The 57,671-nt window shown below is 63.0% G+C and carries 49 protein-coding genes and 1 pseudogene (1 of these 50 running past the window's edge); 31 read left to right on the forward strand and 19 right to left on the reverse strand.

The annotated features are described in order from the left end of the window. A partial coding sequence (locus F3087_RS44780; RefSeq protein ID WP_191094459.1) for a class I SAM-dependent methyltransferase occupies positions 1–424 on the forward strand: 424 nt, incomplete at its 5' end. 68 nt (positions 425–492) lie between these two features. Here the strand turns inward: F3087_RS44780 and F3087_RS44785 are convergent. The 3 genes from F3087_RS44785 to F3087_RS44795 all read right to left on the reverse strand — a co-directional run bounded on the left by F3087_RS44785 (position 493) and on the right by F3087_RS44795 (position 3,846). Continuing rightward, entirely contained in the window at positions 493–2,223 is a 1,731-nt protein-coding gene (locus F3087_RS44785) for a fatty acyl-AMP ligase (protein WP_191094460.1), read from the reverse strand. 333 nt (positions 2,224–2,556) lie between these two features. Then, positions 2,557–3,162 carry a hypothetical protein gene (locus tag F3087_RS44790; RefSeq protein WP_150408306.1) on the reverse strand — a complete coding sequence of 202 codons (606 nt, stop codon included), beginning with the start codon at positions 3,160–3,162 and terminating at the stop codon, positions 2,557–2,559. Positions 3,163–3,651: 489 nt separating this feature from the next. Next, positions 3,652–3,846: a cytochrome P450 gene (locus tag F3087_RS44795; protein ID WP_150408362.1), complete on the reverse strand. Its 195-nt coding sequence runs from the start codon at positions 3,844–3,846 to the stop codon at positions 3,652–3,654. 38 nt (positions 3,847–3,884) lie between these two features. On the opposite strand from F3087_RS44795, the gene merB reads away from it, so the two are divergent. Further along, entirely contained in the window at positions 3,885–4,358 is a 474-nt protein-coding gene (gene merB, locus F3087_RS44800; RefSeq protein WP_191094461.1) for an organomercurial lyase, read from the forward strand. Here merB and F3087_RS44805 read toward each other — a convergent pair. Beyond that, positions 4,350–5,264, reverse strand: a complete 915-nt coding sequence (locus F3087_RS44805) for an enoyl-CoA hydratase/isomerase family protein (protein ID WP_150408308.1) — start codon at positions 5,262–5,264, stop codon at positions 4,350–4,352. The two genes, merB and F3087_RS44805, sit on opposite strands and share 9 nt — an antisense overlap. Positions 5,265–5,377: 113 nt before the next feature. Here F3087_RS44805 and F3087_RS44810 point away from each other — a divergent pair, with 113 nt between their 5' ends. Further along, a complete protein-coding gene (locus tag F3087_RS44810) occupies positions 5,378–5,896 on the forward strand; it encodes a winged helix-turn-helix transcriptional regulator (RefSeq protein WP_150408309.1) in 519 nt (172 codons plus the stop codon). On the opposite strand, the gene F3087_RS44815 is transcribed toward F3087_RS44810, so the two are convergent. After that, complete coding sequence (locus F3087_RS44815; RefSeq protein ID WP_150408310.1) at positions 5,893–6,360, reverse strand: alpha/beta hydrolase-fold protein; 468 nt, start codon at positions 6,358–6,360, stop codon at positions 5,893–5,895. The two genes, F3087_RS44810 and F3087_RS44815, sit on opposite strands and share 4 nt — an antisense overlap. A gap of 399 nt (positions 6,361–6,759) precedes the next feature. Between F3087_RS44815 and F3087_RS44820 the strand changes: the two genes are divergently transcribed. Continuing rightward, entirely contained in the window at positions 6,760–7,527 is a 768-nt protein-coding gene (locus tag F3087_RS44820; RefSeq protein ID WP_150408311.1) for a DUF5995 family protein, read from the forward strand. A gap of 502 nt (positions 7,528–8,029) precedes the next feature. On the opposite strand, the gene F3087_RS44825 is transcribed toward F3087_RS44820, so the two are convergent. After that, positions 8,030–8,434: an ester cyclase gene (locus F3087_RS44825; protein ID WP_191094462.1), complete on the reverse strand. Its 405-nt coding sequence runs from the start codon at positions 8,432–8,434 to the stop codon at positions 8,030–8,032. Between the two features lie 388 nt (positions 8,435–8,822). Between F3087_RS44825 and F3087_RS44830 the strand changes: the two genes are divergently transcribed. Next, positions 8,823–10,043, forward strand: a complete 1,221-nt coding sequence (locus F3087_RS44830; protein ID WP_150408313.1) for an acetyl-CoA C-acetyltransferase — start codon at positions 8,823–8,825, stop codon at positions 10,041–10,043. A gap of 149 nt (positions 10,044–10,192) precedes the next feature. Here the strand turns inward: F3087_RS44830 and F3087_RS44835 are convergent, their stop codons facing one another. Genes F3087_RS44835 through F3087_RS44845 form a run of 3 tightly spaced genes read right to left on the reverse strand, consistent with a single transcriptional unit; the run spans position 10,193 to position 13,045 of the window. Next, positions 10,193–11,443: a CaiB/BaiF CoA transferase family protein gene (locus tag F3087_RS44835; protein ID WP_150408314.1), complete on the reverse strand. Its 1,251-nt coding sequence runs from the start codon at positions 11,441–11,443 to the stop codon at positions 10,193–10,195. After that, positions 11,413–12,495, reverse strand: coding sequence for a CoA transferase (locus F3087_RS44840; protein ID WP_150408315.1), 1,083 nt, complete (start codon positions 12,493–12,495; stop codon positions 11,413–11,415). Before F3087_RS44840 ends, F3087_RS44835 begins: the two co-directional genes overlap by 31 nt. A gap of 1 nt (position 12,496) precedes the next feature. After that, entirely contained in the window at positions 12,497–13,045 is a 549-nt protein-coding gene (locus F3087_RS44845; RefSeq protein WP_191094464.1) for a hypothetical protein, read from the reverse strand. Between the two features lie 181 nt (positions 13,046–13,226). Between F3087_RS44845 and F3087_RS44850 the strand changes: the two genes are divergently transcribed. The 3 genes from F3087_RS44850 (at position 13,227) to F3087_RS44860 (ending at position 16,353) form a co-directional block, all read left to right on the forward strand. Further along, complete coding sequence (locus tag F3087_RS44850) at positions 13,227–13,916, forward strand: TetR/AcrR family transcriptional regulator (protein WP_150408317.1); 690 nt, start codon at positions 13,227–13,229, stop codon at positions 13,914–13,916. 50 nt (positions 13,917–13,966) lie between these two features. Beyond that, positions 13,967–14,749 (forward strand): SDR family NAD(P)-dependent oxidoreductase, encoded by a 783-nt coding sequence (locus F3087_RS44855; RefSeq protein ID WP_191094465.1) that lies wholly within the window; start codon positions 13,967–13,969, stop codon positions 14,747–14,749. A 74-nt stretch (positions 14,750–14,823) separates the two neighbouring features. Further along, positions 14,824–16,353 carry an AMP-binding protein gene (locus tag F3087_RS44860; RefSeq protein WP_223885830.1) on the forward strand — a complete coding sequence of 510 codons (1,530 nt, stop codon included), beginning with the start codon at positions 14,824–14,826 and terminating at the stop codon, positions 16,351–16,353. Here F3087_RS44860 and F3087_RS44865 read toward each other — a convergent pair. Next, a complete protein-coding gene (locus tag F3087_RS44865) occupies positions 16,290–16,922 on the reverse strand; it encodes a cupin domain-containing protein (protein ID WP_150408319.1) in 633 nt (210 codons plus the stop codon). The genes F3087_RS44860 and F3087_RS44865 overlap by 64 nt on opposite strands. Positions 16,923–17,131: 209 nt before the next feature. On the opposite strand from F3087_RS44865, the gene F3087_RS44870 reads away from it, so the two are divergent. Together F3087_RS44870 and F3087_RS44875 are read left to right on the forward strand one after the other, a co-directional pair. Further along, complete coding sequence (locus tag F3087_RS44870; protein WP_150408320.1) at positions 17,132–17,722, forward strand: TetR/AcrR family transcriptional regulator; 591 nt, start codon at positions 17,132–17,134, stop codon at positions 17,720–17,722. Positions 17,723–17,799: 77 nt separating this feature from the next. Continuing rightward, on the forward strand, positions 17,800–18,525 hold the full coding sequence (locus F3087_RS44875; RefSeq protein ID WP_150408321.1) for a hypothetical protein: 726 nt from the start codon (positions 17,800–17,802) through the stop codon (positions 18,523–18,525). Positions 18,526–18,574: 49 nt separating this feature from the next. On the opposite strand, the gene F3087_RS47040 is transcribed toward F3087_RS44875, so the two are convergent. The 5 genes and pseudogenes from F3087_RS47040 to F3087_RS44895 all read right to left on the reverse strand — a co-directional run bounded on the left by F3087_RS47040 (position 18,575) and on the right by F3087_RS44895 (position 21,485). Then, positions 18,575–18,877 carry a DUF6283 family protein gene (locus F3087_RS47040; RefSeq protein ID WP_317983968.1) on the reverse strand — a complete coding sequence of 101 codons (303 nt, stop codon included), beginning with the start codon at positions 18,875–18,877 and terminating at the stop codon, positions 18,575–18,577. A 10-nt stretch (positions 18,878–18,887) separates the two neighbouring features. After that, positions 18,888–19,610 (reverse strand): annotated as a pseudogene (locus F3087_RS47365) (helix-turn-helix domain-containing protein); the annotation flags it as partial. A 342-nt stretch (positions 19,611–19,952) separates the two neighbouring features. After that, the gene (locus F3087_RS46370) at positions 19,953–20,513 is read right to left on the reverse strand and encodes a hypothetical protein (RefSeq protein ID WP_191094467.1); all 561 of its coding nucleotides are present in this window, start codon (positions 20,511–20,513) and stop codon (positions 19,953–19,955) included. Next, positions 20,510–21,142 (reverse strand): RNA polymerase sigma factor, encoded by a 633-nt coding sequence (locus tag F3087_RS44890; RefSeq protein ID WP_150408323.1) that lies wholly within the window; start codon positions 21,140–21,142, stop codon positions 20,510–20,512. Before F3087_RS44890 ends, F3087_RS46370 begins: the two co-directional genes overlap by 4 nt. Position 21,143: 1 nt before the next feature. Then, the gene (locus F3087_RS44895) at positions 21,144–21,485 is read right to left on the reverse strand and encodes a hypothetical protein (protein WP_150408324.1); all 342 of its coding nucleotides are present in this window, start codon (positions 21,483–21,485) and stop codon (positions 21,144–21,146) included. Positions 21,486–22,254: 769 nt separating this feature from the next. Here F3087_RS44895 and F3087_RS44900 point away from each other — a divergent pair. After that, positions 22,255–22,716 (forward strand): hypothetical protein, encoded by a 462-nt coding sequence (locus F3087_RS44900; protein WP_150408325.1) that lies wholly within the window; start codon positions 22,255–22,257, stop codon positions 22,714–22,716. 387 nt (positions 22,717–23,103) lie between these two features. Here F3087_RS44900 and F3087_RS44905 read toward each other — a convergent pair whose 3' ends face one another. Both F3087_RS44905 and F3087_RS44910 read right to left on the reverse strand, forming a co-directional pair. After that, entirely contained in the window at positions 23,104–25,767 is a 2,664-nt protein-coding gene (locus F3087_RS44905; RefSeq protein WP_150408326.1) for a hypothetical protein, read from the reverse strand. Next, positions 25,752–26,789, reverse strand: coding sequence for an effector-associated domain 2-containing protein (locus F3087_RS44910; protein WP_150408327.1), 1,038 nt, complete (start codon positions 26,787–26,789; stop codon positions 25,752–25,754). Before F3087_RS44910 ends, F3087_RS44905 begins: the two co-directional genes overlap by 16 nt. Before the next feature lie 671 nt (positions 26,790–27,460). Between F3087_RS44910 and F3087_RS44915 the strand changes: the two genes are divergently transcribed. Beyond that, entirely contained in the window at positions 27,461–29,785 is a 2,325-nt protein-coding gene (locus F3087_RS44915; RefSeq protein WP_223885828.1) for a helicase C-terminal domain-containing protein, read from the forward strand. Positions 29,786–30,080: 295 nt separating this feature from the next. Here the strand turns inward: F3087_RS44915 and F3087_RS44920 are convergent, their stop codons facing one another. Beyond that, the gene (locus F3087_RS44920) at positions 30,081–30,437 is read right to left on the reverse strand and encodes a hypothetical protein (RefSeq protein ID WP_150408328.1); all 357 of its coding nucleotides are present in this window, start codon (positions 30,435–30,437) and stop codon (positions 30,081–30,083) included. Between the two features lie 430 nt (positions 30,438–30,867). Here F3087_RS44920 and F3087_RS44925 point away from each other — a divergent pair, with 430 nt between their 5' ends. Beyond that, a complete protein-coding gene (locus F3087_RS44925) occupies positions 30,868–32,418 on the forward strand; it encodes an ATP-binding protein (RefSeq protein ID WP_150408329.1) in 1,551 nt (516 codons plus the stop codon). Between the two features lie 68 nt (positions 32,419–32,486). Beyond that, positions 32,487–33,983: a tetratricopeptide repeat protein gene (locus F3087_RS44930; protein WP_191094469.1), complete on the forward strand. Its 1,497-nt coding sequence runs from the start codon at positions 32,487–32,489 to the stop codon at positions 33,981–33,983. Positions 33,984–34,381: 398 nt separating this feature from the next. Here F3087_RS44930 and F3087_RS44935 read toward each other — a convergent pair whose 3' ends face one another. Beyond that, positions 34,382–35,392 carry a GAF domain-containing protein gene (locus F3087_RS44935; RefSeq protein WP_150408331.1) on the reverse strand — a complete coding sequence of 337 codons (1,011 nt, stop codon included), beginning with the start codon at positions 35,390–35,392 and terminating at the stop codon, positions 34,382–34,384. Positions 35,393–35,468: 76 nt separating this feature from the next. On the opposite strand from F3087_RS44935, the gene F3087_RS44940 reads away from it, so the two are divergent. From F3087_RS44940 to F3087_RS45020, 17 genes are all read left to right on the forward strand, one after another. Next, on the forward strand, positions 35,469–36,650 hold the full coding sequence (locus F3087_RS44940) for a cytochrome P450 family protein (RefSeq protein WP_150408332.1): 1,182 nt from the start codon (positions 35,469–35,471) through the stop codon (positions 36,648–36,650). 589 nt (positions 36,651–37,239) lie between these two features. Then, complete coding sequence (locus F3087_RS44945; RefSeq protein ID WP_223885832.1) at positions 37,240–38,280, forward strand: GAF domain-containing protein; 1,041 nt, start codon at positions 37,240–37,242, stop codon at positions 38,278–38,280. Positions 38,281–39,444: 1,164 nt separating this feature from the next. Further along, entirely contained in the window at positions 39,445–41,271 is a 1,827-nt protein-coding gene (locus F3087_RS44950) for a cutinase family protein (protein WP_191094471.1), read from the forward strand. After that, entirely contained in the window at positions 41,271–42,455 is a 1,185-nt protein-coding gene (locus tag F3087_RS44955; protein ID WP_150408335.1) for a M23 family metallopeptidase, read from the forward strand. Before F3087_RS44950 ends, F3087_RS44955 begins: the two co-directional genes overlap by 1 nt. A gap of 728 nt (positions 42,456–43,183) precedes the next feature. Beyond that, positions 43,184–43,879, forward strand: a complete 696-nt coding sequence (locus tag F3087_RS44960) for a MinD/ParA family ATP-binding protein (protein ID WP_150408336.1) — start codon at positions 43,184–43,186, stop codon at positions 43,877–43,879. Then, on the forward strand, positions 43,876–44,382 hold the full coding sequence (locus tag F3087_RS44965) for a hypothetical protein (RefSeq protein WP_150408337.1): 507 nt from the start codon (positions 43,876–43,878) through the stop codon (positions 44,380–44,382). The genes F3087_RS44960 and F3087_RS44965 overlap by 4 nt, the downstream gene beginning before the upstream one ends. Positions 44,383–44,683: 301 nt before the next feature. Further along, on the forward strand, positions 44,684–45,211 hold the full coding sequence (locus F3087_RS44970) for a hypothetical protein (RefSeq protein WP_150408338.1): 528 nt from the start codon (positions 44,684–44,686) through the stop codon (positions 45,209–45,211). 264 nt (positions 45,212–45,475) lie between these two features. Beyond that, positions 45,476–47,353 carry a hypothetical protein gene (locus tag F3087_RS44975; RefSeq protein ID WP_150408339.1) on the forward strand — a complete coding sequence of 626 codons (1,878 nt, stop codon included), beginning with the start codon at positions 45,476–45,478 and terminating at the stop codon, positions 47,351–47,353. After that, entirely contained in the window at positions 47,350–48,924 is a 1,575-nt protein-coding gene (locus F3087_RS44980; RefSeq protein ID WP_150408340.1) for a hypothetical protein, read from the forward strand. Before F3087_RS44975 ends, F3087_RS44980 begins: the two co-directional genes overlap by 4 nt. A 176-nt stretch (positions 48,925–49,100) precedes the next feature. Next, the gene (locus F3087_RS44985) at positions 49,101–50,504 is read left to right on the forward strand and encodes an ATP/GTP-binding protein (RefSeq protein WP_150408341.1); all 1,404 of its coding nucleotides are present in this window, start codon (positions 49,101–49,103) and stop codon (positions 50,502–50,504) included. 59 nt (positions 50,505–50,563) lie between these two features. Beyond that, a complete protein-coding gene (locus F3087_RS44990) occupies positions 50,564–50,980 on the forward strand; it encodes a hypothetical protein (protein WP_150408342.1) in 417 nt (138 codons plus the stop codon). Beyond that, positions 50,977–52,365 carry a type IV secretory system conjugative DNA transfer family protein gene (locus tag F3087_RS44995; RefSeq protein ID WP_150408343.1) on the forward strand — a complete coding sequence of 463 codons (1,389 nt, stop codon included), beginning with the start codon at positions 50,977–50,979 and terminating at the stop codon, positions 52,363–52,365. Before F3087_RS44990 ends, F3087_RS44995 begins: the two co-directional genes overlap by 4 nt. A 32-nt stretch (positions 52,366–52,397) precedes the next feature. Further along, entirely contained in the window at positions 52,398–52,829 is a 432-nt protein-coding gene (locus tag F3087_RS45000; RefSeq protein WP_150408344.1) for a hypothetical protein, read from the forward strand. 93 nt (positions 52,830–52,922) lie between these two features. Continuing rightward, positions 52,923–54,482: a hypothetical protein gene (locus F3087_RS45005; RefSeq protein ID WP_150408345.1), complete on the forward strand. Its 1,560-nt coding sequence runs from the start codon at positions 52,923–52,925 to the stop codon at positions 54,480–54,482. Between the two features lie 22 nt (positions 54,483–54,504). Beyond that, the gene (locus tag F3087_RS45010; RefSeq protein WP_150408346.1) at positions 54,505–55,944 is read left to right on the forward strand and encodes a hypothetical protein; all 1,440 of its coding nucleotides are present in this window, start codon (positions 54,505–54,507) and stop codon (positions 55,942–55,944) included. Positions 55,945–56,162: 218 nt separating this feature from the next. Next, the gene (locus tag F3087_RS45015) at positions 56,163–56,483 is read left to right on the forward strand and encodes a hypothetical protein (RefSeq protein ID WP_150408347.1); all 321 of its coding nucleotides are present in this window, start codon (positions 56,163–56,165) and stop codon (positions 56,481–56,483) included. A gap of 9 nt (positions 56,484–56,492) precedes the next feature. Next, positions 56,493–57,671, forward strand: partial view of a TPR repeat region-containing protein gene (locus F3087_RS45020; protein WP_150408348.1) — the start only. It continues 1,191 nt past the right edge of the window; 1,179 of the gene's 2,370 nt are visible here — the first part of the coding sequence; its start codon is at positions 56,493–56,495; its stop codon lies beyond the right edge, outside the window.

A 57,671-nucleotide genomic window follows, 5' to 3' on the forward strand; every position in this document is an offset into this window, starting at 1 on the left:
CAACGGTTTCGACCCCGGGGTCCCGACTGCCTGGCTGGTCGAGGGGTTGCTGCGCTATGTCCCGGCGGACGCGCAGGACCGGCTCCTGACCGCCATCGCGGCACTCAGCGCGCCGGGAAGCCGGGTGGCGATCAATACGACGCCGCGCGACCTGACATCGAAAATGCAAGAGCAGGAAGACGCTCGCGACCGGATGCTGGCCTCGCTGGGCATCGACCTCGACGTCGACGCGCTCTGGTATCCAGCCGACGGCCGGACCGATCCGGTCGGCTGGTTCACCGAACAGGGCTGGACGGTCGTGTGCGTCGATCCGGTCGCCGTGCTGACCGGGCGCGACCGCAGAGTACCCAGTGAAGTCGCCGAGGAGATGCGCTCCCACATGCTGATGACCGCAACCCGACCTGGAGGAGACAACACACTGTGATGCCGCCGACTGTCGGGCGATCGGCGATCGGCGACCGGTCGGTCGGTCTCGAAGGCGTTCCTGATGCGTTACATCCAGTCATGGCTTGACATCGAATCAGCGCGCTTGTCCTTGGCGAACATGATGTGCAATTCGCCGGACATGTACGCCGCTCGGCACGCGAGGCGCTGGACTCTACCGCTATCGGTCTTGAACATAGTGCCCGGCTGGATCAGCAGCAGCGCCGCGAGTATGAGCCCGTGCTCGGTTGCGACTGCGGCACATACGGCGTTTGCCGCGTCGGCCAGTCGATGGTGATCCGTGCCGCGCGCTTCTGCCACCACGACCGGCTGTCCGCCGTCCGGTCCGATGCCGACGGAGAACGCGGCTACGCACCCTGCCCGGATGATGTCGTGTGCGCTTTCGACGGTTGATTCGATGTCCAGTGGATTGTGGTTGCGCCCCTGGACAATCAGGAGTTCCGTGCTTCGCCCGGTCACGAAAAGCTCTCCCTCCGAGAGGAATCCGAGATCTCCGGTGCGGAGATAGTGGTGGTCGTTGCCGGGCATGGTTGCCCCGAATGTTTCGGAGGTAGCCTGCTGGTCTCGGAAATAGCCTGCGGCGACGCTGTTCCCCGCGACCCATATCTCGCCTTCGACTCGGTCGGCATGCGCAATACCGGTCGCGGGGTCGACGACCGCGATCGACATCCCTTCGACTGCGTGCCCCCCACCGACCAACTCGGTGTTTTGTGCGCTGCCCTGCCGAGAAATCTCATGGAACGTCGGCCGTGCTCGCGGAGGTGACGCGGTGACGAGCAGAGTGGCCTCGGCGAGACCGTAGACGGGGTGATGCGATTCGGCACGAAAGCCGACCCGGCCGAAGGCATTGCTGAACTGTCGTATCGTCGCGGCCTGTACCGGCTCGGAGCCGTTGAACGCCACCTGCCACCGGCTCAGGTCGAGGTGATCGATCTGGTCCGGTGCGATCCGGCGCGCGCACAGATCGTAGGCAAAGTCAGGGCCTCCGCTGGTGTGCGCGCGGAAGGTGGAGATCGCCTGCAGCCATCGCTCAGGTCTCTGCAGGAAATGCAGGGTCGACATCAATACTGAATTGGCGCCGAGATAGACCGTATGTAACAGCGGCGCGATGAGTCCCATGTCCCGGTACATCGGCAGCCAGCTGGCGAACAGCGCTCCGTCCCATTGCTCGGCCACCGCTTGGTCGTGACCCAGCCCCACGGCGAGCGCGTGTTGGTTGTGCAGCAGATTTTCATGTGAGATCAAGACACCGCGCGGCGCGGTAGTCGAGCCAGAGGTGTACTGGATCAGCGCGATCGAATCCGGACCGAGATCGGGTTCCCGCCAAACAGCGGCCTCTTCGTTCCCGATCTGGTCGGACGTAATCCATCGGAGCCCACTCAACTCAGGGATTTCCGCGCACAGCGGGACCGATTCCACGACGATCCGCGACGGAGCGAGCACCACATCCGGCTCGGCGTTGGCGGCAATGCGCCGCAGCCGGCACAACGAACGGATTTCCCTCGTGGGCGGTGGCGCGGGAACCGCGATCACTCCTGCGGCCAGACAGCCGAAGAAGGCTTCGACGAACTCCAAGCCTGCCGGATACAGCAGCAGCGCTCGGCGCGGCTTCGAGTCCTGCAGCGCCGAGGCGATCGCTCGAGCACGAATACCCAGGTCGGCGTATGAGATTTCACGGACAGCGCCGTCTACGTCTCCGGTTTCCAGGAACCGGAACAGCAAGTCGGTCGGCCGATTGTCGACCTGGGCAAACAGTGTCTCGACGAAAGTGTTGAACACGAACCACTTCCTCTGCAGGTGAACGCGAGATCTCGGCAAGTTCAGAGTGCCTCGGCCTCGGGAAACGGCACGGCACCGGTCGACACAGCGCACAGAATGTAGCCGAGATTTCACGGATTCCCAGGGCTGGGAAGGGCTCGTATCTCAGCCTGGCACCGCCGTCGTCCCAGCGCGCGCAGCCCGATGGTGCTGATTCGTGTCGCCGCGCGGAGTCGCTGCGCACATCACGAGGAAAGCCGCCGAGTGACTTCTACTCGGCGGCGGAATCCGGTGCGGTGCGCAAGAACTCCGAGTTCTTGCGCACCGCAACCATCTATTTCAACGATCCGACGGTCATGCGATCAGACAGCCGAGTGCGGCACCTACGAGCACTGCAAGGGGAATCGTCACGATCGCTCCGACGACGAAGAGCAGGGCCCCGACCAGAGCGCCGATCACTGCCCCGATTGCGCCGCCGACGATCGCGCCTGGTACGCAGCCGAGCAGGACCACATCGTGGGCATCGGCAATTGCCTGGACCTTGTCGGCCTGCTGAATTTCTTTGACACTGTGCCGAAACTCTTGGACATCCGACACGGCCGCTCCGGGGGCATCCGCCGATCGAAGCGTCAGAGTCGTTCCGTCGGAACCGATCTGCGGGGCGAGGTGGATTTGCTGACCCGACGCCTGGATTGCCATCGGCAAGCGTGCGAGTTCCACACCGTCCGGCGCGGTGACGCTGACCGCCGTGCCGTCCCTGGAAATCTCGAACCGCCCGGATGTCAGTGTTGTGCTCACGCCCTGGTGGTCCTGGCTCAACTCGGAGGTATAGCCGACACCGTGCTCGACCCTGCTGAGAGCGGTGGTCGCTTCGGTCGGTTCGGCATAGGCAGTACCTGCGGTGATACCGGTGGCCGCGATAGCGATGAAGGCGGTTGCGGCGAGTTGCTGCATTTTCATGAGTTTCCCTACTTTGTCGCTCCGGCTCCAACGCCGGATTCTTTCATCGAACTTGTTCGAAACCGCTTGCGGTGTTGACGAACATCTGAACGGTGCGTGGCGGGCACTGGCGGAGCACACCGTTCATCCATCGATCCCATTACTTATTGGGACCATCCCTGCAGATGCCGAAGAACTCTTGGGGCGTCAACGATGTAACAAAACCAGCGGATTGTCCGGTCGATGGCAGGGCGATGACAAAATTGGTGACTGGTCGAGATGATTCACGAGTATCACACCAGAATCTGCGTAGGGTCGCTTTCTGTGTTCCCAGTGGCGGGGAGCTGTCGATAATCGCCTGGACCTGCGACTGGTGACTCGGCTGTTCTGCTCGAGACATGGCGGTTTAAATTAATGCCGAGCGCGGGTGGCGCCGGTGCTCGACGACTTTTAGTCCTCGGGGCGTCTCGATTTCCGAGACCGGCAGTTGTCGCGGATGGCCGAATCGGCCTATCGGCGAGGTACTGTAACTCGTGCTTTCTTGGCGGGTGCCAGAGTAAGGCCACGAAAGTGGGTGCGCTCGTCGGGCGCTCCGGTCGTTTCCAGGGAAAAATCCCTGAGTAATGTCCTCAACACGACGTTCATCTCCATGGTGGCGAACGCGGCGCCGAGGCAGCGACGAACACCGCCGCCGAACGGAATCAGGCCGTGGGTGCCGCGTGGCGTATCGAGGAATCGACGCTTTGGGCCTGGCCGCGATGCTCGACACCGACGTCACCACTGATTCCAGCGACTCGGTGACCGGCGAGCCGATCACAGTCGCCCTCGAGGATCAACGTCTGCACACGCAACCGGGCACCGCGGTGGTGTTTGTCGGCGGGCATGCTCTCGCCGGTTCTTCAGCGGACGCGTGCTGCCGCTACCTGAACTTCTTCACCGACCGCGCCGCGGCCGACTCGTGGGCGACCGACCATCCTCAGATGTGGTGCTCCATCTCGACGAAGCGCACAAGCTGGGCATCGAAATCTTCGGGAACCTGCTCCGCGCCTGAACACGCGCTGGGCTATACGGTCACGCAGGCCGATGGTGCGGTAGCCCGCGGAGTGATGCAAGGCGATACTGGCGCGGTCCTCGCCGAGCTCGCGATCTGTCGGTGCGGCCCGGGTAGCGCTGTCGGCCAAGCATGTATGGGCATACCGGTCAAGCACTCACTGTGACGCGGGACCATCGGTCCAGAAGTTGCGAGCCAGGTTGCGGCGCTGCTCCCACAGCTTGCCCTTTTCTCGGAACCCGAGCCAGCCGGCTCCCTGGTCGGCGTCGTCGACTTCCCAGGCTCCGTTGACCGCACAGGTGAGACCGGCGCTGAGTTTTTCAAATGCTTGGGCAGTCTTCAGATCGGCTTCGATCCCGTTGGTGATGATGACCTTCAGCTGACGCATTGCCTGCTGGTTCTTGCTGAGTAGTACCTGGATCAGTTCCTCGGTCGCGGATTCGAGGTGTATGTCGGGCACGACTCGATTCCACAGGGTCAGTTCTGCCGCGCGACGGGCGGGATGCAAGGCCCCGAGGAAGTTGATTTCCTTGGTGAGCCGCCGTCCGATCAGCCGGGCCAGGCGGGTCGTACCGCCCCAGCCGGGTGTGATGCCGACGTCGACTTCCGGCATTCCCCAACGAGCGCTTTCGGCGGCGATCACGAAGTCGCAGGCCATGGTGATCTCGAGACCGCCGCCGACGGCGTATCCGTCGACCTTGGCGATCGTGATTTTGTCCAGGTTGTCGAGGGTATCCGCCATGCGCTGATATCCCGCTACCCGGCGCATGGCCTGATTCGGGTTACCCCATCGGTTCATTTCGGTGATGTCGTCGCCTGCGCAGAACGTACCTCCTGTTCCTTGGATGACGAGCACCTTGAGGGTCTCGCTGTCGCGAACGACCTCGAGTGCATGAATCAGCTCGTCGGATAAGGCGATCGACAGGGCGTTGCGTGCGTGCGGGCGGTTGAGTGTGATCGTGGCGACTTGTCCGGTGTCCTCGTAAATCAGATGCTCGTAGGGTCTGGTGACGTTGTGCGAGGTGGGAGCCCCGGCCTTCGGGACGCCCCTCAGCTGTTCCAGTTCGTCCATAGCAGGGACCGCCTTTGCTGATTGGTAGGTTTTGAATTGCTACCGATGCTAGATCAGCTAGGTAGCATATTGCAACACACTTGGGTAAGGTGAGGCACGACGAGAGGAGACTCATGACAGACGGTGAGCGGCCGCTGCGCGATTCCGTCGAAGCCGCCCTGGAACAGGTCCCGGACAGGTGGACGTTCCTGGTTCTGCGCGAATGCTTCTTCGGGGTCCGGCGGTTCATCGATTTCCAGCGGAATCTGGGTATCGCGCGCAACATCCTGGCCGATCGGCTCGACAAGCTCGTCGGCTTCGGCGTTTTGGAACGTCGGCAGTACAGCGAACGTCCGCGTCGTGAGGAATATCGGCTGACAGAGAAGGGCCGCGATCTGTACGGAATCATCGTGGCGCTGATGCACTGGGGAGACCGATGGCTCACCGACCGTCCGTCGTTGGTCCTGACGCACCACGGCGACGGTGGTGCAGTTGAACAGGTCCTGCGATGTACCTGCTGTGAAGCTGACCTCGACATTCGTGACATCAGCTATGGGCCTGCGGCCGAGTCGACACCGAATCCCGCCGGGGGAGGGGCAGACTGTGTTGACGCGTATTTAGACAAGGCTGAGGGCGCCGTCAACTACACCTAGTTCGAGAACCGCCAGAATTCCGCGTGCTGACCCGGCCGGATGACTGGTTGTCGCGGAACTCTTCGATCCGCACTGCGCAGCGCTTCGGCTTGCACGTACGGATCGTTGGGCGCCCAGCGCGGGTCGTTCGCCGCGCCGTACATGTTCTCCAGGTGCGCCCAGCCCCAGGTCTCCACGGTCAGCCGGACGAACTCCTTGCCGACCGGGTCGCTGATCTGCGCGCAACCGCTGTACGCGGCGACGCTGGAGTAGAGGTCACCGCTGGTCGCGGCGAGCGCGAGGGTGGTGGTGCCCGCCATGGAGAAGCCCGCGATGGCATTGCGACCGCTGGTCGTGAAGTATTTGTCGATGAGCGGCGGCAGCTCGCGGGTGCACTGGCTATCGAATTGCAATGAACTCTGGCCACTAGCGGAAGCTTCCTTTACGGCATTCGAATGATTTAAACATCTGAGTGTTGAGAACATCTGAATGCGCGGCCCGTTCCGACCTGAAGCGCGAGATTGTCCAACCAGAGGAAGTGCGCCTTCCCGCTGTTGGGAAATCGCGAACTCGGTCGCTATGGTGGCAATTCGTGAGCATTCTGCTCTGCAACTTGCCCGATCGCTAGTTAGGCCGACATCGATGATCGTTCAACGACAACTACTCTCTTCGCTTTTGGCAAGCATCGTAGCGGTAGAGACTGCATCGCAAAGTTCAGCCGTATGCAGCGCCCTCTAAATATTTATGCTCATGGCGCACGTAAGTTGTAACCCCGGCCTTGAGACGGTGTCGGTCTCGTGTCTACGGCTGATGGTAATCCAGCGCGCAACCGATGCCCCTGGACGGCTCGGCGATTGGACGGCAACATCGATGGTCGGTGTAAAATGACGATCATCGAGATGGATGGCATCGAGTGGCGGCCTCGCACTGCGCTTTCGGCCTTGCGTTCACTGGAATTGCTCAGCATGCGTCTCCGAGAGCAGAGTGATTATCGTGCGGTTTTTATCGATGTATATATTGTTGTTACTCGCAAGGTGGTGGATGTCATCCACGCCAGTGATTTCGGTGGCTTTGTGGACCCCGAGTGGATTTCTGAGTTGACGGGCCGATTCGCTGAGGAAGCGATGATTGCGACCAAATCTTCCCTTGAGGGCCGCTTGGTGGACAGTATCGCTTGGCGCTACGCGACCCAAAAATTATGTCAACCTTATCAGGGCGCGCTTTTGGGAATTAATGCTCACATAAATGTCGATCTCGGTCGTGTTGTATACGACTATCTTGCCCGGAATCGAGACGAAATAGATAGCGGGCGCCTACACCGCTATCGCCACGACTACATGCATGTGAATGCCATTCTCAAACCATGCGTGAGTGAATGCCTTGAACTACTTATCTGGCATCACGGGTGCACCGTCGCAAAGAATTGGTCCCGTATCCCGATGGGTAAGATCTTCTTGGCGAACGTCGTGATGAGGATGCTTAAATGCTGGCGTAACCATGTTTGGAATGAGATAATGTCGCTGTGGAGTGCGTCAGGGGAATGCGAGCGCAAAGACATCCTCAATCGAATGGACCGTCGATCAGCTCGGCTCGCGAAATTGATCTGCTCGAACCGACCCGCCAATGCGCCACGGTGGTCAAGTTCCACATAGGCGGGTTCGCCGGTACCGAGCAGATCGATATAACCGTCCTCGGCGATCGTTGTCGGCAGCACCTTCCGCCCGACCACCGCATTCTCTGAGGGAAGACTAAGCAAGTAAAAGTGCATGATCGACTGCCAGGCGATCATGCACCTGTTCCGTCCCGACTCTTGATGCCGTCAACCCATTTCGGTCACTTCCCCTGATTCCGGCCCGTTCAGGTCAAGCACCGCATCTTTTCGCCTGCAAGGGTAGGCCGGATCTTGCGGGGTTAGCCCAAAGTCGGCCCTCGACCAGTGACGATTCAAGGTTCGATGCGGTGGGTGTCGACATCTGGCGGATTGTGAATGGATAGATCGCCGAGCACCGGGATATCGGACACTCCATTTCTGGAGTGTGAGGATCCGGCCTCGGGTCGGTGCTCGCACCGTGGTGCCAGCGCTACGGCGCGGCATATCATATACCAGGGCAGAACTCTCCGATAGAGCCGCCCTCCGGATAAGGGGTTCCGGACTCACTGGGGTGGTTCACCTTGTAGTTGCGCTGTCATGGCGGCGGTGTCTGCCAGGGCCCAGTGTTCGACGACGAGCCCGTCCCGCACCCGGATGATGTCCATGCCTAGGACATCGACCGGTTTTCCGGCGGATTCGGGTGCGGCGCTGGTTCCGGTTATTCGGATGAGCCGGCAAACCAAGTCGTCTTGTGTGATGACGAGCTGAACGTTGGCCTGCAAATCGGGAAGCACGGCCCGCGCGGCGTCCCAGCGGGCACGCCACTCGATCAGGTTTGCCGTCGGCGGCGGCCCGTGGTTCACCGCATCCTCCGATATGTAGGACATCGCTCCCGCTAGGTCGCCCGCGTTGTATCGCGCGGTCAACTGGCTGATGACTTCTGCGGGGCTGAGCGCCTCATCTCCCATTTCCGACTCCTTACTGTTTACGTCAATTCGGATGTGTGTCCGTGGCTCAGGAAAACATCGCTGGGCCCGCACGTGCATCCGTCGGCGAGAACTCCGGCTTGACGCGGCTGTGCAGCCAATATACCGTATGACCGACCGGACGGTCGATAGGTCGGAAGCAGGTTTGGTAGCGATGAACAACAGATGCTGCCTCGGAACCAGATCCGCACGGATCAGCCCGCGACCGACCCCCGAGATCTGTGCAGGCGTCTATTCGTGAGACTGCACACCGGGCGAATGCACACAACTGCTACGGGTATCGAGCCGATCCCAGATATTGTGCCGAACCCGAAACCATTCAGCGGCGCCGACAGCTAATTTGCCGGAGGACCGCGAGAAAGGATTTCAGATGCCGAACGCTTACATCATCGATGCTTGCCGCACGCCGCGCGGTATCGGCAAACCGGGTAGGGGAGCACTCGCGCACCTGCACCCGCAGCATCTGGCATCGACAGTGCTTCGTGCGCTGAGCGAACGCAACGACCTGGTCACCGGTGATATCGATGACGTCATCTGGGGAACGAGCTCGCAGGTCGGAGAACAAAGCGGGAACATCGGCCGGATGTCAGTGCTCGACGCTGGTTACGACGTCCGGGTGAGCGGAGTTACCCTGGATCGCTTCTGCGGCTCGGGCATCACTGCGAACGCCTTCGCGGCCGCCATGATCGCGGCCGGGCACGAGCATCTTGTGATCGCCGGCGGCACCGAGATGATGTCCTCTCCGAAGGAAGGGCTGCTACCCCTGGGCGCGGGCAACACTCACCTCGGTGAGCTGTACCCGCAACCGCACCAGGGGGTATGCGCCGATGCCATTGCAACCCTGGAGGGTATCGACCGCGAAGCACTGGACGAATTCGCCGCTGAGTCGCAGCGCCGTGCCGCTGTTGCCATCGAGGAAGGCAGGTTCGCCGGCAGCCTCGTCCCGGTGCACAACCGGGATGGCTCGCTTGCGCTGGACCGGGAGCAATATCCGCGGCCCGGTACGACGGCGAAATCGCTGGCGGCTCTACCGGTGAGTTTCGAGGCCGTCGCCGACTACCGGGACGGCGCAGCGCCGACGCACCGGGAACTGATCAATCGCCGCTATCCCGACCTCGCGATCGAACATGTGCACCACGCCGGCAACTCGTCCGGCGTGGTCGACGGCGCAGCTGCCGTCCTGTACGCCAGCAAAGGCTATGCGAAGGCTCACGGCCTTACCCCTCGCGCACGGGTGGTGGCCACTGCGAACATGGGTGATGACCCCACCCTCATGCTGAATGCTCCCGGGCCGTCGGCGCGAAAAGTGCTCGACCGGGCCGGCATGACAATCGATGACATCGATCTATTCGAGATCAACGAAGCCTTTGCTGTCGTATCCGAGAAGTTCATCAGAGATCTCGACCTCGACCGTGACAAAGTCAACGTCAATGGCGGTGCGATCGCTCTGGGCCATCCGATCGCGGCCACCGGCGCGATCCTCATCGGGACCATCCTGGACGAACTGGAGCGACGCGACCAGCAGGTAGGGCTGGTCACGATGTGTGCCGCAGGCGGAATGGCGCCTGCGATCATCATCGAACGCATCTGACCGTCGCTGGCAGTAGACGCATCGCCCGGGTATCGGTGACGAACGTCGTCGATACCCGGGCGAGTGATCAGCACTGTGAGCTGGATGTTTGTGCGGCTGTTGAAGATAGCGCCCGGTCTTCGCAGCGGTTGAAGCCCGCGGTCAAGGTTTCATCGAGACCCGAGATCGACCGAGATCACACCGTCGGCCTCCAGCTGGTCGATCTCAGCGGGAGTCATCCCGCCGACCGAGGAGAGCACCTCCCTGTTGTCTGCACCGAAATACGGCGCATGACGCGCGATTGTCGGATTGGCCTCGCGGAACCGCCAGACAACGCCGTGTTTGCGGTAAGGGCGCATCTTCTCGTTCGGCACGCGAATCCAAAAGCCGCGCGCGTACAGGTGCGGATCGTCTTTGATGGTGCGCATGTCCAGCACTCGCCCTGCCGGGACGCCTGCCGCCTGCAGGGCTTCTACGGCCACGCGCGGGTCGATTCGGCTTGACCAAGCCGCAATGAGTTCGTCGATTTCGTCGTGTCGGGTCCGTCGTTCCTCGAGTGTCAGTACCCCGAGGTCCGCATGCCCGGTCAACGCCGCGCACACGGCCCACTCCGCATCGTTGGTGCAGGACAAGACGATCCACTGATCGTCACCACGTGCTGGGTAGCAGCCCTCGGGCGCCCATGCGCGATTGCGGTTTCCCGTCGGAGTCTCAACGAATCCCGATGCCGCGTATGCGGCGAAGGCCGCGCCGGCCATCGCGGCACAGGCTTCGTTCTGTGACAGGTCGATGACCGAACCCGATCCCGTGCGTTCGCGGTTGAGCAGGGAAAGCGTGACAGCGCCGACAGCGGTGAGACCACCGATCGGGTCGCCGTAGGAAACTCCTGATCGTTGCGGGGTATCCGAGTCGTATCCGGACAGTGAGGTCAGGCCGGACATCATCTCGAAGATCGGCCCGAATCCCACGAGGTTGCTGTCTGCGCCGTGCTTGCCGAAGGCGGCCATGCTGACGATCACCAAGCGAGGATTGGTCTCCAGCAACACCTCGGGGGACAGCCCGAGTTTGTCCATCACGTCCGCGCGATAGTTGTCTATGACGACGTCGCTGTTGCGTGCCAGCCGGAGGAAGGCTTGTCGGCCGGCTTCGCGACGCAGATCGAGCGTGACCGACCGTTTCTCGTGGTTGTACTCGGAGAAGTAGTAGTTCGCATTCCACGGATCGTCGACCTGATCGGTGGAGGGAAATAGCGTGCGCACGTTGTCCCAGGCGCCTGCCGACTCGATCTTGATGACATCGGCGCCCATTTCGCCGAGCATCTTGGTTGCGTACGGACCGGCCCACATCATCGTCAAGTCGAGGACGCGGATCCCTTTGAGTGGCAGTTGTTTCATGGCGTACGTCCGTCCTTGTCGAGCCATTCGGTGAGCACGGTATCGATCGGAACCTCCGTCGGCGGCTCGAGGTCGGCCCAGGGGAGGCCCGGGAAGAGGCGTCCGGGGAGGCGGCCGTAGGCGGTGTCGTCGAAGAAACCGCGATCGATGAGCGGTGCGTGCTCGGCGACCGCGGCGACGGACTTGACCGCACCGACCGGGACCTTGAATTTCGGCCCGATCGAGACGATCTCCTGCTGCGTCCGCTCGGACATGTACGCGGCGATCAATTGCCGCAGATCGTGGTTGTCGGCGTCGCTGCGGGCCGTGTCCATGAAGCGCGGCTCCGCGGTGACTCCGATCATCTCCAGGAACGCCGGAAGCTGGCGGGCCAAGCAGCATACGCCGATCCAGCCATCGGAGGCCCGGTACATACCCCACTCGGCGCGCGGCGTGTTTCCGCTTCGCTCGAAGAAGAGTCCGTCGTACTCCCATGCCGGACCGGCCGCCTCGAGTATGGAAGCGGCACACTCCTGCAGCGAGATGTCGATCAGATCACCGACGCCCTGCATCCGCAGGCCGAAGAGCGCGGTCGATGTCGCCGCGAATGCCTGCAAGCCACCGAGCATGAACGCTTGCTCGCCGCCCGATTGCAACGGCGGGCTGTCGCGTTCACCGGTGAGCGCCATGATTCCGCCCGCGGCGAAGGAGACGATATTGGTCGCCCGGTGATTCGCATACGGCCCGGTGAGTCCGAATGGCGTGATCGCCGTGACAACAAGCCCTGGATGGTCGTGGCTGATCTGCTCGGCACTCGGTGCGATTCGAGCGCTGCCGGCCCGAGACCGACTGTCGACGACAACGTGCGCCTGATCGAGGAGCTCCTCGATCACGGCATCGCCGTCGATGACCCGGCGCTTTCCGCGCGAGAGGTATTGGTCGTGGTCGGGTGGCAAATCGGAGCCGCCGAGCTGGAGAACATCCGCCCCGTAGCCTGCGAGTAGATGCGTGCAGAATCCAGCCGCGATCCCGCCGCCCCACTCGATGACCCGGATGCCATCGAGTGGTCCCGCGGTCGTCGGTCTCGATCGAGTTGTCATTTCAATTCTCACCTTGCCTTACGTCGCAATGTGGGCGGCGAGTATGTGCAGAGTCACCTATCCGGTCGAACACGCGAACAATCGACAAGACGCCCGCCGCAGACATCAGTGCGGTACTGAACGACCGGTCACCAGGCAACATCTGCCTGGACATGACGTATTGCGCGGTGCCGTCGACTGCTCGGCTGATCCGATAGTGGAAACGATCGTTGACCTTGATCAGTTTCACGTATGCGAACGTGTCTCCGACCCGTAGGGACGGGAGATTCAGATCGACTCGGTGGGTGCTCTGGCCGGGGTCGTGCTCAGCTGAAGCTTCGATCGCGCGGCAGATATACGGCGCCCAGTCGCCGTCCCACTGCGCCTGATAGGTGCAACGGTATTTCGGACTGACGCCTATCGAATTGGTGTACTCGTGCTGGTCGCCATCGAATACGAATGTCAGATCCTCGCGGCCGACAGGATCGGAGATCCACTTCTGGGCGGATCCGTCCCAAATGCGCGACTCGCTCAGATTGAGCTGCCACGACCCGTCGAAAGGACTGACCATTTCGGTGCTCCTGGTCAAACTACTCGCATTCCGACCGCCCGGACGGACGGTGGGTTGGTAACATACAGTATCATCGGAAACTGAGCACCACCACAGATCCGCGATCAGCCGGGATGCTGTCGCCGCCGACCGAAGGCGGCGTGGCTGTCGGCTCGGCGCGTACCACAACGAAGGGAAGCGCATGACGGGCGTCGATGCGAACGAACGGCAGACGGCATACCCCGTCAAGGGAGCGGCCTTCCCGGGAGACGCTGCTGGGGACGATTACGCGCGGAGGCGCGCAGAGATTGCGCGGCGTGCGGCGGAGCTGTTCAACGACGAGGGCTACCACGAGGCCTCGATGGGACGTCTCGCCACTCGGTCCGGTCTCGCCAAGCCGTCGCTGTATCACTATTTCAGCAGTAAGGAGGAGATTCTCTACGAGATCCATCGGCAGCTGAACGTGTTCCTGGTCGAGAACTACGAGAAGCGTCTCGCCGCGGGAACGTCGGCGCCTCAACTTCTGCTGGGGACGATGACCGATGTGATGGAGTTGATGCGCTCGCATCGCGGACACATGGGTGTGTTCTTCCAGTTCCACCGTGAGCTCAAAGGCGATCGGCGCGATCAGATCGAGGCCCAGCGTGCGAAATACCAATCACTGGTCGAGGCCAGCATCGAAGCGTGTATCGAGTCGGGGGATTTGGAACCGACGAACACGCGCCTGGCCTCGTTTGCTCTCTTCGGTATGAACAGCTGGGCGTATCAGTGGTATGACCCGGAAGGTGAGCTGACGCCAAGGGAGATCGCGGAATATCTATGGTCGATCTTCATACGTGGGCTGGGCGGTAACGCGGCCTCACCCGACCACAGCAGAACGGCCCGGCTGTGAATGCGCTACCGCTGCCCGCTGCCGCCTCGACGCCTCTCGCGGGCAGAACGGTGGTCGTGGTCGGCGCCGGCTCGAGCGGGCCCGGATGGGGCAACGGCAAGGCATGCGCGGTTACTTATGCTCGCAACGGCGCGGCGGTCGTGTGCGTGGACGCAGTTCTCGACCATGCGCGGCAGACGGTCGCGGTCATCGAGGCCGAGGGCGGCACAGCGATCGCAGTCGAAGCAGACGCAACGAACGAGGCCGCGATCGCCGAGACCGTCTCCACTGCCGTCGGCACGTTCGGCGCCATTGACGTCTTACACAACAATGTCGGCGTCGGCGGGTCGACCGGTGCGCCGGACCAAATCGACCTCGAGATGTGGAACCGCGAGATCGCCGTCACGCTGAACAGTGCGTTTCTCGGCATCCGATGGGCGGTGCCGGTAATGCGTAAGCAGGGCCGTGGCGTCATCACCAACACGTCATCGCTCATGGCAGTGCGTTTCCTGCGCACGCCCCAGGTCGGCTACACCACTGCCAAGGCTGCGGTCGAGGCCCTGACCCGTTCCTGTGCGGTGGCCTACGGGGCGGACAACATCAGAGTCAATTGCCTGCGGATCGGGTTCGCCGAGACGCCGTTGCTGCTGGCCGGTCTCGACGCGCGTCAACTGACCGATGAGCAGAAGGACGCAGCGTTGGCGAAGAGCCGCCGGAAGGTCCCGTTGCGCGGCCAGCACACGGATGCGTTCGACGTTGCGCACGCCGCGCTCTTTCTTGCCTCGGACGCCGCGAAGCACATAACAGGCCAGATCTTGAACGTCGACGGAGGGCTCGAGTGCGCACCGATTTGACGGGGCGCGGGCTTGGCCCCGCGTTCGGGCCCGACCCGCTGACACCGCTGTCCTTCCTCGTACGCGCCGCCAGTGTGTATGAGGATCGGCTGGGCCTGATCGCCGATGGGCGGCAGTTCACTTACGGTGAGATCGCGTCGCGGTGCCGGCGTATGGCCGGCGCGCTCGCCGCCGAAGGCGTCGGGCCCGGGTCGGTTGTGTCCGTGCTCGCGCCCAACACCGGCCTTGCCCTCGAAGCTCACTTCGGTGTACCAGCGAACGGGGCCATCCTGAACGCACTCAACACTCGACTCTCGGTGCCGGAGCTGGCCGGTATCGTCGCGCACGCCGAGGCAGACGTCCTGCTCGTCGATCACGAATTCATCGACCTCGCCCGCGCGATCCGCGCGGAAACCGGGCGGTCGCTGCGATGCGTGGTGGCCGGTGGCCCGACCGACGAGTACGAGCAGTGGATCGGCAGCGCCGAACCACTCGACATGCGAGTCGACGACGAATGGCAACCGATCAGCGTCAACTACACGTCTGGGACAACCGGTCGGCCCAAGGGCGCGGTGTATGCGCACCGCGGCGCATTCTTGCAGGCGATGGCAATGGCGGCCCAGCTCGGGCTGAGCAACAAGACCACGTTCCTGTGGACCCTGCCGATGTTTCATTGCAACGGATGGTGTTTCCCGTGGGCTGTGACCGCGATGGGCGGTGTGCACATCGGACTGAGGCGGGCAGACGCGAGCGCGATCTGGCGAGCCATCGATGAGCAGGGAATCACCCACTTCAACGCCGCACCGACCGTCCTCGTCGCGTTGGCCGACCACTCTGACGCGCACCGAATCGAATCCGGGCTCAAGGTCGCTACCGGTGGCGCGCCGCCGGCACCTGCGCTGCTGGAGCGACTCGAATCCCTCAATATCGAAGTGACTCACCTGTATGGACTCACCGAGACCTACGGCCCCGCGGTCGTCTGCGAGTGGCGGCCCGAATGGGATGCGCTGCCGATCGATGAACGCGCGCAGCGCAAGGCAAGGCAGGGCGTTTCGAATCTTGTGAGTCCCCGCCTGCGTGTCATCGACCCAGCAGGGGTCGACGTGGCGCCGGACGGCCAGACCGTCGGCGAGGTCGCGCTGCGTGGAAATATCGTGATGCTGGAGTATCTGAACGATCCCGACGCAACGGCCGCCGCAACAGTCACGGGACCGGGAGGATCATGGTTTCGGACCGGCGATATCGCAGTGCTGCATCCTGATGGATATCTCGAACTCCGAGATCGCGCCAAGGACGTGATCATCTCGGGCGGGGAGAACATCGCTTCGATCGAAGTCGAACAGGCGTTGGCTTCACATCCAGCAGTGGCCGAGTGTGCCGTGGTGGGTGCTCCCGACAGCCACTGGGGTGAGATACCGGTCGCCTACATTGTGCTGCGCGATCGCCGGTCCGCGACGGAGAGCGAGATCGTCGAGCACTGCAAGGCATCGATCGCCCGGTTCAAAGCGCCACGCTGCGTGATTTTCGTGACCGAGCTTCCCAAAACGGCCACGGGCAAAATTCAGAAATTCCTGCTCCGCGAACGGTTGCGCGATGTTGCTGCAACAACGGCGGACGGCGACTGACTCGCCTGCCCGGCGTCCTCGTGTCCTGGAACATGGTCGTGCTGCGCGCCGCAGATGAACAACGCCAGCCGGCACGTGTCGGTTCCGCGATTGTGCCAGGCATGGCGGGTGCCATTCTGCACGACCGCGTCCCCGCGCCGCAGGTGGACGGTCGCGCCGTCGTCGAGTTCCAGCCAGACTTCGCCGTCGAGAACGATCTCGAAATCGATGGTCGCGGTCCGGTGCATGCCCGGCGCGTCCGGCTCCATGTGTTCGAACAATCCCGGCATGCCAGCTTCGAGTTCGGCCAGTCCACTGGCCAGCTGATCGGCACCCGGCGGCGCCTCACGACGATCACTCGGCGCTATCGAAAAAATCCCGAAGCGGAACCCCCCGACAGGCGGGAAATGACTTTCGATCTTCGACTGTGCTCCGTCGTCCGGGAAATGAGGCGCATAATCACCACCCCATAGCCGATGAAGCTCGAACCCAGGCATGAGCGATGGGCGAAACCCATCGATCTCGCTGTCGCTGACAACGACAGCCCTCCCGTTCTGATCGTGACCGGTGACAACACGCCTGACTTCCATGCTCAGTATTCTAACAAAGGTTCGACCGACCAGTCGGTCGATTATGAGGTCTACCTCCGCGGAGTCAGCCAAACGACTATCGCCACGCCGGGCTGGGCCCTGTAAGACGGCGTGCCGGTAAGTACATGAGCGGCGTTCCTGTCGGGACAGACTCGCGGGCCCGCGTCGCTGACGCGAGAGGTCAACGCGCGTTGGCCTACGCTGAGGTCATGGCGTTTACCCCCCGATCAGAGGCTACTCGAGAATCGATCCTGCGTGCGGCTCGGCACTCACTGCTCGAGAACGGTTTCGATGGAATGACAATCCGTGGCGTTGCCGCGGAAGCCGGTGTGGATGCGGCAATGGTCATGCGCTATCACGGCAGCAAAGAAGGATTGTTCGCGGCCGCGATCGATCCTGACCTGCAATTGCCCGATCTGCGCGGCTGCCCGCCGGATCGCTTGGGAGAGCAGCTCGCTCGCCATTTCGTCCGGCTGTGGGAGGGCGACCTCACCGACGATATTTTGACGATCTTGTTGCGCTCGGTGGCCACGCACCCTGTGGCGAAGGAGCGCATGCGCGCGATCTTCGAGGGCCAGGTTCTCGAACTCGTTCGAACCGTGACCGGTGACGCACCGGATACCAGCCGTCGGGCCGCATTGCTGGCCGCTCAGGTGGCTGGTGTGGCGTTGTGCCGCTACGCCGTCGAGTTGCCGGCGTTGGTGGACGTGGATGCCAGCGTCCTCGTCACGAACCTCGCTCCGGTGTTTCAGCATTACTTGACCGGCAACCTCGACGGGTCAGTGGTCGAACCTCGATAGTCATCAACATGCGTTGACCAACATCCGTTGACCAACTATCGTTGGTCAACGGATGTTGCTATCGACAGGAGCTAACCATGTTGACAGACACCAGCAGTCCTTTCGGGTTCACCGCCAGCCATGCCGGCGAGCCGATCGACGAGCAGACCATCGACGTCTGGGAATTGACCGCAGCCAGGAGGGCGCTCGCACTGCTCAAGAGTGAACTCGGCAATGACGGCATGCTCGAGCTGCTCGACGCGCAACGTAAACGGTCCGATGAATATTTCGCCCGAATGCACAAGGAGTCGAACGGAGAGCTCCGGGGAGCTGTGAACGACTTCCGAGTCACCGGACTGACCAGAGAAGAATTCGTGGCCTGGTTTCGTGACCATGGCACCGATCACGCGTCGCTGGTCGCGCAGCATCCGGAGCACTATGTGATCGGTGGGTCGTACGATGAGCAGGGCAATCTCGCGACCATGCATGTCATGGAGCTGATCGCCGGGCACACTCCGCACATCTTTCTCGACATTGTCGCCCCTGATGCGACCGAAGTCTTCGACCAGCCTCTCGAATCCGACGTGATAGTGCTGGCTGGTCGTGGGCGCCTCGCCAACGGTGTCGAAGTGGCGCGAGCATTCCATCAATTCACCGCTACCGCCGACGGGTTCACCGCGAGGATGTGCTCTATGTTCCCCGCAGCCCTGCCGGACTCGGCTTTCCAGGCTCACGTCGAACATCACGCCATCGAATGGCGTAACGCAATACGAATGGCCCTGGCCGCCAAACATGCCAGTGCCAATCCTGAACATCAGCGTTGATCCGCCTCCCACAAGGCCTGCGGTTCACGACCGGCCGAAGCGGGTCACCTCATCTGAGGTCAGATCGGTGTCGGCTGATCTTGGCGATCGCGCGGACCGCCTCCAGACCAGGCCGGTGAATATCGACCTGCCCGTGATCGGCCGCTTCGGCGCCGGAGCCGAACAACGGAACTGGTGACTGATAGTCGATTGCGGCCTGGAAGGTGGCCCCGCTGATGCGCCCCTGCATCAGGGCCAACCGCAATCCCAGCAGGTGGTCGCCGTGGCAGCCGACCCGTCCCGCGCACAATCGACGCAGGTCGCTGTCGGACCTCATGGGCGAAGTGCGCGTGATCGGCGTAGCCGCAAGCATGAGCGATCGACGTCATCCGGTCCTGGTCGCTGTGCTCGAGCAGACCTACGGCGTGCTGGAAGCGCAGGATGCGTGCCGCGTTTTTCGGTGAGACACCGACTTCGCGGCGGAAGCGAAGTTCCAGTGTCCGTGTACTGACAGCGAGCTGCTCGGCCAACAAGGTGATCGACATCGTGCCGTAGGCGTGCTGCAGGCACTGCCAGGCATAGTCCACCAAATCGTCTCCGACAGGCCGGGGCTCCAGCGTGGAAAGCAGAAACTGGTCCAAGGCGAGGAACCGGGACCGCCAATCGGCAGCCTCCGCGAGTCGTTCGACGACCTCACCCACCGCGGTGCCGAGAAAATCGACCAGATCGGCCTGCCTGTTCCCGAGTTCGAACATCTCGACGCCCAGCAGCGCGAACGCCGCAGTCGGGGCCAGTCCCACCGCAATACCCCTGTGCCGCCCCTGCTGGGTGAAACGCACGACCCGATCGTGCACACCAGTCACCGGAACGATCAAACCGTTCGGCAGGGGCGACCCGAACAGCACCGTCACCCACCCCCGCGGGAACAACTGACGAAACACCGGGCCTGGACTCAGCGTCCGATAACCCACGTACCCGGCAACCGTGTCTCGCAACGCCGCATGGGGCACCCCCCGCACGATTGCACAGTTCCCAACCTGTTCCTGACCACCCGACCGGCCGCCGCCCCTCGCGTCGTGACGTTCGATCTCGTACCGTGCCGACATTCCACCAGCCCCCCGAATAGCGGTGCGGGTCAACGCTTTCTGCACCCGATCTGTTCACTGTGCCGGGATCGCCACATGATCGCCACTAGGTTCTGTCGCTTTCGGGCCGTCGCCGGTCATCCACGCCTGATCGGCGATCCAGGTGCATCACAACGAAGACACCGCCCGCAACTGGCCTGCCTGCCTTGCGATGCGGTCATGTCCGGTGTTCGGAAAACGATCCTTCGACGAACACGAGCGGCGAACCCGTCCCGTCGATGTTCCGCTGGCAAGAACGTCTGGATACTCCCTTGACAACCCAGCCGTTGCATGGCAGAGACCAGACCTCGGTGTGGCTGTCGTCTATGACAAGGTCGAAGGCGGTCCGTCTCCCCAACCTCTGAGCGCCGCCACCCGGTGAGCAGACTCATCGGGGGAGTCGTCGCGCCGCGCGATCAGGCGCTTGGTCAGCAGAATGACCGCTTGCGCAACCAAAAGGTCGAGCTGCAAGGCAAGTTCGTTCGCGTGCGCCATCAGCTGGGGATCGGCCGCGGCCTCGGGATCGCTGAGCAACTCGTCGAGTTGCATTCCTGCCAGCGCCTGTTCGCGTGTGAGCTGCCGATCGGGCAGCCAGCTCAGCCGCCACCCCCCCGCGCCGGGGTCATAGTGCGCCGACTCGGGTGTGATGCTGCTGGTGATCTGCCGATCGTCGACCATCAGCGTCGCGGACCGGGGGTTAGGCTGCCCGCGGCGACGAGGTGGAGGGTCAACTGCGGCGACAGTGGCTTTGAAGCGTTCGAAGCCGGCATCGATGTCGTAGCGGTATTCGGGCAGGTTCTGCTCCAGCAACAGATTGAGCTCGTCGAACATGTCGCTGATCGGGATGGGGGTTGCGGCCTGCTCGCGCGCGTTGTCCTCGCTCATGCCTGCACCTCGCCTTCCACCTTCGCGCCGACGCGCGATCCGTCCGCGGCGAGGTCCTCCTCGAGCGGGAACAAGATCCGGGTTTCTGCCTTGTCGGTGCTCTCTCTTATTTTCCGTCGTGCCCGGCTCTTATGGGAATACACCGTGGAAACGGTGACCTGCAGCGTCTCGGCGATCTCTTCGTCGGGCCACTGCAATTCCCACGCCAGCAGCGCCACCTGATACTCGGTGTCGGTCAGCTCGCGTGAGATCGCGAACCAGAACCTGCGCACCGTGTCCAGGCTGACCACCTGCTCGGCCGGGTCGGTGCCGACCGCCCCCGGCGGGGCCGGAGCCGAGAGGACCGCGTCATCGAGTGCGGTGAAGCCCACGCCCGCCGAGGTGGTCTGGCGGCGACGCGCGTCGATCACGCGCCGGACCGCGATCTTCATGATCAGTTGCAGGATGTGCTGTTCGGAGCGCCCGCGAAAGTCGCGTCGATACTGCTCGACTACCGCGAGGAAGACCTGCTGCACGAGGTCCTCGGCTTGGCCGGCATCACCTCGGAATGCCTTGTAGCCGTAGCGATACACCGCCGCCGAGTGTTGCCGGAACAACTTCTCGACCGGCTCTGTCGCGTCAGGGCCCATCTCAGCTGCCTCTATCGTCGGTGTTCGACGAGGACCCGGTCGCCTGGTAGCCGACCTCCACGATCAGCTCCGACACCACGCCCCCGCGGCGGCGGACGGTACTACGGACGGTGGTGTGAGGCGGGGCCTGCCGCACCACCATCCGAGTCGTCCAGTGCTGCTGCAAGCTTCGCACGCACCCGATCAGCTCGTAGCCGATTACCACCGAAACCAGGGCCAGCGCAGGCCACAGGCCGTGCCTGGAGATGCTCTGCCATCCCTCCGTGGCCCACTGCAACGTCATACCCATGTACTCGCAGCCGGGCGGTGAATCCTTGAGTAAGTGATCGATCACGTAGCGCACCGGCGCAGACCAGAGCCGAGGAGTTCGACCTTGGCCCTTGATCTACGTCTGCAGGGTGGCGATAAATCGATCGTTTCACAGTGATGAGCCGAGGATGGTTAGTGGCTATCCCAGAACATGTAGAGAGCGAAGAGGCCCACGACAACGGCGGTAGCGATTAGTAGCCCTAAGAGACTGCCGCCGCCCGCGAACCAGATGAGCGCAACGATCAGGACAAAGCCCACTACAGCGACCACGCCGCTCACGCTACGCCCGGGCCACAGTGTCGAAAATCGTTCGTTTGTTGGACACCGACGGCGCCGGACCGAATCCCCACGTTGTGCTCGCAGAGATGGTGTTCAACAACGTGTCGAAAATGGCGGGTGTTCAACAAGTTTCGCCTGCCCTTTCTCACCTGTGACGAGGTGTCGTGGATCCGGTCGATGGTGACGCACGTCGATGCAGCCTGCTCGCCGACGCGGGGTGAGTTCACGCACGCGGCGCGAGATGGCTCTTACGGCTGCGATCTCGGCGTTCACCCGGCGCAAGAACAAGGCGCGGGGCAAGGCCGAGGACCAGCAGGCACTGCCCGCGTTCCGCGCTCAGGTGCGCGCGTGGGCGCGCGGGGAGGCTGTCCACGGTACGCCGGCCTATACCTGCGGTCCCGCGCGTGACTGGGCCGTGGTGTGGGTGGTCGACATCATCACCGGGACCGGGCTGCGCCCACACGAAGTGCTCGCACTGCTCCTCGATGACATCGACCTCGACTGCGAGGAACCCCTACCTGGATGTGACGGACACGCTGGTCGAGGTGAAGGGGAAAGGCAAAGGCCGGTGGGTCCGCAAGCCGTTCCCCAAGAGCGAGAACGGCTGGCGGCGAATCCTGCTGCCTCCACACGCGATCGAGTCGATCGCCGAGGCCATCGTGTACCTGAAGTCCTCTGGCTGTCCGAACCCGTTGCGGCTGCTGCTGCCCTCGACCAAGGGCACGCTGCGCAACCCGAACAACTTCGGACGGCCTCGGCACGCAGCGCGCGGGGAAACCTTCGCCTGGGTCACGCCCCGCACTTTTCCCAAGGGCACGGCAACCGAAGTCGATCACGCCTACGGAGACCCCGAGCGCGCCGCCCGCCAACTGGGCAACACCACCGCGGTGGCTAAGGCGCACTACATCGATATCCCTGAGACGGTGCCCGACAACCGCGACGTGCTCGAACGCTGGGTTCGGGGACCGGACGCGGCAAAAGTGTGAGATTTCTGTGAGATCCCGCTCGAATTGCAGCATCCGTTGAAGAGAACAAACCCCTTCCGACCGAGGTCGGAAGGGGTTTTTCTGTCGGGCTGACAGGATTTGAACCTGCGACCACCTGACCCCCAGTCCAGAATAGGTACCCGATAAGGACATTTCACGCACGGAACGCTCGCTATGCCCGCGCGTAGAACGAGCATAACCGCTGATTGCGGGCATAACGGGCCGAACGCGTGGTCCACAATTGGTCCACGAATGAGCCTAAACCAGCTCGGTTGGGCCACGGTTGGTCCATAAAATTCCTGCCCTGTTGAGTCGTTCAAATTGGATTCGCGCCATCGTCTGAGACTCGGTGACCCCGGGGGTGGTTTCTCCGCTCCAGATCAGTGGTCAGCCATCATGGCGGTGAAGTACATACCTAGAGTCGGGACGACGACACCGACTGCCGATCAGTGTCGAGATACCCGCGGAGGGGTTGAAGACGCGGGTGAACAGAGTAATGGTCTCAGCCGGGACCCCTGGCCAACGCTGCCCGCAAGGACAATGGACTGCCGCAACTCGGTGAAGGCGATCCCGGGGTCGCCTAGTTTTCTGGGCTGGCGCGGACGTGCGGGGTGCGTCCGTGCTGGTATCGGTCCAAGCTTCGGGCGGGAGCTCACGGAGGTAGCGTTCCAGGGCTTCGTGGGAGAAGCGGTAGACGGCACCGGATTGGCGGAACATGTGGCGGCGGTGGGCTTCTTCGAGGAAGGGGAGGAGGTCGGTGGGGAGGTCGCCAGTGAAGCGAAGCCAGCCGCGGGTGAGGACTGCCCAGCGGCCCCAGGCGTTGTTGACGACACCGGAGGCCAGGCCTGCGACCGAACCGTAGGTGACCGCGCCGATGATGCCGATCAACGACAGTCCGGTCACGAATATTGTTGATGCAGTGTAGGTCACGATGATGGCGATGCTGTAGTAGCGGAAGTGCTTGCGGCTGTTGTCGACCATCTCTATGGGGCTCGCAGGCTCGTTGGCGTCGATGGGGGCCTGGGGGCCGTACACAAAGGCGAGCAGGACGCCGTAGACGATCGCGGCAGCGGACCAGATACCGAAGGGGCCCGGGGGGCGATCGAGAATCGCGCCGATCAGGGCTAGCACCAAACAGGTCAATACACCGCCGCTGCTGGCGATCTGGATCTCGGTACACAGCGGTTTACGGCCGGGTTGTTTGGCCCAGTGCTGGACCAGAGAGGGAGGGATCGATGCGACGAGGCCGCCGATCGCGAACAAGAACCATCCCCAGCGTCCGTACGTGTGCAGGCCCCAGACCACCAGAGGGTAGCCCGCGCACACTGCGGTGATGCCGTAAAGCGGTGCTTTGACCAGTTCGTAGCGTAGGTTTCGCCGGCCGGCTGGACTGAAAAGTTGCACCTGGATCGGACGTTCGCCCTCGTAGATCCAGCCGTACGCGGCTCCGGCCAACGCGCCGAGTACGAGCCCTGCCAGAGTGCCGCCGATGGGTGGGCGGACACCGAGCAAGGTCACCCGGCCCGCGATAGCCAGACCCGCTGCCGCTCCCATGAGGGCGGCGCAGACAGCGAAGATCACCAGGCGCAGCGGGCGCGGGGTGCCGTTTCCCAGCCTCCACCACTGGATTTCACCGTTCTGGACTTGCTGGGCAATGAAGTGCAGCCAGCGTTTGGCGTCGTCGCGGTGGTAGAACAGCTTTGGCATCTCGTCGTCGTCGTATCCGGGAGGTGTGTCGTTCCTCGACTCCGGATACAGCGTGTCGACGAACCCGGCATACAGGTGACGCTCCAGCTCGCGTGAGCTCTGCCAAGATATTTGGACCAGTTCCAGCGGATTCTTGTGCGCCGCCAACGAACCGTACATGACATGTGCCAGCGAAACCATTAGCGGGCTGTCGAGGACCTTGCGAAGTATCTCGGTGTCCGGTTCTTCTTTCGACATGCGGTCGAGAACCTGATGCCATAGTTGCGGACCTTCCTGCGAATGCGCCTTGGCGGGCAGGAATTCATTGAGGTCGTGCAGTGTGAGCGGTTCGAGCTGGATTGCCCAGGCACGACGTAGCGGACGACTATGCCCCAAGGTTTCGCCGTATTCATCGATGCGGCACGCGACGACGAGCGGGATGTCCACGGCGCTCAACGCGTCGAGCGCTACTGCGCGTCGCGCAGCATGCTTGTACTCGTCGAGTCCGTCGAGCATCGGGAGAATTCGATTGCCTGCCAGGAGCCGGCCCGCGTCCTCGATGCTGATGCCGGGGTGGTCGCGGTTGATCACTGTGGCCATCCACTTGAAGATGCCGGCCTTTCCTGGGTTCCAGGACGCCAGATTGAAGATAACCGGCACTCCCGCAGCCGGATCCCGCGTGGCCTCCTCGCCCAGTATCGCCAGCGCCAAGAAGTTCATCAGCGTCGTCTTGCCGGAGCCGATCTTGCCGAGCACCACCAACCGACCCGAAGGGATCTCGTCGTAGACGTCGGCGATCTCCTGTAACACGCCGTGCCTCATCCTTGTCTCGTCGTGCCCGACCGGGATCTCTGTCCACGGCACAATGAGCCGATCCTCGGCAACCCGCCATCGCACGCCGAGGATTGGTGGATAGTCCACCCTCCAGCGCCGCACCTCCTCCCTGAGCTCGCGCCGCACCACATTTGCTAGCTTCTCTACCAGTCCGTCGAGGGTGCGGTTAACTTCTAGCAGGCGGTCCCTGCCGATCGGCTGTCGCCGGGCCGGTGGCCAGTGTTGCTCAATGATCGAAAGCGCATGCTGCACGGCGTGATCGGCCGGGTCGAAGGATTTGCGCAGCGGGCTGGTCAACTCGGCGTAGCCCAAGCCTTCGTGTTTGAGGCAGACCTGGGCCAGACGGCGCAGGTCGAGTAACGGCGGATGGTCGGGGCTGAAGGTCATCCTGCTTTTGATGCAGTCCGACATCCCGCTGACCAAGGCGTGCCGTCCGCTATAGCCGGCTAACGCGTTGATCTGCGCCAACGCCTCGGCGATGGCCTGAGCGGGTGTATCTGGTTCGCTGCTTGTCATCAGCTCGGCCAGCACTCCTCGACTGCGGCCAGCGCGCGGCCGACGGCCGGATCGTGCCGCTCGAGCAGCTCTCTCATCGCTGTTACCAGGTCCTTGCGTCCGGTAGCCTCGTATCTAAGACAGACATCCACGATCTGCCGTAGATCCATCATCGGGGGGTTGTCTGGGCTCAGGACTACATAGTTCTTGATCCGCGGTGGCATGCTCGTGACGAACGCATGACGGCCGCTGTACTTGCCGAGTGAGTCGATATCTGCGAGAGCGCTGGTGATGATCGATCGCCGATCCGGTAGATTCACGGGCGCGACGGAAGCCCCCAGGCTCGTTGGTGCTTGTATTTGGTTCAGTAAGCGCCCCTGCACGATTCGGTAGATTTCCGATCCCCGATTATCGGGTCGAATGATCGACGAGTGATCCCCGGGCAGCGCGCCGCGGAAAGGGAAGACGAACGTCGCCGACGTGTGCTTGACCACCTTGTCCGACAGTCCGGCATATGCCTCGAACGGTATGGGTACGGTCGTCGAGGTCGCCGCCGTGGCGCTCACGACGCGATCGAATAGCTTGCTCTGGGTGTCGGTGACCTGTTCGGCAATGGGTTTGAGCTCTATCTCCTGCGCATGGGAGACGAACCGCCCGGCGAACTTGCGCAGCATCGAAGCGTACTCCGAGCCTGAGTTGGGCGTCGCGAACAACAGCACCCTCTTCACCCGCCACAATTCCTCGCCCCGGCCGGCATCGAGTTGCTGCGCCAGGTACCGCTGTACGACCAGGCCGCCTTGACTGTGCGCGGCGAAGACGATCGGAAGCTGTGGCGGCACCGTCTCTTTCAGCGTGGTCGCCAATCCGCGCGCTATCGTCGCGATATTCGGGAAGCTTCGTTTCAGATTCCATTCGACCTTGCCGGTGGGGTACTCGAAGTTGGTAATCGAGAAATTCCCGTCGAGCTTGTCGTCTCCGTTGAGAAGCTCGATCATTCGGTCCCAGCAGTGACCATCCGAGTCGATGCCGTGTACCAACACAAGGACAACTTTTGTCATCGCGTTGCTTCTCCCCATCGACTTGGAACTGCGTGCACTAAGTCACTATGACAGAGATTCTAACCGCATCGGCCCCAACGGAATCGGAGAATTTTACCCGGGGTTAACCGACCATCCGGTCCTTCAAAAATGTGCTGCACGGCAGACTCGCGGTATCTGCATGCCCCCGCAGACCCCCGTCCATCATGCTCCGCCACATACGCCCACCCGGGTCCAGATCGAGACATAGACATCCCACGCGGGTGAGTTGTCAAGCCGGGGTGGTCTCGCGGCTGCGGTAGTGGTCGGGCCAGGCGCTGTGTTCGTCCCAGGCGTGGTTGATGACCAGGCACCACCACATGCGAACGCCGGGCCAGCGGCCAGTGCCCGGGGCCGGGCGCCCACGACGGCCGGATCGCTACCCGGTCCCGGGCGAGATCACCGTAGTTTGCAGCAGGACTTCGTGAAAATACTGGAATCGAACGGCTAAGCTTGCCGTCCGTCAGGTTCGCTAGCGGGAGGTTGATGTGGACTTCGGAAAATTGCTCGCACAAGGCTCGGCACCGCTACCGACCGAACCTCGGGACCTGTACGAACAACTACCTGGAAAGATGCCAGGATACGGCTATCTCCGCGATGTTCAGGCCCAAGTCCTGACAGGGTGGCATGCTCGGCGAACCGAGCGTGATCTGGTGATTAAAGTGAATACCGGCGGAGGGAAAACGATTGATGGACTGGTTATCCTGCAAAGCTACCTCAACGAGGGCTTGGGTCCCGCGCTTTATGTAACCCCCGGCGGAGGCTACATGGAAACCCAACTGCTTGATGAAGCGCACAATCTCGGAATTGCAGTTGTAACCGACCCGGACGACGCGAAGTATCTTCGATCCGAGGCAATAGCCGTGGTGAACACGCACAAGCTATTCAACGGCAGGACGGTATTTTCAGAGAAACGCGTATCAGCGCCAATGGCGCCGATAGGATCAGTAGTAATCGACGATGCGCATGCGGCACTCTCAACCCTCCATCAAACGCTTTCTCTTAGCATCCCGTCTTCCAGCAACGTCTTCATCCCAGTAATTGATCTTTTCGAAGAGGATTTGAAGCAGCAGTCTGCCGACTCGTTGGCGGACATTCGGGAAGGGAACTACGAAAGCGCGCTGCTGAGCGTGCCTTTCTGGGCGATACGGCATAAGGCTGATCGTCTCCGTGAACTGCTTCGTTCTGAGGCGACCAAGTACGGATCATCGCTGTATTGGCCATGGCCCGCCGTTCAAGAAGTCCTGGCAATCTGTCGAATAGTTATAACTTCAAGAGAGATTGCAATCACTCCGCCGTGTCCGCCTATTGGGCATGTGACTGCGTTTTCTCAAGCAAAAAGAAGGATCTATCTCACCGCCACGCTCTCTGACGACAGCGTTCTAGTGACGGATTTCGGCGCCTTGCCTGAAAGTGTCGCGAAACCGATCACACCTCTAACTGCGGGCGATATAGGCGAGCGCATGATTCTCGCGCCCCAGGAGATTAACCCGGCGGTATCTGGTGACGAAATTCGAAAAGAAGTTGCCGCGTTGAGTCGGTCCTACAATACGGTGGTAGTCGTTCCTAGCGCGCCATCTCGATCCCGTTGGGCTGCCTATGCAGACGAAGCGCCGACTACCAATGAGCAAATCGTTGCGGTAGTTAAGAGGATGAAATCCGGCGTGCATGTAGGACTTGTGGTACTGACGAACCGATACGACGGCATTGATCTGCCCCAGGACGCATGTCGAGTTCTTGTGCTCGATGGACTACCGGGTTCATTCTCCGGCGACGAAAGACTTCAGTCGTTGCTTACCAGCCGAGAATCGGGGGTCGACGACCGACAAGTGCAGCGGATCGAACAAGGAATTGGGCGCGGGGTGCGCAGCAACGAAGATCATTGCGTGGTAATTCTTATCGGTCCGAGACTCGCGAAACTGACTATCGATCCTAGAACGTTGAAGCGGTTTAGTCCCGCGACTCAGGCTCAACTGGAATTATCGCGAACCGTCACGACAAGCATGGGAGCCAAACCTATCGGCGAAATAATGGATACTGCAAAACAGGCCCTGTCGCGTGATTCCGACTGGGTTCGACTGGCTAAGTCAAAGTTACACGGCATTGCGCCCCAGCCTGGCTTTGTCAGCCAATTCGCAGCTCCGCTCCGACATGCCTTTGACGCCGCCGTCATGGGAGGCTTCGTGACAGCCGCTAAGCTGCTTGCTGATGCAGTCGAGGCCGAGGATGACGTCAAACTGAAGGGATGGTTGCGTCAGCAACACGCCATTTACCTTGACCAAATAGACCCATCGCAAGCTCAGGACGTCCTCCGTGTTGCGCGAACGGAGAACACTCATACGCTCCGCCCGTTGTCGGCTTTAACCATCCGCACGATCGCAACCTCCGATGATCAGGCTGACACATGCGCGCGGAGGTTGACGACGATGTTTGCTTCTGGTTCGTCCGCGATTCGACTGGGTTTCGAAGAGATGCTGGACGATCTAAAGTTCGACCCGGCGCGAACGGAAGAATTTGAGGCCGCCTTGCTACAACTGGGCTTGGTCCTTGGTTTCGAATCCCAACGACCAGAAAATGAGATAGGTGAAGGTCCTGATAACCTTTGGTCGCTCGGCGAAGGTCAGTACTGGGTAATAGAAGCCAAGAGCGGTGCAACAAGTACAAAGATTGGAAAGCGCGATGCAGCGCAACTAGCAGTAGCTGAACTGTGGTTTAAGAAGCGATACGCTGACACGTGCACGGGGCTGCCCGTGATGATTCATCCCGCCAACACTCTGTACAAAGACGCGACTGCTCCAGTTGGAGCGAAGGCCCTCACTGAGGCGGGATTGAAGCAGCTTACGGATAACGTTCGAGCATTCAGCGTATCTGTCGCGGTGGTCGATCGCACGCGTAGTGAAGTTATAGGCCGGCTCTTGGCCGATCACAAACTCAACGCCAACGACTTGGCAAGCTACCTCGCGCCGATTCGAGGCTAATACTGCAACGGCACTCGGCCGGGGTAGTTTGCCTGGGTGGTGTGGATCTGGTTGCAGCGGAGCTGGATTGGCTGCAGGGGCGAATAGGTGGCCGGTTCACCCGTTGGGCGCGGCGAGGTGCCGCGGCCATCGGCAGGTGGCCAGTGCGCGTGTGAGGGTGTGGGTCACGTCCGGCGGTGCCGGAGTACTTGCCGCTGCACACCCGCGGACTGGGCACCTTCTCAGGAACCCGGTGTCGTCTACAACCAGCGCACCATACAGGCAGTCCAGCGCCCTCGCCACGTACGAGCACAGCCTATCCCGCAGGCCTGAATACCTGGCATTCGCGCACGTCACGCACGTTGGCGATGCTGAAAGACAGGCTCGGCCTCCGCGTCCGTCGGACAGCCTGGTCGCGGCCGATCGGCGCATCGCCCGCCGGGTCCGCAAGAACCGTGTCGGTTTCGTGGCGCAGGTCGCCGCCGGCCTGGATGAACAACGACCGACAGATGGTCTCGTGCGGCACGTAGCCCATATTGGCCTGGCGACTTCGGTGCAGCCACCCCGCGATCTGCTGCGGTGACCACCGCCTGGCTAACAGTGCAGAGACTAGGTTGCCTAAGCGCCGATCCTGCGCCAGCTTCGTGGGTTTCGGTCGCACCGCTCGCGCCACGCCCCCATGATATCGGCGCCGACCGCCGTTGCGAGTGACTTCGCGGGTGACCGTTGAGGGGCCCGTCCCAGAGAGCAGAGAGAGATTGAGTGTGGTCAAGACCGCGTATGCTGCCAGTGTGTGGCGACCGGGGGATACGTCTCGACCGAAGACCAGATCGCCTTCCAATGACAAGGAACAGCACGCGACGGCGGGGCCCCGGCAGGACCCCGCCACAGCGTTTGAGCAGATCACGCACGGCCAATGGATGCCGACTGATCTCGCGGGCCAGGACCTTCATCGCTTGGCCTGCACGCCACCGCTGCCAGACTTCATCGACGCCTGCTTCGGATTAGGCCGTTCCGGTCAACTCAGCACATCCCGGGTTCGTCCGACAATCAAGTGTTGCGCTGACCGATTGAGACCACTCTCGAAGAGTAAGGTCGTCTGAATGAGCGGGCGGATGGCGCTTGTGGTGGGGTCGGAGTGCGATGCGTTGCCGCGGCTCGGCTGTGTGGAGGAATTAGCCACCGCACTGTACTCCAAGTTGAATGAATTCGGAGGGTGGGAGTCGGCATGGAGTCGGCCGGGTCCGCTGTTGAGTCCATCTGCGACGGAGCTGATTTCGGCGCTGGAGGCAGCTTTCGCTGCTGCGGCAAAGTGCCAGGCGACGTTGTTGATCAGTTTCGTCGGTCATGGAGTTGCCACGGGTGCCGAGAACTACTATCTAATGGCGCGGGACTCGCGGTTCCCCCCAGCTTCTAGCCATGCCCTACATCTGGTTCAGGTTCTCAGTGAACAACTCGACCAGCATCGCGTCGATGGTCTAATCGTGCTGGTCGATGCGTGCGAGGCGCAAGATGGTGTCGTGGGCGCAACCCGCAGGTTGACCGATCGCGTCGATCTCGCCGCCCAGCGGATGGAGCTGCTCGTTGCATCAGGTCGGCACAGTGCCTACGACGGGTGCTTCACGCGGACCATGCTGGCGGTCTTCGAGCATGGTCTGCCGGCGCGCGGTGAGAATCTGCTGCCGGTGTATCTTTTGGATCCGCTTCAAACGGGATGCCCACTCCAGGTGCCCGGACACTTCGGTGTGGCTTACGGTGGTGACCCCGGCTTGTGGCTGGTGCCGAATATTTCCCGGCGTGATGACGCAGTGTGGAACCGCCCAATGGCGGGTCTGGTTGATGCGTTAACCGATGGGGTCATCGTGACCGATACTTTGCGACGGTGCGTGGTGGACGTATACAACACCACACATCTGCGGTTACGCGGCGTGATCGGTTTGGCTGGTTCAGGTAAATCGACGTTGTTGTCGCTGCTGATCCGTCCGAATGTTTTGGGTCGGGGTCATTTCACCGCCGACTATGTCGCGGCTGCAGCGTTCGTCTCGATAGCGACTTCGATGGAGTCGCTGAGCGAGGAACTATCCCAGCAGTTGTCACGCCGCATCCCGGGGTTCGCCCTTGCCGCGGAGGCCGCGCTAACGGAGGTTTCTCAAAGCGATGAGAACGATACGTTCGACGTGATGGTCATTGAGCCGTTGGCGAGAATCGACACCTTTGGACTGCCAGTCACGATCGTCATCGACGGGATAGACCAGGCCGAGACCGGCACGTTTAAGTTGATCGAATTTGCGATTGAGAAGTTGGTTCGTCGTGTTGATTTAGCGCATGTCAGGGTGATCGTCGGTGTACGGACTGGTCACGGAATCGAGAACCGCTCGGCGTTCTCCGAGATGTACCGAGTCCTCATACCGCCACCAACTGTCGAGGAGCTGGCTAAGGCTGTTGCGGCTGCTCACACGAGGGTCGTTGGTGATCAAGACCCGGCTGAATGGGTTCAGCGCGTGGAGCGGTTATTGAACAGTTCCGATGCTGGAGGATGGCTCCTTGCCCGGTTGTTGACGGAGCTTGACACCGAAACAGTGCTACACCTTCGGACTGGTGTCAGTGTAGGCGAACTGGTGACGCATCGTATCCGCCAGGTCATCCGACGGTGACGCGGGCGGCGGCACCTCCGCCAGTCCCAGCACTGTTAGCGGTACTAGCGGCGGCGGGATCGGGACCTGTGCTGCCAATAGAGGTGGTCGCTACTGCGCTGTCCGAGCTCGGCTGTCCACTTTCTTTTGGTGAAATACGGGACCAGGTCGTTCGTTTGGGCGCGTTGATTAGCCGTAGCGAACCTGGAACCAATGAAGAGTTGCTCGGTTTAGCGCACGCTGAATTCGTCAGACCTACCGTCAAAGAGGTCGAACGCTTCAAGTTCTCTATTTCAGACGCACATCGCGCAATCGCCGTCGCAATCGACACCATCACAAGCGAACGTGTGTACTCGTATGCCCGTGGTGCCGGAGTGCGCCACCATCTCGCATACGGCAATCCGGAAGCCGCTTTGCTGCTGATCATCGCCCTGCAAACAACACGGGCGGCAGACAACCGAGATACATGGGCATCATGTCTGCCACTCTTTGCCAGCACTCTCGGCGAAGACCATCCAGCAACGTTGATCGTCCGTATTTTCGCTGCGCGCTGGCGTGGGGAGAGTGGGGATGTAGGTGGTGCGGTCCGTGAACTGGAGGAGTTGCTCGCCGACCGAGTGCGGGTGTCGGGTGTCGATGATTCGGATACCCTTGCTACCCGTGCTCTCCTGGCCCGCTGGCGTGGCGAGAGTGGGGATGTAGGTGGTGCGGTCCGTGAACTGGAGGAGTTGCTCGCCGACCGAGTGCGGGTGTCGGGTGTCGATGATCCGGATACCCTTGCTACCCGTGCTCTCCTGGCCCGCTGGCGTGGCGAGAGTGGGGATGTAGGTGGTGCGATCCGTGAACTGGAGGAGTTGCTCGGCGACCAGATACGAGTTGTAGGTGCATACGATGACAGCACCCTTGCTGTCCGGAATAACCTGGCCTACTTGCGTGGGGGCAGTGGGGACGCCGCAGGCGCGGTCCGTGAATTTGAGCACCTCCTTATCGATCAGACGCGGGCAATCGGAGCGGATCATCCAAATACTCACGGTACTCGCAACAACCTAGCCGCTATACGCGGGGCGAGTGGGGACGTTTCGGGCGCTATCCGAGAATATGAGCAGCTGCTTGCAGATCGGTTACGAATTGTAGGCGCAGACGATCCCCTTACCCTCACCGTCCGCAACAATTTAGCCCGCTGGCGTGGGGAAAGCGGAGACACGGCAGGTGCTATCCACGAATTCGAGCAGCTGCTTACCGACCGTTTGCGAATTTCAGGTGCCAAACATCCCCATACTCTCGTTGTTCGGGCCACCTTGGCTCACTTGCATGGAGTGAGTGGCGATCCGGTGCGTGCAGTCCGTGAGTACGAGCAGTTGCTTGCGGACCAGGTCCGAGTGACCGGTGATGATCATCCCGCCACCCTAGTGATCCGCAACAATCTAGCGGGCTGGCGCGCAGAGAACGGAGATTTGGTGGGTGCGATCCAAGAATTTGAGCAGTTGCTTATCGACCGGTTGCGAATATTAGGTCCGCAACATCCAGATACCATCAATAACCGCATAAATCTAGCTCAACTTCAGCGCTTGCGGTTTAAGACCTGAGCGCGCGACGCAATCACGTTTACCTTGAGTAGAGCGGCCTTAAAATGGCAAGACGTTAGTCGGTGGTCATTCCAAACGCGCCGCGGCAGTAGCTTGAAGCGTCCAACGAAACTTGCGGCCTACGGCCCGCGCTCAACCTGCTGGTTAGCCCGGAAATCGGCAGAAGCGGGTGTCCACGAGACGCTTCGAGTCGAACGGTCGACGGCATAATGGGGCTCCAACCACTATGTCGACCGAGAAACGGCCGGTCGGGATAGTGTGCGGAGCGAGTGCCATCTAGACGATCGCACCTGCGGTGAAACCATGGCGGAGGGCGGAAGCTTAACAATGGACGGACCGGCGAGGTTGGTGACGGGCTGGCTATTGGCCGGGCGTCGGTGGCGCTGGTATAGGGTCACTCATGCCTTTCGGACCGTGAGGAGTGCCGCTGTGGTGGAGCGGTTGAGGACGATGAGTTTGGCGACGACGTCGAATGGTTTGTAGTCGCCGGATCTGGTGAGAAGGCGGATTCTGCCAAAAGCACGCCCACTGTCGAGGTCGTGCTGCATTCGCCGGACGATCGCACGGTCGTCTGGGTGTAGCTGTGGGCGGCCTTGACGTTTGATTTCGTCGTATTCCCAGGCGAGGTCGGGGCAGGGTTCGCCGTACCAGCGCAGCAGACGGAGGGGCCGAAGTTCGAAGATGGCGCGGTACTCTCCGGGTTCGGCGGTAGTCGCGGCGACCAGTTCTGCGAGCATGATCGGCGATTGAGGGTCGTCGCGCTGCTCGGCTGGTCCGAGGTCGTGGGAGATTCCGCGGAGTATGTGTTCAGGGGGACTGCCGGCGGGGGAGTCGGGCGGTGGTTCTGATGAGATCCGGACCGCGAAGTTGATGTCATGGCGTGTGCCATCAGGTCGCTTCTGCGGCCAGGTGGTTTGGTGGCGGGTGCCAGGTGCGGCGTTGATGACCTTGACCAGGGTTTCGGATGCGTCGCTGCCTGTTTCGAGAACGCTGAAGGCTTCGGCGATGGTCCATTCTCTGGGTTCGTGTTCCTCGGTGGAGCCTTCGGGTACAAGCCTTTTGCTGCGAGTCACTGTGCCTCGGGTCAGGTTCCAGACGAAGGCCCAGGCGCGGTTGTGTGGAGAGGCGAGCGTGTCCGTGACGTCGGCGGAGCGTAGCCACACGCCGTGGACCTGTCCCCAGTCGTTGCAGATCGGTTCGGCGATCGCGTGTTTGTCTCCGGGTAGATCGGTCTGTTGCTGGTCGGCGGACTTGCAGGCATGCGAGATGAGTGCGGCCAGAGCATGCTTCGCCTTGCTACGCTTGAAGAAAGTTTCGATCGGCACCATCGCTTTGACCGCGTCTCCTTGAGCGATCACCGATGGGGCGCGTTGATCCAGTGTTTCAATCAGCAACCAGCTGCTCGGCATAATTCGAAGATTAGCAGTTCTGCTAACTGGACGAATGGAATGAACCGTGCTACCTGCGTCAGCGGAGTGCATCTCATTGCCACGCAACTTCTTTCAGGATCCGTATGACTTCTATCGTGTACTGAATGAAAAAGGGTCGTTTCATCCGGTAGTTCTCGACAACGGTATGCGTGCGTGGCTGGTGACCGGATACGGTCTCGCGGTCGAGATGTTGCGAAATCCCGCATTGTGCAAGGACGCTCGCACGACCGCGGGGGTTGCTGCCCGCTCTGGCGCGGGCCGTTCCGGTGCGACGACCGTCAGCGGCGGGATCACCGCGCACATGCTCAACTCCGACCCGCCGCGGCACACGCGGCTGCGACGTATCGTGTCTTCTGCCTTCACGCCAATGCGTGTTGCGGCTTTGTGTCCGCGCGTCACCGAGATCACCGATGCCTTGCTGGACGAGATGTCACGCAGCGAGGCCGGTCGACTCGATCTGATTGAGGCGTACGCGGCACCGATTCCGATAACGGTTATCTGCGAGTTGCTCGGTGTTCCTGTGGCCGATCGTAAGGTGTTTCGAGCGTGGACGAACTCGGTCATCGACGTCGTCGCCGGCGACGCAGACGCGGTAGCGCGCGACAGCCGGCAGTTGGAGCAGTATCTTCGTGAGCTCGTCGATGAGCGTCGTCGCAGCCCACGTGACGACCTGATCTCGGCCTTGATCGCTGCAGGTGACGGGGACGAGCGGCTGTCTGACGCTGAGCTGGTGTCGACGGTTTTCCTGATCTTAGTAGCGGGTCACGAGACGACGGTCAATCTCATCGGGAACGCTGCACTGGCCGTCGCTGACGGCACGGTGTCCGCAGCTAGTGCGCTGGAATCTCCGGAGCGTCTGGTCGAAGAGACGTTGCGACACAATGGGCCGGTCAATGTCGCGACCCTGCGCTACGCGGCCGCGGACATCCCGGCTGGAACTCACACGATCGGCCGAGGCGAGGTGGTGCTCATCGCCTTGGCCGCCGCTGATCGAGACGAAGAGCGCTTCGCCTCTTCGGACGTTTTCGACCTCGATCGTGAAACCCGTGGTCACCTCGCGTTCGGTGGTGGCGTTCATCAGTGCCTGGGGGCGGCATTGGCGCGGATGGAAGGAACGATCGCGATCCGGCAACTGCTTACTCGATTCCCAAGCATGCGATCGGCTGAACCGATAGGGCCGTGGCGGGCGAGCATACTAATTCGTGGTCTGGACCGTCTCATGGTCACCTTGGAATGAGCACGTATTCAGGGCTTGGAATCTGAACTCAGGGTTCGAATATTCAGCAGATCCCACATGTCCGGTTCGTCCGATCCGGGGTTATCGGGGAGGGGTATTTTTCTGCAGCGTCTTGCTGTGAAATTCCTTGCGTCAGGTGGATTTCAGGGTTTATAACCGTAAGAGCAACGTTCCCGCAACCGGCGGGGTCCTGGCGCATCGATGTCGGTGCACCTTGTAGCGTTCGGCAAGTCGACGATCCGGAGCGTTATTACGCGGAGGATGTCGCTTCACAGCTGCACGGTATGCGCCATGACTACCTCGATCGAAAATCCTTCCAGCCCTTGTCGTGCGGTCGGCACGAACGATCCCCGCGTCGACGGTCGCGGGCCTCCTTTGACTACAGCACGTGGTGAGTACGTCGTGGTCGCGCAAGGCGCGGACAATCTTGCTACCCACCCGATGCCGACCGGGAGGTTATCCATCGGCGAAGCAGAGGAGGACGACATGCCTGCAGCAGATACGCAACGTTCAGCCGAGTTTCCTCTAGCGGAACGGGGGCGCGATGACGATGTCCGGCATCGGTAGGTCGTGCCCAACGCCTGGCGACATGCCGAAGCGGCTTCCGTCGGTGTCGAAGCGACGAAGGAAGCCGGCGCCATCCCAGTGGATAGTGGTCGAAACCTTGCGCGGGGCTTCACATCCAACGGTGATTGCCGACGGGACGTATCGACGCCGGTTCGCAAATCTGACGCGAGTGAGCATTGCCAGAACCGCATCGATGGTGCGGAGTCTCCCGGCGATCGTCGAGCAATGTGTCGCCACCGCTGATACCGAGGTGCGACTTGTACAGCTGCCCACCGGCGGGGCCGTCCGCCTCATGGCGCTGCCGGTGGAGGGGCCGAGGGGCGGCGTTTACGCGGTGCTCCTGTGTGCCGGTGCAGCGTCATGCGGAGCGCCGCGGCCGCTAGCGATCGGCACGCTCGAGTGGAACATCTGTACTGGCATCGCGAGGGCCGGTACGGTCGCGGAGCGCATGCTGGGCATTGCAGACGCAGGGGTGCATCGAGAACGCACTCTCGCTGATCTGATGTGCCGCTTCGAATGGTGGGAGGACCGGGCTGGCTTTCTTGCGCTGTTCGATCCAGTGGAGTCGGCGGCCGAGTGGACGGGATCTGCGACGATTCTGGCCGCCGGCGACCTTGGTAAGCGTCACGTCTATGTGGCTGCGAAGAGGTGTTGTTCAGCGGCGGAAAATGTCGTTCGCGCGGTGATTCACGATGTCACTGACCTGGAGCCACCGCCCAGATTTGATACCCACGCTGTTGCCCTTCGTCGTATACCGATCCAGGAAGGTCACGCGATCGGACTGACAGACGTAGGAAGCTGGCTGGTTCACGATTGGATCGCGATCGATGACACACCGCTGCGCCGATGGCGTCATGGATCCCCTGAGGTCCACGTGAGCGATCTGGAATCCATCGCGCGATGTCGAGCGGCTCTGCTGGCAGGCGCCGAAACTATCGGCTGCAGGGTTCGCGTGCGCTTCTCCGAGCATGAGCATTGGGACACAGTTTGGGCCGAATGGACGATTCTGTCCCGCTCCGATCGGCCGCAGGCAGTCTTCGACATAACCTGGAACCCTCGATGATCAGGCTGACGGCGGTCAATCTCTGAAATACTCTGTGCCGCAGAATAATAGAGCTTTCATCGCTGACAACTATTGCCGGTCTAGGCGATCTTAGGTATATTAGAATTTCTCCCATTCCTGGGGATGCCCGGCAACCGCCAATGCGGAACCGGATGACGGCCGGACGATTCTGACGCTCTTCCTGGCGTCGATTCACGCAGCACGCCGCATATTTCGCAGCGGCGAGAACTGCTGACCGGCTCGGCAACTCTGCGCTCGGCCAGAGAGTCAATGAACCTCCGGGTAGGGAAGTCTCGGGTCTCTTGGTGCTGGGCGGAGCAGGGGGTCGCTATGAACTACCTCTCGCGGCAAGGTGTTGCAGTCGTTGATCTACCTGATGCGGACTCGGAACATGCAGTGGTTCAACGTTATCGGCGGCGCCCCGTTGTCCTGCGGGACGCGGGACTCAGTGAGCGTTTGGAGCGGCTGTACGACGTGAAGGTCGACGACGACCGGCGTCTACGGCGACTGGTTCATGAACGTCGCCGACTGGAAGGTGACAGGGAGCGGTGGAGTGGTTGCGGCTTGCGCCAGCATCGAATCGCAAATCCAAGCGAGGAATGAATATTTCGGTGCCGTATTGCTGCGGACGGATGGCAAGTGAGCGGTTTCGTCCGGGGGCGGATGTGGCGAATTAAGCGGCTATTCGTGACTTTTCGACCGAGAACGGTTCGAGCGCGGATTGTGTGTGAGTTGGACCTGTGGAGGTGGTTGTATGCGTGATCTTCCAGTCGAAAGCCCGAACTGCATTCATGCGGAACGGGTTCTGCGTATCCGGGAAATCAGTGCACGGACAGGGGATTCACCGGATCGTATCCGTCATTTGCGGGTCGCTGGGCACGAGCTGTATTCGCGGGCTTGGAAATCGGGATCGGCAAAGAACTCTCCCCTGAAACTGGAAGCCTCGACAGTCGATGCCTGGGTGGCACGACAGAAGCGGCCGACCAGTCGGGAGACCTTGTGAGGTCGGCGGTTGGGTGTTCGGCGGGATCGTATCCAGCGAGACGGCTGCTGATCGCCGGAACTGTGGGCGCCCTTTGGCTCGGCGGTCTAACGGCTGGGGTAGGTGTGTCTGCCGGAAGCCCTTGGCAGGCTGAAGGATTGAATGCACCAGACTGCCCGGCGGTGGTCGGGATCTTCGTGCCAGGTACCTGGGAAACGAACGCGCGAGCGGACGAAACCCAGCCGGTCGGGCTGCTGGGGCCGGTCGCTACCCATCTATCGGAGCAGTTCGGCGACAAGTTCGCCTTCCGGTTTCCGGCCTATCCGGCTGCGGCGTTCGACGGGATGGCGTACGGGAACAGCAAAGTCGCAGGGCTTGCCGCGGCGCGACGGGTCGTCGAGGGGTTCGGGCAGCGCTGCGGCGCGACGAAGTTCGTGCTGGCCGGCTATTCGCAAGGTGCGGATGCGTTGGGTGATCTGGCCGCATCGATCGGCTGTTCGGGAGACCCCGTCAGCGCTGATCGGGTGTTGGCCGTGGGGTTGATCGCTGACCCGAGACAGGGGACTGACGGCGGTAAGCTGGTCGGTCCGCAAGTCGAAGGCGAGGGCATTGCGGGTCCGCGCCCGGGCGGGTTCTGCGCGTTGTCGGCCGTGACCGCCGAAATTTGTGCACAGCAAGATAAATACTGCGCAACCAACGCGTCGGCGAACCCCATCCTCGCAGGGCTGGGTCGGGTCCTGTCGCAACCGGTCGGCACCGCTGCAACGAAGGAAACTGACCACGCGACGGATCCAGCGTCGCAACTTATCCAGTCGCTTGTCACCGATGTCGGCGGCATCGACCTACCGCGTCTACAAAGTGCGATCGAGAAGATCGCCGCCGTCGCGGGGCGAGGACGGATCGATTCGAACGATGTCTCGGTGGCGGTGCACGACGTTCGGACGGCATTAGGGCCGCTCGGCGAATTGGCGTCGTGGGCGAAGGCGTACCCCGAGGCAGTGCCAGGACGGGCGAATGAGGCTGCGGGATCACCACAACGGGAGGTCGGCGAGATGGTCAGGGGACTGTCACAGTCGGACCTGCCGGCTGCGCTGGCGTCATTGTCCGAACTCGCCGGAACCACAGTGGGCGCACCGAGCAGCGACCGCGCGGCGGCGGCCGCGAGCAAGTTGGCTTCGGCAACTGCGCCGTTGACCGGGTCGGTGGGCACGTCCTCGCCGGAGACATTGGCGCAAGCATCGCGAGCGCTGGGCATCCTGAAGCCCTCAGTCGTGGTCGGTCAGGTGAGCAATGTGGCCACGAACGGGGTGAAGTTCGCGACGAACGTTCCTGCGATCGTGAAGGTGATCTCGCGGATCGGCGCGGTGGTCATGGAGCCGGACGACGTCGTGGCCAAGGTGACGCCTCTGCATGGCTTGTTCGGCGAGCTGAACACCCTGTTCAAGCCACTGGTGGTCCTGGCCGACGGCGTTGATCTGCGGACGGTGTCGCAGCTGGTCGCGATGATCCCGGATACCTCCGGCGCCGCGCAGGCCGCGTCGGTGCTTATTGGGCTCTTGGACAATTTGAACGTTGTCGCGCTGGCCCGTCAGGTCGGGCGGTTGCAGGAGGATTTGTGGGGCCTTGCCGAGTCGATCGCTAAGGGCGGCAACCCGATAGAAGTCGGGACACGGTTGGTCGGACTGGCTCCGACGATGCTCGGGTTCGTGAGCCTGGCGGTCGACACGCTGGCCGGCACCGAGAGTCACAGCGACGCACCCGCGCCGACAGCACCGAACGGTGCCAGGGGCTTGAGCGCGGTGGCGCAGCAGGTGAGCGACAGCGTCACCGGGCAAGGGGGAGACGCCCTTGCTCAGCTGACCTCTGACGGGATGACCGCGGCGAACTTCTTTGCCTCGGGCGTTCATCAGGGCTATGAGCACTATCTCGTCGATGGGCAACGCAATGCCGTTGACTGGCTGACAGATTTGTTTGCCGCTCGTATCCGCATCGTCGCGGGGGTGGTGTGATGACCGCCCCGTTGATCGGGCTGCTCGGCGTCGGCAGTGTGGCGCTGGTAGCTGCCATCGCGTTCATGCTCGGGTCAGGAGACCGCAAGCCGCCGAATCCGAACTGCCTGCCCGACATTCCCCGCACATATCAGCCGATATCGAAGGGAGAGGTTGTAATGCCGCTGGCAGAAGGCACCTACACGGTGTCCTCGTTGTTCGGATTGCGCGACGGCGCAGCGCATAAGGGTGTCGACTTCGCCGCCCCGTCGGGGACACCGATCCTTGCGTCCACCGCCGGCCGAGTGGCCGCGGCTGGCCCCGCTGACGGGTTCGGGCATTGGATCATCATCGACACCGTCTACGGCGGCGCTCCGCTCTCGACGGTGTACGGGCACATGGGCGCCGGTGGCGTCTTCGTCAGGACCGGCGACGAAGTACACGCTGGACAACCGATCGGCGCTGTCGGCAGCGACGGTGAATCCAGTGGCCCCCACCTGCATTTCGAGGTCGTACCCGGCGGGCGGCTGCAAGGTGGGCAACAGATCGACCCGATCCCGTGGCTCGAGCAGGCGACCAAGTCATCGACCAGCGCGCAGGTGGTGCCGGTAGCGGATTCGGCTGCATCGGGTGGTTCCCGCCGGAGTTCACGCGCTCGGTGGCAACCGGGACCGGCCACAGCGATGGTCGGGTGCGATCCGAGACCCGCTGTGGTGGAGGGGGTTTCGATTCGGTCGGGTTCTGTGCCCGGTGAGTACGAACCTTGGATCAGGAAGGCTGCGGGTACGTGCGCCGAGGTGTCGGCGCCGCTGGTGGCAGCGCAGTTGCGTCAGGAATCGGGATTCAACCGGTTCGCCGGCTCTCCGGCCGGTGCGCAGGGCCCGGCGCAGTTCATGCCGGAGACCTGGAACCGGCACGGGATCGACGGTGATGGGGACGGGCGCATCGACATCTACTCGATCCCCGACGCGGTGATGTCGCAGGCAGCCTATGACTGTGAACTGGTCGGGATCGCCAAAGACGCTGTAGCGGAAGGGAAGTTGCACGGTGAGCTGACCGAGTTGTGGTTGAGCATGTACAACTGCGGGCCCGATTACACCCTCAATCAGGGCGGGGTATGCCCGAACGCGGAAACGCTCGGTTATGTGAAAGCCATTCCGCGCCTGGCCGCCGAGTACGCCGCCGCCGGGAGTGAGCGCCGATGAGCGGCCCGAGCACCCGGGGGCAGGGTAGTCCAAACGCGACGGCGGCCGATCAGCAGAACAGCGAGCCGGCACTGGACGAGAGCAGTGTTACTGCCGTTGATACCGAAGCGGAGTACACCGCCGAGCGGCCGGTGGACTTGCGGCGACAACGACTTCGCCGGCCACCGCCGGAGGAAAGCGCAGGCGGAGGCCTTGACGGGCCGACCGAGCGGGACCCCGAAACACCGGCGGAGTCGAACGATCCGTATGGGGTCGGGGAATCGAACTTGGCACCGATACCGCCGTCCGCACACGATGTCGCGGCTGCACGGGAGATTCGGTTGTCGATGCTACTTCGCCCTGCACCAGCGGCGGAAACCGATCCGGCTCAGTGGGGGTGGCGCGGCATCGTCAACCGTGCCGGGTTGCGGCTCAGGCCCGCCCGATCGAGCCCAGAAGTTGCATATCGGGTTGCGGTGGAACGGATCCGGCAGCCGCTACCCGGTACACCGGTGATCACGGTGGCCAACCCAAAGGGCGGATCGGGGGTAACACCGGCGACTGTCGTTTTATCGGCGTTGTTCGGCCGGTGCCGTGGCGGGCAGGTGGTGGCCTGGGACGCCAATGAATCCTGCGGCACCCTGGCCGCACGTGCCGCGACGTGCAGTGGACCGGAATCGGTGTGGGACGTACTCGCGCACGCGCGAGAGTTGTGCTCTGCCAACGGGGATGCCTCCGCGCTTGGATGGATGTTGCAACGTCAGCCGAGCCTGGACGAAATACTGGCCTCCGACCAAACCCCGGGCGGCAGTATCACTGTCGGTCGCGAGGAATGCGCGGCGATCTTGGCCGTCTTGCGGCGGCACCGCGCGATGATCCTCATCGATACCGGGAACAATGAACGTGCACCCGCGTTTCGTTGGAGTGTCGAGAACGCCACTCAACTCGTGGTACCGGTGACGGACCGCCGCGACGTCGTCGTGGCCGCCCTGCGGCTACTCGACGGCATCGCCGACGCCGGGCACGAAACCCTGGCCGCCAACGCGATCATCGTGCTCGCAGAACGCAGCGACACCGGCCGGCAGACCGAAATCACTGACGTGTTGGACCGAGCCGGTGCCATGCAGGTGCTTCGTGTGCCCTACGACCCGGTGCTGGCAGGTGGGGAGCGGATCGTGGTGTCGCGGTTGCCCGGGCCGACGAGGCGGGCATGGATGCACGTCGCCGCCGCAGTCGCCGACGGTGTCGCGGAATCTCTTGCCGCACAACATGCACCGATAGAAACCGCCTTTGTCCCCGACTCGCGGCGACTCAGCGAGGAGCGGGACTCGCTCGTCCGTCGGCGTTGGATGGCCTCCGCGTGGCACGAACGGCCTGAGGCGCGGACTGGGCGATACCCGGCGCCGACGTGGGCTGCCACTCATGACCAGGGTTCGGACTGGTGAAAGGCATCAGCGGTATCGCGTTGAGAGGCCGACAAGCCGACGAAACCAACAGGGCGGCCGGGCAAACGGCACCGGCGGACCAGACGGGAGGTGAAGCGATGATGGGTAAAGACTATGTGCGGCAACGACTGTCGAGATACTGCCGCGGTGTGTTCGTGGTTACGACGGGTGTGATGGCGATGGCGTGGGCCGGGGTGGTGCCGGCGTCGGCGCAAGGGATCCAGAATCCATTGGGTGGGGTGAGTCCGGATTTCGGGTTGTTCGGCGGTGCTCTGGATGCGACGTGGAAACGGATCGTCGCGTTCGTGTGGGCCCTGGTGATCATCGGTGCCTCGGTGCGGGTGATCGTGGGCGCGTTCAAGGTGAAACGAGCCAAGAGCCGCGGCTACGCCAACGACTTGTCCGAAGGATCGGAAGAGCTGCAAGACGCACTGATCTCGGTCGGACTCGTCGCGGCCGCCTCACCACTGGTGGCGACCATCCTGTTCGTCGTCGGCGGATAACCCAAACGATCAACCCGCCCGGCCTCGCACGTGAAGCGCAGAACGTTGCAAACAGGAGGTGACGCAAATGCTCTGGAAGACAATCAGATTCGCCGACATCGGCCCGGAATCGGTAGGTAGTGCACAGCCTCTGACTGCCTCAGGGAACGCCAGCGGCGCAAGTGGCCGACGGGCGCGGGTGGCAGTGATGCGAAAGCTAATGCTCGGTGGAGGTACGGCCTTGTCCGTTGGGTTGGCCGGGTTGTTGATATTTGGCTCCTGCGATGGTGACAACCCGCCAGGGAAAGCATCCCGCGCGACGGTGCGGCTCGCGCACGGACCGACCGGCGTGCACGACGGTGTCCCGATCGGATACAGCAGAGATCGCGAAGGCGCGGCGACCGCGGCGGTGAACACGGTGCAAGCCCTGACTCAAGCCGGGCAAGGCCGGATCACGATGGACGCGGTGCAGGGCGCGCTGCTCGCCCGAGATCCCGGCCCGCACCTGCGGAGCTCGATGCAGATCGGACGAGACCGTCCATCAGGGCTCGAGGTGGTCAATCTCGTGCCGGCGGCGGTGAGCGTCACCGCGTTCACTCCGTCCTCGGCGCGTGTGATGGTGTGGACGGTTGCGGTGTCGAGGGCAGCGATCACCGAGGGTGCACCGGTCTCGATCGTCACCGCCTGGGCGACCAACACGGTGGAGCTGGTGTGGGAGCGCGGCGATTGGAAGACCAAAGACGCGATCGGCACGGTCGGGCCCTCCCCGGACCAGGTCGTCGCGCCCGGAGCGGATTCCCCGCTGACTCAGCCGTTGCAGGCCGGCTACTACACCGTTTACGTCAACTAACCGGGGGGCGCGATGAACCGACACCGCCTGATCGCCGCACTCGCTGCGGTGTTCGCCACCGTGATAGTGAGCCTCGTAAGTGGTGCGGCCACAGCAACCGCGCAACCCGCTGAGCCGGGGCCGGCGACGAAATCATTGCCCCACGGCTTCCCTGCCGAGCTTCGGCAATTCGTCGGTGGCACCGACGAATTCCGCACCGCACCATGGTTTTCGGGAGTATGCGCGGATCGTGGAGGTGATATCGGCCGCTATATCAACGAGGTCATGGCGGTCGAGGATCGGCTGGTGTATTGGTCGGCCAGCGACGAGCAGAAGAAGACATTGCTCGGCGGCGCGCGTGCGGGTTCGGAGGTCGAAGGCTGGGTGAAGGGCGGTATAGAGCCGCCGAAAGAGCTACTCCCCAAGGTGTTCCCGGCTGGCGACGCCAGCTTCGGGCTGCCTTCGCCGTCGTGTGCGGAGGATGTGAAGCGGTGGGCGAGCCCGGCGTGGAACGCGTGGGGATTCGACTGGGCCAAGACCCCGGATCGGCAATCGATGCACGAGATCACCAAAGCCACCGGCGAAGACTTTTCGGCCGTGCCGGGACAGGCCTGGACCGACCCGTGCAGTGTGCACCAGTCCTACTGTGCCCACGCCTTTTTCGCTGACTGCACGCACGCTGACACCCTCAGTGGAGATCTGGGGCGATGCCTGGATTGGAACCGGGCGGTGGGCAAGCTGCTTGTCGGGACCGCGCAATGGCGCGACCGCAACACCACCTTCGGGGACCGGTTCGGTAAAGCGATGTTCGGGGCTGCGGGCCAATCCGCCGGGGGAGCGTATACCCAGGCGTTCGCTTGGTTGTTGGACGCGACCGGGAAAGTCGTTCGGTTCGTCGATGATCCGCAGTCGGTGATCGATGACTGGGCTAATTCCTCCAAAGCCAGTGCCTCGGAATTGAGCGCGAAGGTCCTCGACGGGCTGGCCGCGACCGGCCGCTTCGACCCTTCCGCTGCGTGGTTCGTGCGCTGGTACGCGTTCAGCACAGGGATCGGGGTGATGGTGATGGGGGTCATGACCTTGATGGCGCTGTGGCGCACAACCTCTCGCGGAGAAACAGTCAAAACCATCGGCGGCGACCTGTTCGGGTACATGCCCGCCGGAGTGTTGCTGATGCTGTTCGCGCCGATGCTCGCCGCGATGCTGGTCGAGGCAGCGAACTTGGCCTCGGAATCCATCGCCCGCATGGCAGGCCCGGACATGGGCGAAATGATCGACCACCTCAAACGATTCACAGGCGAACTCACCGCCACCGACATCGCCGGCGGCGTCCTGGTCGGACTATTCCTGTTCCTGCTGCTGATCGTGTGCGCGCTGTCGGTGTTCGCGGGTTTGCTGATGCACCAAGTGGCATTGCCATGCCTGGCTGTAGCTGCGGGGATCGGGTTCGGGATGTGGGTACACCCGCAATGGCGCAAGAAGGCCCTGCGTCCGGTGCTGGTGTTCGTCGCGATCGTGGTGTCCAAACCCTTGCTGTTTCTGCTGCTGGCCACCCTGACCGGGGTCATCGACGCTGGCCTCACCGACACCGGCGAACAACAACCCCTCGGCACGCTCGGCCAATTGTGTCTGGTCGTGGTCGCTTTCGGCGTGGCCGGGCTGGCGCCGTGGTCGCTGCTGCGCTACGCACCCCTATTGCCCTCGCGCTCGGACGCGGCAGGGTTCGGCCAATCACCGTCGCTGATGGCCGGCGCGGTCGGCGGAGCGGGCACCGCGATGTGGTGGAGCAGCCGAGGCGCCGGAGCCAAAGGCCGGGGTAGAAGCGAGCCCGCTCCCACCGACGGCGGGGCCAGTGAGAGAGGCGGTACCGGTGATCCGGGGTGGCGCACGGCGGGTAGTAGCGACGGGCGTTCTGCGACCGAATCGCGGTTCGGGCAAACATTGGTTCGCAACACCGGCGGTTCTTCGGATTCGGGTAGAGGGAAGCGTGGCCTGGGTGAGGCTGGTCGGTGTGCGACCGCTCCGGTGCGCAGGGCGGGGTCGGCGGTGTTGTCGGCGGGAATGGTTGCCGCGCCGGTCGCCGCGCAGGCGGCCAGTGGCGCGCTGAGCAAGGCACGCTCGACCGCCGACGCGGCACCGGGTGACGCCGAGGAGTCCTCATGAGCAGCGAGGCGCGGACCTGCATCCTCGGCGGTGAGATCGCGCGCCGCTCCTGGCTAGGGCTGTCGCGTCCGGTGCTGATGAGCTGGGCGGTGACCCTCGCCGGCGCGGTCGCGATCTATGTCCTTGGCAGCGGTCAGCCGTGGGCGATCGCCACCGCGATCACCGAACTGGTGTCGGTGTTCGCAGCCACGATGGAATGGCGCGAAAAGCCGTCCTGGGCGGCGCGGCGCGCCCACGACACCCGCACCCGATTGCGGCGCCGCCGCGGTGAACACATCTACCGCCACCGCAACGACCCCCACTACGGCGACCCGGACCGGGATCCAGGCTGGGACTTCCCGCCACCCCTGGGCAACACCGCCCCGTTGCCGGTCACCGGAACAGGCCTGGACGACATGTTCATCGTCCGCACCGCCAATCCCGGCGAACGCACAACCTATTCAGTGATCATCGCAGTAGAAGGTGTCGCCGACGGGCTCCGCGGCGACCACGCCTACGCCGCCTCCTCAGCCGCGTTCGGGACCTTCTTGGCGCAACTGGCGCGCAGCGGCTCCCACGTCCGAGGCCTGCAGTTACTGCATCGCAGCGTGCCGCACGACATGACCCCGCACATCCGTTGGGCCGAGGCCCGAGTCACGCAGTTGACCGACCCACGGCTGGGGCCGGCAGTCGAATCCTATGGCGCACTGATCGACCTGACCGCACCCCTGGCCGAGGAACACAGATCGGTTGTAGTGCTGCGGATCCCGCAAACCGACGCGTTCATGGCCGAGACCGCGCGGCTGGCCCGCACCAAACACGCCACCACCGCCGCCGCGATCGCGCAAGTGGTTCGCGACGAAACCGAACGCGCCACACGACTTCTCGCCCTCGCCGGTATGGGTCGCGTCGATGTCCTCGGCGAACGCCGCGCCTGCGCGATCATCCGCGCCTTCCTCGATCCGAGCTTCAAAATCGACCGCCACCGCGACGCCACCTGGACCAACTGCTGGCCCACCTACATCGGCGGACCCGACAGCGTCGCGATCGGCGCCGACGGGCGGTGGCGGACCCGGGTCGGCTACATCCGACCCCGCGCGATCGAACCGGTCGAGCTCGGGCCGTTGTGGTTGGCGGCGTTGCTGACCGGCGTGGAAGCAGATCCCGGTGATGAAGAGACCGCGCCGATGCCCACCATCCGCACCCTCAGTGTCCGCCTGGACTTCGTACCCGCTCACCGAGCTCGCGCAGCAGCGCGCGGAGACTTCACCGCCGATCAGGCACGCCAAAGCAAAGAAGCCAAACGCGGCAAACTCGACGACGGATCGACCGAGGTCCTGACCAACGCCTCGGCTCGGCGCCGCCACGACCTGGTGCCAGGCTCCGGGCACCACGGCGTGATCTACGCCGCCACGATCGCGGTCACCGGACGCGACCCCGACGACCTGGACCGCGCTTGCCTGCGCGTGGAAGAGGCGGCCAACGATTCGGCCATCGCCGCCATCGACTGGGCCACCGACGATCACGACATCGCGATGTTCACCACCGTTCCTCTGGGCCGCGGCCTCGCCGCCACCCCCTACACCCGATGAGGAGGCGAACAACCATGCCACGACAACGAAGAAGTTCGACCAACGTCCCGAAGGCCGAGAGGGTTCAATCCCGTTGGCGGAAAATCAGTTTCGGCGCTCGGAAACACTCACAGGGTCGGCTTCACGCCCAGCGCCCCGCAGAGCAGGACGGGCTGCTCGCCGCGCCGCAGGACCGGGTGCAGCATCCGCTCCCGCGGTGCTCGGCACCGAAACGTCGACGCGGCCTGGATCGGTTCGGATGGTACGAGCCACGGTCCGAGGGCGCGTGGACCACGACCCGCCAAGCCGAGGCGTGGAATGTCGCGACGAGGCGGCGCCGCTCGCGCCAAGACGGCGTGCTCGCCGGATTGAACACCCTGACCCAGGAGTTGGAGATCGTGGATGCCTTCGCCGCCTACGGCAGCGAAACCAGCGGCATCAACATCGTCGTCATCGGCGACATCGGGCGCGGGAAAAGCTCCTGGATCAAAACCGTCTGCGTCCTAAGGCAATTGGTCGCCAACCGCCAAGTCGTCATCCTGGACAAGAAACCCCAAGCCGGCCTGGGCGAATACACGCCACTGGCACACACTCTGGGCGCGCAGAGCATCCGGTTCCGGGTGGGCGGCCACGGCGCCTGCCTGAACCTCCTGGATCCAGCCATCAGTGCTCGTGGGGACCATCGCGGCGGTATCGACGGCGTTGTCCCGGCCGGGCAAGAAGCACTCGTGATCGCGGTCCTGACCGACGCGATGGCACGAGAGCTCGACGAGAAGGAAAAGGCCGCCGTCGGCGCCGCGCTTTCGGCGGTCACCACCCAAGCCCGCCAGGCAGGCAGAGATCCCGTCATCCGCGACCTGGCCTTGCGGCTGCTGGACCCGAACCCCGAAGACGGCAACGGATTCGGGCCCCGCTGGAGCGAGCGAGCCCTGGAATGGGGACTCGAACCAGGACTGGCTCTACTGCGCCTCGCCGAACGCGACCTACGCGGACTGGTCGATGCACCCACCAGCCCCGCCGTGCGGACCGCGCTCGAAAGCCACCCACTGGTGCACTTCGATCTCAGCGCCTTACCGACCGAAGGACCGGCCTTGCGGGTAGTGATGACCACCGCCAACACGTGGTTGGCCAACAAGCTGGCCGCACGCTCCTCGCACTATCAGCAGACCATCCTGGTCGTGGAGGAAGGCTGGCACGTCGCCGCCGGATCAACCGGCGAAGTGTTCCGCGGCAACGTGAAACTCTCCCGCGGACTCGGCCTTTCGACGATCGCGGCGTTCCATCATCCCGCCGACCAACCGTCGGATTCTCCGGCGCGGGCGTTGATGAGCGAAGCGAGCATCGTGGTGCTCTTCGGACAATCCCGCGCCGATGACGCCACCGAAACCGTGCGCCTCTACCGGCTGCCCGCCGGTACCGAAGACACGCTGGTGAGGTTAGGGCGCGGGCAGTGCCTGGTCAAGATCGGCACCCGAGATCCATTCCTGCTCACCCACATCCGCTCACCACAGGAGATGCTGCTCACCGACACAGACGCCGCCATCACTGGACGGCACACACCGGACCACGCCACAACCGCAGCCGAGGAGGCTGCGTCATGACCGGGCGGCGATTACCGAATCCGGCTGGCGGGGAACCGGTCCTACCGGCCGGAGCCGTCGTGGCTATCTACGCCGTCACCACGATGATGGCCGGTGTGTTCGGCGGCGGCACGATCTCTGCCGCGCTCGCCGGACACGGGATCGGCCTCCTCACGCCGGAACAGATGATCCCGACACTCGGCCGACTGATGCGGCGCCCCGGCGACCTGGCCGCGGCCTGGCCGGGCGACCCGCGACCAGGACCGGCATGGTTGAGCTGGATCTGCATCGTCGTCGTGGCCGTGCTGTGGTGCGCGTGCGCAACACTTGCCAGCGACGAGATCGATAGCCGACGCCGCCACCGCCGCCGGCCCGGCCTGGCGACCGCAGCCGACCTGCGTAGTGCCGGTCTGAACCGGCGCAGCGCGCTTCGACGCGCTGCGCACGAATTCCCAAGCCTGCTCAGGCCCTCAGGGCCGAGACGGTGGCGGCGATGAGGAGCCGTCCCTGGCGCTGCGGTCGTGCCGTCGAGCCATCGCGGGCGGCGGTCGATCTCGGTGTCCTCGCCGACCGGCCCAGCGAGCACGTTTACCTTCAGCACCGCGACGGCGTGATCGTGCACGGACCGACCGGTGCGGGCAAGACCTGGCGGGTGGCCTACCAACGCGTCTGCGACGCACCAGGATTCACCCTCGTAACCACCACCAAAGCCGACCTCGTCGCCGCCACAATCACCCAACGCGCCCAACAAGGTCGGGTGGCTGTCTTCGACCCGGAAGGGTTGACCGGATGGCCCGCCGGACTGCGCTGGTCATTCCTGGCCGGCTGCACCGACCCCGACACCGCGATCCGCCGCGCCGACGCTGCCGCACGCGCGATGCCCCTGGAGGGCACCCGCAACGGCGCCTACTTCGAACAGAAAGCCGCCACGGTCCTGCGCTGCTGTCTGCACGCCGCCGCGACGGCGAACCACTCCATCCGCGACGTACGGGTGTGGATCTCGGCGCGCACCAACCGCACCCCGGTCGACATCCTGAGCCGTACCTTGCCGGACTGGGCTGGCGAACTCGACCAGATCCTCGCCTCGGGCAGCGAATCCACTGACGACGTCCTCGCCGCCGCCTCGCGACTCCTCGAACCGCTGGCATCGCCGAAACTGCTCGCCGCCATAGACGTGGACCTTGCGGAATCCTTCGATATCGAACGGTTCGTGCTCGGCGGCGCGAACACCTTGTATCTGGTGTCGCGGGGCAGCACCCGATCCATGGCGCCCTTCGTCGCCGCGCTGGCCGCCGAAGTCCATTATGTCGCCGACCGTGCCTCCCAACGGATGCCGGGCAAACGCCTGGACCCACCGGTGCGGCTCGTCCTGGACGAAACCAACAACGTCGCCCCGATCCCGGACCTGCCTCAGATCATGACCGACTCCGGCGGCAAGGGGATCTGCGTGTGGGCCTTCGCCCATAACCAGGACCAGAACGAATTACGTTGGGGCAGCGAAGGCGGGCGCGTCCTGGCCCAGTCCGCGCCGGCGATGCTGATCCTGCCCGGCTTACGCGGCACCGAGGAACTCGCTTCGATCTCGCGGTTGATCGGGGAGCGGCGCGGCTGGGAAGCCAGCCTGCACCAAGGCGGGCGCACCTACCAACTCCACGACGACACCGTGCTGCGCGCAGACGAAATCAGGGAACTACCCAGCGACCACGGGTTACTGCTGTATCGCAACGCACCCGCCTGCCTGCTGCGGCTGCCCAGCGTATGGGAGGTTCCCCGCTGGCGAGGGCACGCCCGCGCCTCCACCGCGCTGTTCGATCAGATCATCGCCACCGGCGTCGTCCCCCCTCGACTACGCCTGCCCAACGACGGCGGAGGCGCGCAATGAATACACCAGCATCGCCGACACCGAATAATGCAGTGCCCCAGTACTTTCCGTGCCGATACAGCTGGCGCCACCTCGACCGTGGCGAGGCCGCGGCACTGTGGCAGGAACTGCTCGACTGGGTCGACTGGCTGCGAAACACCTACCAACTGGGCTCCCGTATCCCGTCGTGCTGGTTTCGACACGACTCGGTGCGTGAGGAACTGACCGCCCTGATGGGCGCACACGCCGCCGCCTACTACTGCGAGCGCGAGTCCACCGAGCTGCCGCGCGAAGACATGACCGCCTGGCACACCCAATGGCTATGGCCCACCGTCGAACGCCTCACCAAAATCTCGGACTTCTCCGCCTGCCAACCCCACCACTGCCGCTACACCCGCCAACCCCAACCCACCCACGACGGTCTCGCCGAATACGTCACCGACCACTTGGACCACCACTACGACACACACCACAGCGCGCCGTAACGAACGACCGGATTCGAATCGCCGACATCACTTGACACGAGCACTGAAAGGAGTTGCTAAGCAACAGATTCCACGCCGGAAGGAGGCGATTTCATGGACGACATTCAGGCTCGAAGTTCGGGACACGACTTCAGCGAAACTGGGATGCGCTGGGCGTATGAGGGTCTCTACCAGCTCCGCCAGCACGTCATCTCGATCGAGTCCGCCACCGAATATTTGAGGCTCCATCGCGAAATGGTCCAGTTGGAGAGTGCCTGGCTGACCGGCCCGCCGAAATGGGCGCTGCGGTGGCGCTTCCTCGACGCCGCGGTCCAGGACTGGGCCAATGACCCCGACTTCGCCCGTCAACTCCGCGACGAAGCGTTCTATGGCTCTTTCTTCGCCCCGCCCAATCTGGACGGGATCGAACGCGAGAGTCTGGCTCAAGCCGCAGAGCTGGTCCACTGCGGTGCTCTGGGTGAACTCACCGAGACGAGTTCGCTGGCCTACATCGCCACCTACACCTACACCCATACCGCAAGCGCCACCGGTGATCTCGGAGCACACACCAGCTGGTGGAAGGCCCGGGAATGGGTACGGGAACGCGCGGTCACCGACAGCGACACCGCAGTGGATATGACCGTCGCCGCCCATGACGTCGTCAGCGGAAAACGACACCTGCTGAACACCGCTACCGCGATCCCCGCCACGGAACTGGTCACCGAGCTCGACCGCCTCGCCGCGGTCCTCGGCGGCGCCCGCGAACGCGACGGCAAACCCTTCGTCGACGACCTGCACTACGACGTACTGTGCGACGACTACCGGGCCTCGATGATCGCCGCCCGCCACCCCCGCACTGGAATCCGCCGATTCGAACACAAGCTCTACACTGATGACCTACGCGATCAAACCCTCGACTTCGCCGCCGGTATCGGCAGACAGGGCACCGTCGAGGAACTGGCCGGCATCGACCGCACCGCACGCCAAGACGGCGCCGACCTCGCCGCGGTGGGCTCGAGCTGGCTCGATCAGATCGCCGAGCACGCTGAACGTGCCCGTGAACGGTTGTTCGCGCAGGGCATCGAGGTCCATTACCCCCACGCCCACGACCCGACCCTGCTCATCCAGGCCGGGCACAGCCCTGTAGACGATGTCGACCCCTGGTACGGCTGGCAGCTGCGGCTTACACAACTCGGCGACGAACACACCGGTGAGCTTCACCAGATCGGGCGATATCGTTCGTGCGAAGAACTACTCACCGCACTGCAAAACCGCACCAGCACAACAGGTCCCGCATATGACGCAACCCCAGATGTGGTGCCCGCTGAGGTGGCGACCATGCTGCGCGAATTCGGCCGGCAACTGCGCGAACTCGACACCAACGTGGCCACCAGTGCAACCCTGCGGACCGCGATCCGATCCGGACAACCGATTCACTGGACGCGAAACGGAAAACAATCGAACACAACAGGATTCACCGCACCAGGCGAGCGAGACCCGGCCCACAAACTAATCGAGACGCCCGCCAGGGAGAGCCAGTGCCGCAGCACTGGTCAAGAGAGGGCGCAACCGCCACCGTCAGAGAGCAACCCTATCCGTGACGCCGCAAGGAAACGCCGCGAACGAACAGCACGCCAACCCAACCGAACCCGGCCTCGCCGCCGCCACCTGTGACCCCAATGTCGAGGAGGTTCCTATGGCGCAACCCGATCGCGACAACACCGGCGCCCGGCGCTCTACCGACGCTGGTCGCGAAGCAATCCAAGCCATCCGAACCCTGGTAGACGCCCGCGACATCCGCGCCGCCAAACAACAACTCCGGCGCATCCGAACACACCTCGACGACCCCACCTGGGCCATGATCGGCGAAATCGCCAACACTCTGCGCTACAAAACCCACGACGTCGCGATCACCAAACTCCGCAAACTCTGGCGAGACAACGAACAACACCGCGCACTCATCGAAGCCTGCGTACCGAAAACCGATCAACACCAATACATCCCGGACACCCAGCCCGCGGCAACAACACGAACCGACCCACCATGGCGTCGGCCCGGACGTGTCGCACGCCGAGTCGATGAGACGAAGCGCACCGACCCACGCCAACGGACCGGAAGCGCCGGCGCGGCACGCGTGGACGCTTACGAAGACCAACTCACCACCGAGGAACGCAAAGAACAGGGGACACCTCGCCCCGAATTGATCGTCGATCGTCGCGACTACGACCGCGACGCCGTCGCCAGGGTCACCGAACCTTTGTGCGTGTCCTGCCGGCTTGAGCGCGCCAGCATCGACCGCTGGACCGGCCAGATCACCACCGGCCACGGCGATGACGGTCTGTGCGGAACCTGCCGCGAAGACGGACGCACAGGCATCCCCGAACTTCCGCTCGGGCACAGTCGCTCTCAGGCCATCCGAGCCCGTCTCGACACTATCGCCACGAACTTCGACAGCCACAATCCTGGGCTGTTCCGCCACGAGTGGCGCTACGGCGACCGCCTTACCAAGTCCGTCACCGCGGACTGGGTCAAACAGCGCAACCCGAATGGAGTCGTAAGACAAACAGCGACAACAAAATTGATTGATCTGAACGGCGAATGCACTGAATGCGGCGACTGGAGGCAACTCCGCGACGACTTATGCGCCGACTGTCACAAAGGCTTGAACGGCGACATAGTCATCGTTGGCTCACTCGACCCTCTCGCGATCAAAGGAACCTTCAAGAAGGACATCAATGACGACGCTGCTATCGAAGATCAGACGGTCGTGGATGGCGGTGTAGGCCGACCTGAAAAGGCCAGCTATCTAGAGGAATTCATGCAACGACTCGAAGCTGGCGGATCGGAGGACGACTCCGCGGCAGTGATGCCAGCAGACCATGACACAGCCGCCGCAATTACGGCTTTCCGAAGAGAAGGGTCGTCTGGACCGCGATCGGACCGCGTAAACCCTAGGTGCCCGGACTCAGGCGCATCAGCACCGGATATAAAGCAGCGCAACAGAAAAGAGGTGGTGAAGTCCTCGAGCAACGCGATGAATGCCGGACTAAAGCCTTCCGAGGAAAGCGCGGGACGACGACGTCAGCAAGCCCGTAGTCAAGCGACCACCGCGACGGGCCGGGCTCGACGAATGTGAGTGGAGCAGCCGCATGGTGTTCGGTTTATCACCCGTTGCAGTGGAGTGGTCTCCCGGAGCGTTACCGGACGATGAGTCACACTGACCGAATTCCGTGAAGGGGCTAGGACTGGAGCCAGCGTCTGCGTTCTAGAACTTTGACGCGTTGTCGCTCCGGTTGGGTGCGGTACTGTACAGGGCGTTCAAGCTTGACATTCGACCGTTGACCTGGGGGGCGTATGGCTACGTTCAAGGCCGATTTGGAGACATTGGGGAAGCTCGGAACGACCCTGCACGATCTGGCCCGTGAAGCGGAGGGCACCAAGCCGAAACGGGTAGCTGCTGTCAGCCCGCACGAGCAGCTGCAGTCAACTGCTGCCGGCTTGTTGCTCGAGAGTGAACAGCTTCTGGGAGTGCTCATTCCGACGATCAAGGAGCGCCTGGGCGAGACCGGGGATGTGATGGCCAACGTTGCCCGTCAGTACAAGGACACCGACGAGAGCAACGCTGACAGCATCCTGGATGTATATCGCAAGTCGACCGGCGACTGGACGGCGTAGGGGCGGGGAATGAGTCTCAAGACGTGGATCGAGTACGCCGATCCCTCGAGCCTGCTCGCCCTCGGTGATTCCTGGATCGCTTTCGGCGCTGACCTCGAGCACTTGTTCGACCGGTACGTCGATGCCGTCACGAAGGTGAACGACGCGTACTGGGAGGGCCAATGCGCGCAAGCGGCCCAGGACCGGGCGCTGGCTGACCAGAAGACGATGCAGACGCTCGCCGACAAGATCAACACCGTCGCGCAGCGGACCAAGAACGGCTACGACGAGATAGACGCTCCACTTCGGCGAGCTCGCGGAGCACTCATCGAGGCGGGGCGCCGCGGCTATTCGGTCGCCGACACCCTCGCCCTGAGCATTCCGCCAGGAAAGACGGTCAGCGACGAGGACAAGCAGTCGTTGCTTGACCTCCAAGCTGAACTCAACGATGCCGTCCGGTCCACTGTGCAAGCCGACAGCAAGCTCCGCGACGACCTGAACAACGCTCGTGCAGACCTTCGTGCGGCCTTCATCGCTTCTCCTGCGGCCCTCGGCGCCGACCAAGGCAAAGCCGACGGATCGAACTTGACCACCCAACCGGTCAATCTTGGCGCCGATGGCATACAGCGCCTGATCGAGGCTGGTCAGCTGACGCCGGATCAGATCGCTGCGTTGCAGCGCGGCGAGCAGTCGACAATCCCGGCTTCGCAGATGGAGTACTTGAACGGACTGAGCCGTTCACTCGACGGCAAGAGCCCGCAGGAAATCCAGCAGATCATGAGCAAGCTGCCGCCAGATGGGCAGCGCGCGTTGGCGAACTCCCTGCAGATCGTGTCGAATCCGTCGATCAACGCCGGACCGGTGGCAGCCGACGACAAGGACCTGCCCAACAACGGCAAGGGCGGGCTCGGCCAGCTGCCGAAGCAGATGCAGGACTCGCTCACTCGCAGCGACCTCGTCACCGATAAGTCGAAATACGGCATCGGACGTGAGGTCAACCTCAACGGCGTCGCCGACAACCAGGCGATCGCAAAGATCGTCGGCGCCGGCGACCCTCAGTATCGTGTCGGGACCGACGTCGACCGCAAGCTGCTCGACGTGGGAGCGAAATACCTCGACGGCTACGAGAACTACAAGAACTCCGACGACTTCATCCACCCGTCACTGCAGATCGACGGAGCTGATCCCAGCGCAGTCGGGCAGTTCGGG

The organism is Nocardia colli, from assembly GCF_008704205.1.
GTDB lineage: Bacteria > Actinomycetota > Actinomycetes > Mycobacteriales > Mycobacteriaceae > Nocardia > Nocardia colli.

Coding starts and splice junctions, on each gene's coding strand:
- F3087_RS44790 (WP_150408306.1), bottom strand. CDS start 3,162: ATGAAAATGCAGCAACTCGCCGCAACCGCCTTCATCGCTATCGCGGCC.
- F3087_RS44805 (WP_150408308.1), bottom strand. CDS start 5,264: ATGGACGAACTGGAACAGCTGAGGGGCGTCCCGAAGGCCGGGGCTCCC.
- F3087_RS44810 (WP_150408309.1), top strand. CDS start 5,378: ATGACAGACGGTGAGCGGCCGCTGCGCGATTCCGTCGAAGCCGCCCTG.
- F3087_RS44815 (WP_150408310.1), bottom strand. CDS start 6,360: ATGTTCTCAACACTCAGATGTTTAAATCATTCGAATGCCGTAAAGGAA.
- F3087_RS44820 (WP_150408311.1), top strand. CDS start 6,760: ATGACGATCATCGAGATGGATGGCATCGAGTGGCGGCCTCGCACTGCG.
- F3087_RS44825 (WP_191094462.1), bottom strand. CDS start 8,434: ATGGGAGATGAGGCGCTCAGCCCCGCAGAAGTCATCAGCCAGTTGACC.
- F3087_RS44830 (WP_150408313.1), top strand. CDS start 8,823: ATGCCGAACGCTTACATCATCGATGCTTGCCGCACGCCGCGCGGTATC.
- F3087_RS44835 (WP_150408314.1), bottom strand. CDS start 11,443: ATGGCTCGACAAGGACGGACGTACGCCATGAAACAACTGCCACTCAAA.
- F3087_RS44840 (WP_150408315.1), bottom strand. CDS start 12,495: ATGACAACTCGATCGAGACCGACGACCGCGGGACCACTCGATGGCATC.
- F3087_RS44845 (WP_191094464.1), bottom strand. CDS start 13,045: ATGGTCAGTCCTTTCGACGGGTCGTGGCAGCTCAATCTGAGCGAGTCG.
- F3087_RS44850 (WP_150408317.1), top strand. CDS start 13,227: ATGACGGGCGTCGATGCGAACGAACGGCAGACGGCATACCCCGTCAAG.
- F3087_RS44865 (WP_150408319.1), bottom strand. CDS start 16,922: ATGGAAGTCAGGCGTGTTGTCACCGGTCACGATCAGAACGGGAGGGCT.
- F3087_RS44870 (WP_150408320.1), top strand. CDS start 17,132: ATGGCGTTTACCCCCCGATCAGAGGCTACTCGAGAATCGATCCTGCGT.
- F3087_RS44875 (WP_150408321.1), top strand. CDS start 17,800: ATGTTGACAGACACCAGCAGTCCTTTCGGGTTCACCGCCAGCCATGCC.
- F3087_RS47040 (WP_317983968.1), bottom strand. CDS start 18,877: ATGCTTGCGGCTACGCCGATCACGCGCACTTCGCCCATGAGGTCCGAC.
- F3087_RS46370 (WP_191094467.1), bottom strand. CDS start 20,513: ATGAGCGAGGACAACGCGCGCGAGCAGGCCGCAACCCCCATCCCGATC.
- F3087_RS44890 (WP_150408323.1), bottom strand. CDS start 21,142: ATGGGCCCTGACGCGACAGAGCCGGTCGAGAAGTTGTTCCGGCAACAC.
- F3087_RS44910 (WP_150408327.1), bottom strand. CDS start 26,789: ATGACAAAAGTTGTCCTTGTGTTGGTACACGGCATCGACTCGGATGGT.
- F3087_RS44925 (WP_150408329.1), top strand. CDS start 30,868: ATGAGCGGGCGGATGGCGCTTGTGGTGGGGTCGGAGTGCGATGCGTTG.
- F3087_RS44935 (WP_150408331.1), bottom strand. CDS start 35,392: ATGCCGAGCAGCTGGTTGCTGATTGAAACACTGGATCAACGCGCCCCA.
- F3087_RS44945 (WP_223885832.1), top strand. CDS start 37,240: ATGCCGAAGCGGCTTCCGTCGGTGTCGAAGCGACGAAGGAAGCCGGCG.
- F3087_RS44955 (WP_150408335.1), top strand. CDS start 41,271: ATGACCGCCCCGTTGATCGGGCTGCTCGGCGTCGGCAGTGTGGCGCTG.
- F3087_RS44960 (WP_150408336.1), top strand. CDS start 43,184: ATGTTGCAACGTCAGCCGAGCCTGGACGAAATACTGGCCTCCGACCAA.
- F3087_RS44975 (WP_150408339.1), top strand. CDS start 45,476: ATGGCGGTCGAGGATCGGCTGGTGTATTGGTCGGCCAGCGACGAGCAG.
- F3087_RS44980 (WP_150408340.1), top strand. CDS start 47,350: ATGAGCAGCGAGGCGCGGACCTGCATCCTCGGCGGTGAGATCGCGCGC.
- F3087_RS44995 (WP_150408343.1), top strand. CDS start 50,977: ATGAGGAGCCGTCCCTGGCGCTGCGGTCGTGCCGTCGAGCCATCGCGG.
- F3087_RS45005 (WP_150408345.1), top strand. CDS start 52,923: ATGGACGACATTCAGGCTCGAAGTTCGGGACACGACTTCAGCGAAACT.
- F3087_RS45010 (WP_150408346.1), top strand. CDS start 54,505: ATGGCGCAACCCGATCGCGACAACACCGGCGCCCGGCGCTCTACCGAC.
- F3087_RS45015 (WP_150408347.1), top strand. CDS start 56,163: ATGGCTACGTTCAAGGCCGATTTGGAGACATTGGGGAAGCTCGGAACG.